The sequence below is a fragment of the Dyadobacter sp. CY345 genome, assembly GCF_021502725.1.
Lineage (GTDB): Bacteria > Bacteroidota > Bacteroidia > Cytophagales > Spirosomataceae > Dyadobacter.
In genome coordinates this window covers 57,672-115,342 of sequence record NZ_JAKFFS010000003.1, presented here as the reverse complement: position 1 = coordinate 115,342, position 57,671 = coordinate 57,672, and the positions used below count along the sequence as shown (strand labels likewise).

The window sequence follows — 57,671 nt, the reverse complement described above, 5'->3', positions numbered from 1 at the left end:
GAAAACATCCAGATTCTCATTTTGCCCGTCACCATTAGGTGTAAAAGCATCCGGAATAAAGAAACGAGGCTCACATTGATCCAGCACCGTTGTGGATTGCCGGGCCACACATCCTTCTTTATTTGTCGCCAGAACGGTAAAGACTCCCTCTGTGTTTACGGTTACCGTCTGTGTGGTATCACCGGAATGCGGCCATTCATAATGTAAGACATCGCTTCCGTTAGCATTTAGAATGGTGGAGCCTCCGTCTGGAATACAGATATAATATTCAGGTGCCAATCGTAAAATTGGCGATGGCAATTCTGTAACCTGAAGCGTGTCATAGTTGTAACAATCATTACCATTTTTAACCTGAACGAAGTAAGTACCAGGCTGACGCACTGTAATGCTTCGGGTATCTTCACCGGTATTCCACAAAAATTCCCGCCATGTCAATCCAGGCGCAGTAATCAGAATGGAACTGTCACGGCACATGGTTGTATCGGCACCGAGTTCAAATGGAGGTGGTTTTCGGAGAGTGACCTCAGTTGTATCCGCTGTAAAACAATCTCTTCTTGGACCATTATAAGCTACCGCTATGTAACGGCCAGTAGCTGTCACCCGTAATGTTCTCGAACGGCTGACAATTCTACCACGGTTATACCATTCATAAACCTGAGCCGTGATACCCATATCCAACTGAATGTATTGTCCACAAGTATCAATATTAGCCCTGAGGTTCATGGCAGGAGGTGTTTCATAAATCACAATGGTATCCCTCGTAACCATTGTAGTACAGTCATTCATCTGACGTAATGTAACTTCATAACTTCCAGGCTGAGTGTAAATGTGTGACGCTTGTTGCTGTTCCTTGGATGGAGCAGTAGGGGCAGTTCCGTCACCAAAGTTCCAGCTGTATGTATCTTCTTTTGGATCACAAATCGGCCCGGCTTCGAAATTTGTTGGTTCATTCGTACAAAAACCATCCGCAGAAAATCCCGGCCCGGATGCCTCCTGAGTAAAATCCTGAACCATACTTGGCAATCCTAACTCACTTTTCTTTCCACCGAGATTCACGCCTTCTTTCTCATATTCAATGGCAGAGGCAGAATTTCGCTCCGGTTCTCCGATAGAAGCCAGATAGTCACTTCCTTCAATAGCCATGTATATTTTGCCATCAGGGGCTATCTGCAAAGCACCGTATTTTTCTGTTGCCGAACTATCGATGACAAGCGCAGATTCTACAATCAAGCTGTCACTAAAAGTCAGATCAAACTGTTTCAGATAAGACTTAGAACTGCCTTCCCCTTGAAAGGAAACATACATTTTTTCGCCACTGGGTGAAAATTCAATACCGTATGCAGTGGGCGGGGCAGGACCGAGGTCAAGTGTTTTATTATAGGTAAGAACGCCCGTAGAATCATTGAAATTAAAAAGCTCCACATAATTCGTAGGAGGACCGGGGATAATCACAGCCAGCTGCCGTGCTCCGGTGCTGTCTGCGGCAGAAAACTTCATATAACCCTCAGCCTCATTTGGCGAATCATGTGCCATACCTAATTCAGGAGAACTGGTTTCAGTCAAACCGCCGGTTGTAGCATGGAAAATACGGAATTTGTTGGTACCGTAATCATGAGAAATCACCCAATAAGTACTATCTCTTTTATTTTGAACAGCGGCGATACGCTCTGTTGTTGGCTGTTGTAAAGTCGTATTTTGTTCAATAATTTCACCTTTTCCGAAATTAAGTCGCATATCCACGACACTCTTTGTTAAAAATTTACTACCCTCAATTTCCGTGGTAGTAAAAACATTAAACAAATATTCACAGCCCTTACATGTAGGCTGCGGTACTATCAATACAGATTGTGTAGAACTAGGACTTCCTTTAAGAGGCTCACATGTACCACTGAAAGCACACTGCATCTCTTCATTATCTCGATTATAAATCTTTATCCCATCCGAATAAAACTGTAAGATACCCTTTGAGTTTGCAATAGACGATGATCCTTCGGGCGTATTAACTTTCCCATCTGTAATTGGAGCCGGCGGAGAACTTGAAAAATCAAGTCCGGCATTTCCCCCGAAGAACCATTTTGCACCTTCCTGATTAGCAGGCTCCATGCAGATTTTTACGTTTACACGGTCCTGAAGCTTACAACCATTAGGCATAATCACCTCAACAGAATAACAGCCTGAGCTGTCAACTTCCAATGTAGGTGTAGTTTCACCTTTAGGATACCACAAATACGTGGCTCCATCAGGGGCTCCATTTGGATATGGATTGAGGACTAAACTTGTATTGGGACAAATGGTGGTATCTGACTTCCATTCTTGAAATGGAGGAGGAACTTCTCCTATTGTTATCGTTTGTTGCTCAGTAGTTTTACTTCCATTTGCAAATGTCCTGGTTAATGTTACGGTAAATGGTTGTGCTGTTTTGTATGCATGAAGCGGATTCCTGACAATATCGGTTCCGCCATCACCAAAATCCCACTCCCATGCAATAGCCGTGCTATTCGGGTCTTCTGTAAACACAGTTCCATCCTCGGCACAAGCCGGACTTGGAACGCAAGTTTCAGTTACGGTAAAAGTCTGCGCATTCGCAAAACCCGTCGCCAGGAATAGCAAAAAGAAAAATGAATAAAATATTTTCCGATGTGTATTATAAAATCGCCTCATGTTTCGTTACTAAATCAATCATCCCTACCCCGCCAATTAAATATTCTTGTTACCCGATCATTCTAACGAAAATAATATGTTAAAATTTTGTGTGGTAATGTCTTAAAAACCATAGTAATTTGAATATTAATACGCAATGTGGCGACAATTTGTGAATTAAAATTTGTAATTTTTTACGTCTCTATACACATTTCGCCTTAAATAGCGGACAAAGTTTATTATTATATGATAAAGCGTTTACTCTCTATTTTCTTTATGACACTGCTCAGCCTCGAAGGTTGGAGTCAGGATCCGCAATTCTCGCAGTTTTATGCTAACCCGTTGTACCTTAATCCCGCCCTTGCAGGTGGCGCGCTTGCTCCTCGTCTGACTGCCAATTACAGAAATCAGTGGCCAGCACTTTCAGCCAATTTTGTGACGGCATCTTTCGGAGCGGATGTATTTCTTCCTAACTACAATAGTGGAATCGGAGTTCAGGTAACGACAGACAGCCAGGGATTAGGTAATCTTAAAGCCACTGACATAGCACTTCAATATGCTTATCAAATCAACCTAAACGATGTTACTTCGCTCCGATTAGGTATTCAGGGCGGTTTTTCTTCACGTTCACTTGATTATTATGGATTGACATTCGGCGATCAGTTTACCAATGGAGGGTTTACCGGAAACCCTTCGACAGATCCTTTTGCGCAAGGAGGCCCAAATGTTTCCTATGCTGATTTCTCAACAGGTATGATGGTCTATTCGGATTGGTACTGGCTTGGACTTGCGGCGCATCATATCAACCGGCCAAATCAGGCATTCAGCGGAACAGAAGCAAGACTGCCGGTAAAAGCAAGCTTGCAGGCTGGTCTTCGGATACCGTTTGCTGGTTATACGTTTTTAGGAAATGAGATTGATAAAGAAAAAAGTATTTCGCCAGCCATTTTATACAAAAAACAAGGAAAATATGACCAGTTGGATATGGGGCTTTATGTGACGATCGAGCCCTTGGTTTTAGGAATGTGGTATCGTGGAATTCCTTTTAAGAAATATGAGCCCTCTATTAATAACCATGAGTCTCTAGTTTTTCTTGCCGGTTTTCGCCAGGATAAATTTTCGATTGGATATAGTTATGATTTGACCATTTCGACATTGGGAGCGGGAAGTGGAGGAGCACATGAGATTTCGCTTTCGTATATCTTCGAACCGCTGACTCCAAAACCAAGACGTTCAAGAAGTAGTAAAAATCAGCTGTCTTGCCCGAAATTTTAGGAGGATTATAGATTTTATTGCTAAAAATCAATGCAGACAAGCTATTGTCTGCATTTTTTATACAGTATAAAATTAAAAACGTTTTCTTTTTAGTTTAAACTTATACAACAATAGAGAGCGATCTTATTTTTATGAACAAGCCCCAAAAACGTACTTTTCTTTTAAGCCTTCTTATGTTAGCGTTATCCATAGCCTCGATAGCAGCAGCGCCTAAAAGAGAATTTTATGAAATTAAAATGTATCATTTGAAAGACAAAACGCAGGAAGCTGCTGTGGAAGCTTTCTTAAAAGATGCATACATACCAGCTTTACATCGTGCCGGAATTAAAGATGTGGGGGTTTTCAAGCCTGTTCCAAGTGATACCATGAGTGGAAAATTAATATATGTTTTCACGCCGTTGAGCTCTCTGGACCAACTTTTGACGCTTCCAAAATTGCTGGATAAGGATTCAAAATATCTGGAAGCTGGAAAAGATTATCTTGAAGCACCATTTAAAAACCCACCTTATGTGCGTATCGAAACGACGATTCTTCAAGCTTTTACTTCGATGCCGGTGCATTCGAAACCAAAGTTAAGTGCGCCGAAAAGCGAACGTGTATATGAAATGCGCAGTTATGAAGGACATACCGAGAGAAGATATCAGAACAAGGTAAAAATGTTCAACGATGGAGGAGAAATTCCGCTATTCGTTAGACTTGGATTTAATGCAGTTTTTTACGGAGAAGTAATTGCCGGAAGTCATCAGCCAAATTTGATGTACATGACTACTTTTGAAAATAAAGCTGACCGTGATGCTCATTGGAAATCTTTTAGTGATGACGCAGAGTGGGGTAAATTGAAAGTTAACCCGGAATATCAGAACAACGTATCAAAAAATACAAGTTTCTACATGTATCCAACTGAGTACTCAGATATTTAATTGTTAACAATATTTTGAAAAAGGTCAGAACTATCGGCATACTTCCGGTTATTCTGACCTTTTTCTTTTAACTAGTACAAATTACTGGCAGAGGAAATCCTGAAAGGATGACAGTATTATAGAGAATAGTTTAATTAATCAAGCAAAACCCTGAAAGGGTGGTATAGTTTGTGCTGAGATATTTATCTGTTATTTAATTTATTAAGATAAAAACACATTTTAATCGACCCTAACCAAACAATTCAAATGATATGAAAAATTTGATTTGCAGAGCTTATAACAACTACTTCCTCACCGCCTCAATTGCACCACGAACACTGCCATACTGATCCAGCAAGGATTCTGCCTCATCAGGCGAAACACCTAGTTCATCTATAATCATGTGGATCGCACGATTTACCAGTTTTTCATTGGTCATCTGCATATCCACCATTTTATTTCCTTTTACTTTTCCCAAACGGATCATCACAGCAGTGGAGATCATATTCAACACCAGTTTTTGTGCAGTACCAGATTTCATTCTTGTGCTTCCCGTTAGGAATTCTGGTCCGACAACCACTTCAACAGGAAACTCACAAGCGGCTGCAATAGGAGAACCGCTGTTGCAAACCACACAACCTGTCAGCAAACCAGCTTTTTTCGCTTCGTTTAATCCACCAATCACATATGGCGTGCGGCCGGAAGCGGCGAGCCCAATCAGCGTATCGTTTTCATCTAAATTATATGGAGCAAGATCAATCCAGGCCTGCGTCCAGTTATCTTCTGCATTTTCCACTGCTTTTCTGATCGCAATATCACCGCCGGCTATAATGCCCACTACCAAATCAAATGGAACACCAAAAGTTGGCGGGCATTCTGAAGCATCTACAACCCCTAAACGACCACTCGTTCCGGCACCGATATAAAATAAACGTCCGCCCTTTTTCATACGCGGAACGATCTCTTCGATCAAAGCTTCGATTTGAGGAATTACCTTTTGAACGGCATTGGGCACGGTCTGATCCTCCCGGTTTATTGAGTTCAAAATTTCATTGACACTCATTTGATCGAGATTATTGTAGAGAGATGATGATTCGGTTGTTAGCATGGAATGTTGCATTGATTGAAAACCAAAATTAATTATTTTCTGTGAACGAACCTTTACCAAATAAATAATATGGGATTTATCTAAGTATATCCGCAAATATTTGGCCTAAAATTTGGAAAATAAAAAGATAGGCTCCTAATTTGTAACACCAAGCGAGAGTTAGCGAAATTTCGCTAAAAACAATATTTTCGTTTTCCTATTGATTTATGTTAATCGTGCGTTCCATCTTCCTACTGATCGTAGTCACGTTTTTTACGTGAGTGAGATGTTAACGGCATATATCCGCACCTCACTCACCCGCTGAGTGAGGTGTTTTTTATCTTACAATAATTCACAATGGCGACAGAACTAAACAGATTTTCGAAAACCTTAACTCAGGAAGTTACAAACCCGGCAGCTCAGGCAATGCTTTACGGCATTGGATTAAAAGAAGAAGACATGGCAAAACCACAGATCGGTATTGCCAGTACAGGTTATGAAGGAAACCCTTGTAACATGCACTTAAATGGTCTTTCTGTTTATGTAAAACAAGGAATCACGGCTAATAATATGGTCGGCCTGATCTTCAATACGATTGGAGTTTCTGATGGTATGACCAACGGAAATGACGGGATGCGTTATTCACTTCCAAGTCGTGACATCATCGCAGATTCTATTGAAACTGTTGTTGCTGCGCAGTGGTATGATGGTGTGATCGCTGTGGTAGGTTGCGACAAAAATATGCCGGGTGCCGTTATGGCGATGGCGCGTTTAGACCGTCCTGCCATTATGGTATATGGTGGAACGATCCGTTCAGGTCATTATAAAGGACAAAAACTGGATATCGTTTCTGCTTTTGAAGCACTTGGTAAAAAGTTTGCCAACAATATTTCTGACGAAGATTATAAAGGAATAATTCAAAATTCAATTCCTGGGCAGGGTGCCTGCGGTGGTATGTATACTGCCAACACCATGGCCGCTTCCATTGAAGCAATGGGATTAAGTTTACCTTTCAGCAGTTCTTACCCGGCTACGCACGAAGGAAAACAGGAAGAATGCAAAAAAATAGGTGCGGCAATGAAAAATTTGCTGGAACTGAACATTACCCCGAAAGACATTATTACAAAAAAATCGCTTGAAAATGCCCTGACTGTGGTTATGGCATTGGGTGGTTCTACAAACGCAGCATTGCACTTTCTTGCGATTGCTCGTGCAGCAGATCTTCCTTTAACATTGGATGATATTCAGGCAATTTCCAACAAAGTGCCGTTTATCGCCGATCTTAAACCAAGCGGTAAATATTTCATGGAAGATATTCTTGCCATTGGCGGAGTACCTGCGGTTATGAAATATTTGTATTCAAAAGGACTGATCCACGGTGAATGTTTGACAGTAACCGGAAAAACTTTGGCTGAAGATTTGGCTGAAGCACCGGATCTTAATTTTGACACACAAAAAATTATTTTCCCGCTGGAAAACCCGATTAAGTCATCAGGACATATCCAGATTTTATACGGCAACCTTGCTCCAACGGGTTCTGTTGCAAAAATTACTGGTAAAGAAGGTTTGACATTTGATGGCGAAGCAAAAATCTGCGAGCATGAAACGGAGATTATTACCATGCTTTCCAAAGGAGAAATAAAAGAAGGTCACGTGGTGGTTATCCGTAATGCCGGACCAAAAGGCGGACCAGGTATGTCAGAAATGTTGAAGCCAACATCTGCGGTTATGGGAGCCGGACTGGGTGATAAAATTGCACTGATCACAGATGGTCGTTTCTCAGGAGGAACGCACGGATTTGTGGTGGGGCATATCACTCCGGAAGCATTTGACGGTGGCCCGATCGCACTTGTAAGAGATGGCGACAGAATCACAATTGATGCAAACACACGTCAACTGATTGTGCATATTTCTGATGAGGAAATGGCAGCACGCAAAGCGGCATGGGTACAGCCAGCACCGAAATTTACAAAAGGTATGTTGGGAAGATATATCCGCACGGTGAAATCTGCCAGTGAAGGATGTGTTACTGACGAAGCGTAATATTTCGTGCAAAAAGTATTGACAATTATGCAAGTCACATACACCAGCAAATTACCTGACACGCTACTCAAAGAATTAGAGTTAGTAGCGGCTAAGTTGAAGACGAGCAAAAAAGATGTCATTGCTGCGGCTCTTACCCATTATTTCGAAGAATTAAAAAAGGCTGAATACATAGCGTCTTTTAAGAAAGCAAAAGGTGAGCCTGAGATAATTGAAATGGCCGAGGAAGGCTTCGGAGATTATTCAAAATTGAGATTAAAAAATTCATCCGACTAAATAAGTAGAGGTCATGGAATTTAATGAAAACCAAACACAAACAACCGGAATCGCTGAGCAGCCTGTTTCGGTAGCAGCACCAGAACTGATCAACGGTTCTCACGCACTGATCCAGTCATTGATTATCGAAGGCGTCAAAACGATCTTTGGATATCCGGGCGGCGCGATCATGCCGGTCTACGATGCTATTTATGACTATCAGGAACAAATTGATCATATTCTCGTACGTCATGAGCAAGGTGCCGCACACGCTGCTGAGGGATTTGCCCGCATTACTGGTGAGGTTGGAATATGTTTGGCAACATCAGGTCCTGGTGCTACGAATCTGGTTACAGGAATTGCCGATGCAATAATCGACTCAACACCAATGGTTTGTATCGTTGGTCAGGTTGGATCTCATTTGCTGGGAACGGATGCTTTCCAGGAAACTGATATTATGGGTGTGACCATTCCAATTACAAAATGGAATTACCAGATCACTAATCCGGATGAAATACCTGAAATCATTGCAAAAGCATTTTATATAGCAAAATCCGGCCGTCCTGGCCCCGTGTTGATTGATATCACAAAAGATGCCCAGCTGAAATTGATGTCAAAACCATTTGACTATAAAAAATGCGAAAAACTGCTTAGCTATCGTCCACGCCTGTCGCCAAAAGAAGAGCAGGTGGAAGCGGCTGCAAAGCTTATAAATGAATCTAAACGTCCGTTTTTATTTTTCGGCCATGGCGTACAAATTGCGCATGCGGAAAAAGAACTATTGCAATTTATTGAAAAAACAGATGTTCCTGCGGCTTCAACCTTGTTAGGACTTTCCTCTGTTTCTGTCGACCACCCGAATTATGTGGGCTGGTTGGGGATGCATGGAAATTATGGTACCAATGTTCTTACCAACCAATGTGATTTAATTATCGCGATTGGTATGCGTTTTGATGACCGCGTGACAGGTGATTTGAGCCGTTATGCAAAACAAGCCAAGGTTATCCACATCGAAATTGACCCTGCTGAGATCGATAAAATCAAAAAAGCAGACGCGCCGGTTGTAGGTGACGCCAAACGTGCTTTGGAAATGCTTTTACCACTCGTGAAAGAAAATAATCACGAAGCATGGAGAGCGGAATTCAAGAAATTTGATTCGATTGAAGATGAAAAGATAACGCAGCCGGAACTTGCTCCGACTACGGAGAAAATAAAAATGGCGGAAGTTATCCGTACCCTTTCCAATAAAACAAAAGGAGAGGCAGTTGTGGTAGCCGATGTTGGTCAGCACCAAATGATGACAGCGCGTTATTATCAGTTTAAAAAACCAAATTCGTTCATCACTTCCGGTGGTTTGGGAACGATGGGATATGCGCTTCCAGCAGCCTTCGGAGCGAAAGTAGGAGCACCTGATCGTGAGGTTGTAGCGATTATCGGTGACGGCTGTTTCCAGATGACGATTCAGGAATTAGGAACCATTGCGCAAAGTGGTTTGCCTGTTAAAATCATCATATTAAATAACAATTTCCTGGGTATGGTTCGCCAGTGGCAACAGCTTTTCCACCAGAAACGCTATTCATTTGTGGAACTTCAAAACCCCGACTTTATCACGATCGCAAAAGGTTTTGGTATCGACGGACATACATGTGGCGCAAGAGAAGATCTTAACGATTCGCTTGATAAAATGCTTGCTTCCGACAAACCATATTTATTGGAAGTATTGGTTGAAAAAGAAGAAAACGTATTCCCAATGGTTCCAACAGGAGCTTGTGTAGCGGATATCAGACTGGAATAATGTAAATGAATTTTCAGAAATCACTTGCATTTTTTCACTAGACATTAAAGAATCATGACAACTTACACCATTTGCGTATTTACGGAAAATACGATTGGGATATTAAACAAGATCACAACCATTTTCACCCGTCGCCGTATTAACATCGACAGTCTGACTGTTTCGGAAACGGAGCGTAAGGGTATATCCCGCTTCACCATCGTCATTCGTCATGAATCGCGTGAGGCTGTTGAAAAACTGGTTCGCCAGATCCGTAAGATCATCGAAGTGCTTGCCGTTTTTGGTTATCTGAACGATGATATTGCTTACAATGAAATTGCGATGTTTAAAATTTCAACGCCAATCGGAGCAAAACCTCTTGATATTGAAACGATTAACAAAGTATATAAAGCCTGGGTAGTATATTGGCACCTGACTTATGTGATCATTCAGAAAACAGGTACGGAAGAAGAAATTTTCGAATTCTTCAACTATATCAAACCACACGAAATTCTTGAATTCGTACGCTCAGGACGAGTTGCAGTAAGCAAATCTCCTCAGACACTGGTGGATTACCTGCCGGAAGCGGAATGGGAATATTATATGTAGGAGTTGTGTTTGTGTCTTATCCTAAATCAGGAGGCTATTACAGAGGCCATTTTAGAATAACAATCATGATTGCTATAAACAGGATGCTTCTCCGAAGCACTGGATTAAGCAATTTAAATAGCAAATTTTGAGTAGAAAGCCCTGGAAGGGCTGCCTGTTTATAGTACCAAATAATTCCCGACTTGACAAAACTCCGTAGGAGTTGCCTGTCTGGCAAATGTTAACAAAGAAATATCAAATCCATTTTTAGTAATATTGTCCTTTAATTAAGTAATCAATAATTCAATTAATAATCAATGGCAAAATTAAATTTCGGCGGGGTCGAAGAAGAAGTAGTTACCCGCGAAGAGTTCCCACTAGAAAAAGCCCGCGAAGTACTATCTACTGAAACCATTGCCGTGATCGGATACGGTGTTCAAGGTCCTGGTCAAAGCTTAAACATGCGTGACAACGGATTTAACGTAATCGTTGGACAACGTAAAGGTGGTAAATCATGGGATAAAGCGGTTGCTGACGGATGGGTTCCTGGCGAAACACTTTTCGAACTTGAAGAAGCTTTGCAAAAAGGTACTATAATTTGCTATTTGCTTTCTGACGCCGCTCAAATCGAATTATGGCCAACTGTTAAGGCTAATTTGACTGCCGGAAAATCATTGTATTTCTCACATGGTTTCGGTGTAACTTATAAAGACCAGACTGGAATCGTTCCTCCTGCTGACGTAGATGTATATCTTGTAGCACCAAAAGGATCAGGAACTTCACTTCGCCGTTTGTTCGTAGAAGGAAAAGGTTTGAACTCATCTTTCGCAGTGTTCCAGGATGCAACTGGTAAAGCACGTGAAAAATGTATCGCAATGGGTATCGGTGTTGGTTCAGGATATTTGTTCGAAACTGATTTCTACCGTGAAGTAACGTCTGACCTTACTGGCGAACGTGGTACTTTAATGGGTGCTATCCAGGGAATTTTTGCCGCTCAGTATGAAGTGCTTCGTTCAAACGGACACACGCCATCAGAAGCTTTCAATGAAACAGTTGAAGAATTGACGCAATCATTGATGCCTCTTGTTGCCGAAAACGGTATGGACTGGATGTACGCAAACTGCTCTACAACAGCACAACGTGGTGCTTTGGATTGGTGGAAACCTTTCCGTGACGCTACAAAACCTGTTTTCGAACAACTTTACAACTCAGTAAAATCGGGAGAGCAAGCTACAATTTCTATCACGCGTAACTCACAACCTGACTACCGTGTGAAATTGGAAGAAGAACTAGCTGAACTTCGTGAATCAGAAATCTGGCAGGCAGGTGCTACGGTACGTAGCCTTCGTCCGGAGCGCGGATAATTCATTGATTTTGAATTGGATTTCTTTTTTGAAATTTGAAAAATATATACCCCTGATTTCGTTAAGAGTCAGGGGTACTTTTTTAGCATTGAAATCTGTTTGTTTATCCTCCACGTTTTATCAATTTAGATTTGTGGTTGATTGTGGTTTGCCCTGTTGTTAATGCGAAAGCTCAAATTGCTGTCTGATTCAAAAAAATGTATATTTGGTAAGTAACAAAGATGAAATCATGAAAGAGATCGTTTTCCTAATAAACGAAGCCGAAGAAGGCGGATATACAGCCAGGGCATTAGGCGTATCCATTTTTACTGAGGCAGAAACTATGGAAGAACTGAAAAGTAATATTCAGGAAGTTCTTGAATGTCATTTTGATGATCCTGCCGACAAACCTAAAATCGCTCATCTTCATTTTGTAAAAGATGAAGTTTTAGCAATCGTCTGATGAAAATCCCAACCGATATTTCAGGAAGAGATTTATTAAAACTTTGAAGCAAACATTTTGGCTATGAAAAAACCAGACAGGTAGGTAGTCACATGAGAGCAACCACTACTTTAAATGGTCAGCACCATATCAGCATTCCTGATCACAAACCCATAAAAATAAATACTTTACGCGGTATCGTTAAAGATATTGCCGAACACCATAATAAAGATCCAAAACTCATTTTCGAATTGTTTTTTGGTCAATAAATAGTCATTGCACTCCGAAATAATGAATCCTTCATCTCAGACATCCCCAACACTCGACAACATTTTCCTCGCTGCCGAAAGGCTTCGTGGAATCATAAATCACACTCCATTACTTTATAACGCTCATTTATCGGAGCAGTATGAAGCTAATATCTATCTAAAAAGAGAAGATCTTCAAACAGTTCGTTCCTATAAAATCAGAGGCGCTTATAATAAAATGGCAAGTCTGAGTGCGGAGGCATTAGCGGGAGGTGTGGTTTGTGCGAGTGCGGGAAATCATGCGCAGGGCGTTGCTTATGCGTGCCGAAAAATGGAAGTGAAAGGTGCCATTTTTATGCCAACCACTACGCCGGCCCAGAAGGTGAAACAGGTTCGTTTATTTGGTAAAGAATGGGTTGATGTGCATTTGGTAGGCGATACTTACGATGATGCATACCATGCTTCGGTTGAATATCAAAAAGAAAATAACGCCACCTTTGTCCACCCATTTGATGATTTACAAGTTATTGAAGGACAGGGCACTGTTGGTTTGGAAATATTCAAAGATGCCAATTTCAGAATTGATTATCTGTTGATGGCGATTGGCGGCGGGGGATTAGCTTCGGGTATCTCGACCGTTTTCAAACAACTTTCCCCTAAAACACAATTGATCGGTGTTGAACCGCTTGGTTCGCCAACGATGCAAAAGTCGATTCAAGAAGGCCATGTGGTTACATTAGATCATATTGACAAATTCGTAGACGGAGCGGCCGTTCGTCGGGCCGGTGATATTACTTTCGACATTTGCAGCAAAAGCCTGGATAAAGTTTTACTGGTTCCGGAAGGAAAAGTTTGCTCGACTATTCTTCAATTATATAACGAAGAGGCGATTGTAGCCGAGCCGGCAGGTGCATTAACCGTAGCCGCACTCGACATGGTGAAAGATGAGATCAAAGGAAAAAATGTCGTCGCTTTAATCAGTGGCGGAAATAATGACATTACACGTACCGAAGAAATTAAGGAACGTTCACTGCTTTACGAAGGAATAAAACATTATTTTATCATCCGTTTCCCACAACGTTCCGGCGCGTTTCGGGAATTTTTGAATGTACTTGGACCAAATGATGATATCGCACGATTTGAATACGTAAAAAAAACGAATCGCGAACAAGGTCCTGCATTAGTAGGTATTGAATTGAAAAACCGTGAAGATTTTGAGCCGCTAATTGAACGAATGAATGAGAATCGGGTGGTATATGAATATTTGAATGATCAGCCGGATTTGTTTCAGTTTATGGTTTAGATGTCAATGCTACGCGTCCCTTCCCACATAAGTTCTCAGGAATTTGAGTCCTTAAAGATTCAGGATATGACTTTTGTTGCTTATCGCAATGAGGTATATCCATCACGTTATGAAGTTTTCTTTGAAGAACATGCAGTGATTGTGGTGTTAGAAGGTGAAAAAAAATTCAGCAGCCCGACGCAGGAAGTTTATGTTGAAAAAGGAGATATTCTTTTTATTCAGCGCGGCTTTTATCTGATGTCTGAATCGATTAACGAATCTTACAAAAGTCTCGTTTTCTTTTTTGATGAAAAGTTGTTGAGAGAATTTGTGAATCTTCACCCTGAACTTTTTAATCCTGACGAAGCGACAAATACCCTCGAAAATCCTATTCTGCCGCTGAAATCAGATGAGAATTTTGAAAAATTTATTCAATCTGTTTTTCCATATTTTAAATCGAGAACAGAACTAAAAAACCATTTTCTCCGGCTGAAATTCCAGGAATTGTTGCTGCACTTGCTGGAACTGGATAAATCCAGGCAGTTGAGAGCAAATCTTTACAGTTTGTATATCGGTGAAAAGGTGGATCTGTCTTTTTTGATGAACAGTTATTATCTCAAACCGCTCACTTTAAACGAACTCGCTAGATTATCCGGCAGAAGTTTATCCGCTTTCAAACGGGATTTTCAGGAAGAATTCAAAACATCACCGGCGCTTTGGCTGAAAAATAAAAGGCTGGATTACGCCGACTTTTTGTTAAGAAATAATACGAAAAACGTAACGGAGATTAGTACCGAAATTGGGTATGAAAGTGTTTCGCATTTTATAAAAATGTATAAGGAAAAGTTTGGGGTTACCCCGAAGAAGCATGGGTAAACAATTAGTCAACAAGCATTTGCTTCAAAGTTTCTTTTAATTGAAGAATTTCTGCTTTTGACAGTTTCCCAATTCTCGAACCTATTCTTACTTTATCAACAACTCTTACCTGGTCTGTTGCAATGGATCCGTTTCTCTCCGCTATTACACAATCAACACGCCAGGGATAACTTTTTACAGTTGAAGTAATTGGGACGATAATCACGGTCCTTAAAAATTGATTCATTTCATTGGGACTAATCACAACAGCCGGCCGCGTTTTCGCAATTTCACTTCCCTGAGTTGGGTCCAGTGATATCCAATAAACTTCATATTGAAGAAGATTTTTTACCATGTCCATTCCTCCTGATCAAATTCATTCGACAAATTTTCATCTAACAGTGGAAAATCATCTCCGGAATCATTCATTTGTTTTGCGGCATCAGACCAGCCCTGACGGGGTGCAGGCTTTATTACAATAACGCCATTTTCTTCTTCAATTTGTACAGCAGATTTTAGTGATAACTTCAACTGGCGCAAAATTGCCGCAGGCAGGATTACTCCCTGACTATTACCAATATTAATAATGTTTGTCTTCATAATGTTATAACATAAAACCTACCATAGGTCAAATTTAATACTTTCTATTATAACATGCGCCATTATTTTTTTACCACGGGAAGTCGTACTTTAGATCAAGATATGTTTTTAAATATAACTAAAATTTGGCGTTACAACTTAGACATATTATTTGACGAAAATTTCGTCATTATGGTACTCACCCAATCTATTTTTAAAAAATTCCCAGAAAACGATAAAGATTTCCGCCCAACCCACCTCCTCAAACCAAAAACACTATTTTTTGAACGTTTCCCGTCATACTTATTTGAAGTATTCTGGTGAAATTTGTTCTCCTGATTATTTTACCGGTCGACTTCCGGTCTAAGCAGTCTTTTAGCTGTCAATCAGTCACAAAAATATTAGGTACCTATTTCACCATAAATTGAGAATGAGTAATCAAGCGAGTACCCTTTTTGACAAAGTGTGGGATTCACACGTTGTTCGTAAAATTGAAGATGGCCCGGACGTGTTTTTTATCGACCGTCATTTTATCCATGAAGTAACCAGCCCGGTTGCATTCCTGGGACTTGAAAGCAGAAATGTTGGTGTTATTTATCCGAACCGTACTTTCGCAACGGCTGACCACAACACACCAACTATCAACCAACACCTTCCTGTACAGGATCCACTTTCAGCAAAACAGCTGGATGCATTGGAGTCAAACTCTGCGAAATACGGTATTTCGCACTGGGGACTTGGTAATGTAAAAAATGGTATCGTTCACGTAGTCGGTCCTGAAAACGGAATTACACTTCCCGGAATGACGATTGTTTGTGGTGATTCGCATACATCTACACATGGTGCATTTGGCGCTATTGCGTTTGGTATTGGTACTTCTGAGGTTGAAATGGTACTTTCTTCTCAGTGCATTATGCAGCCAAAACCTAAGAAAATGCGTGTAAACGTAAATGGAAAATTAGGAAAGGCAGTTACTCCAAAAGATGTTACGCTATATATTATTTCAAAACTGACAACAGCAGGTGCCACGGGTTATTTCGTAGAATATGCTGGTGATGTTTTTGAAAACATGTCGATGGAAGGCCGTATGACGGTTTGCAACATGAGTATCGAAATGGGTGCCCGTGGTGGTATGATCGCTCCTGATCAGACTACTTTCGATTACATCGAAGGTCGCGAACAAGCTCCAAAAGGCGAGAAATGGGACAAAGCATTAGCTTACTGGAAAACTTTAAAAACAGACGCAGATGCTGTTTTTGACAAGGAATATACTTTCAACGCAGAAGATATAGAGCCAATGATCACATACGGAACAAATCCAGGAATGGGTCAGGGGATTTCATTGAATATCCCAACGGCGGAATCGGTTGAGGGCGGAAAAGCGACATATGACAAGTCGTTGAATTACATGGGCTTCCATGAAAATGAGTCGATGTTGGGCAAAAAGATTGACTACGTATTTATTGGTAGCTGTACCAATGGCCGTATCGAAGATTTCCGTGCTTTTGCTTCCATTGTAAAAGGACGTAAAAAAGCGGATAACGTGACTGCATGGGTTGTTCCGGGTTCACACATCGTTGAAGCGCAGATCAAAGAAGAAGGAATTCTTGACATCTTAACCGAAGCAGGTTTCGAACTTCGTCAGCCAGGCTGCTCTGCATGTCTCGCGATGAACGATGATAAAATCCCGGCTGGCAAGTATGCAGTGAGTACATCAAACCGTAACTTCGAAGGCCGTCAGGGCCCGGGCGCACGTACGCTTTTGGCTAGTCCATTGGTTGCAGCGGCAGCGGCGGTAACGGGAGTTGTTACTGATCCCCGCGACTTGCTTTAACTGGTCAAGGTTACACAGAGGTTCTCAGAGCGGCCGCCGCGCGGGAAAAGAGAGAGCCACAGAGGTTGTTTTGTAAATAACATTATTACCGCTTTTCTGTGTGACTTAACTTTTGCTTTTTGGTATATGATATTGAATCATAACCACAAAGTAATAATGGAAATTAATGAAATTACCGGAGAGATTATTGGGTGTTGTATTGAAATTCATAAGGAACTAGGTCCTGGGTTACTTGAATCGGCTTATGAGGAATGTCTGGCATATGAATTAAATAATGCTGGCCTCATTTTCGAAAGACAAAAACCAATTCCTGTTCGATATAAAGAAATTCAAATTGAATTTGGTTACCGAATGGATTTTGTTGTTGAAAATGAAGTGATTGTTGAATTAAAAAGTGTGGAATTAATGTCTAATGTCCATACTGCTCAAATTCTAACATACATGAAATTCGCACAAATAAACGCAGGCCTGTTAATTAATTTCAATGTAGCAATATTAAAGAATGGCATTAAAAGATTCATAAACTAAATCTCTGTGTCCCTCTTTTTAACTCTGTGGTTCTCTGTGTCCAAAACATATTATAGAAAAAATGGCTTACGATAAATTCACCATATTAAAAAGTACGGCAGTTCCTTTGCCGATTGAAAACGTTGATACGGATCAGATCATACCAGCGCGTTTTCTCAAAGCTACAAAACGTGAAGGTTTTGGAGATAATCTTTTCAGAGACTGGCGCTACAATGGCGACGATACTCCGAAGCAGGATTTCGTATTAAACAACCCGATTTATTCAGGAAAAATCCTTGTAGGCGGTCGCAACTTCGGAAGCGGATCAAGCCGCGAGCATGCGGCCTGGGCAATTTACGATTATGGTTTCCGTTGTGTAGTATCAAGTTTCTTTGCAGATATTTTCAAAGGTAACTCGCTGAATATCGGAATCTTACCAGTTCAGGTAAGTGAAGAATTCCTTGACAAAATATTCCAGGCTATTGAAGCAGATCCAAACGCAGAACTTGAAGTAAATCTTCCGGAACAAACGATTACTATCGTTGCATCGGGCGAAAACGAAAAGTTTGATATCAATGGCTACAAAAAACACAATATGATCAATGGTTTTGATGATATTGATTATTTGCAGGCGATGAAAAGCGATATCACGGAATTTGAAGCACAGCGACTATACTAAATAGCTATCAGTTATCGGCTTTCGGCAATCGGCTTTTTTGGCTGATAGCCGACTGCCGACTGCCGAAAGCCGACTGCCCCATGAATAAACGCTACATAGAAATAATGGACACGACACTCCGGGATGGAGAACAAACATCCGGTGTGTCGTTTTCCGCATCCGAAAAGCTGACGATAGCTCAGCTCTTGTTGCAAGAAGTAAAAGTTGACCGCATAGAAATCGCTTCGGCACGTGTTTCCGAAGGAGAATTTGAAGCGGTTAAAAAAATTACAAACTGGGCAAATCAAAACGGTTTTATTGATAAAATCGAAGTTTTGACTTTTGTTGATGGTGACGCGTCCATTAACTGGATGCTCAATTCGGGTGCAAAAGTGATGAATTTGCTAACAAAAGGATCTTTAAATCACCTCACCTTTCAATTAAAAAAGACTCCACAGCAGCATTTTGAAGATATTGAACAGGTTATTGAACTTGCGCAATCGAATGGCATAAGCTGTAACGTTTATCTTGAAGATTGGAGCAATGGTATGCGTACTTCCCGTGAATACGTTTTTGCCGCGCTCGACTTTTTGACAAAACAACCTGTAAAACGGATTTTACTGCCCGACACGCTGGGAATCCTTACGCCTTCTGAATCTTACGAATTCGTAAAATCAATCGTCGATCGATATCCTGACAATCATTTCGAATTTCATGCCCATAACGATTATGATCTGAGCATTGCCAACGTAATGGAAGCAATTCGCGCAGGTGCACATGGACTTCATTTAACCGTTAATGGTATGGGCGAAAGAGCTGGAAATGCTTCTTTGGCGAGTACCATAGCCGTTATAAATGATTTCATGCCGGAAGTTGAGACTTCGGTTGTTGAACGGTCCTTGTATAAAATCAGTAAGATTGTTGAGACATTTTCAGGTATAAGAATTCCTTCAAACCGGCCGATTGTTGGTGAAAGTGTTTTTACGCAAACTGCTGGTATTCATGCAGATGGAGATAAGAAAAATAATCTCTATTTCAGTAATCTGATGCCGGAACGTTTTGGAAGATTGCGTTCTTATGCATTGGGTAAAACTTCGGGAAAAGCGAATATTGAGAATAACCTGAAAGATATCGGAATCACATTATCGGATGCAGATATCAAAAAAGTCACCCAGCGGATTATTGAATTGGGCGACCGGAAAGAGGTTGTAACGCCGGAAGATCTTCCCTATATCATCTCTGACGTGCTTGATAGTAATGCCATTGAAGAGAAGGTTGTCATTCTGAATTATGTATTAACGCATTCGAAAAATCTGAAACCATCCGCAACTTTGCAGATTAATTTTGGAGACGAGATTTTTGAGGAAAATGCGCAGGGCGACGGTCAGTATGATGCGTTCATGAATGCGCTGAAAAAGATCTATGCAAAAAAAGGAATTTCATTACCCATGTTGACGGACTATACCGTACGGATCCCGCCCGGAGGAAAAACGGATGCGCTTTGCGAAACCATTATCACCTGGGAAATAAACGGTAAAGATGTAAAAACCAGAGGTTTGGATTCTGACCAGACCGTTTCTGCGATCCAGGCAACACAGAAAATGTTGAATTTACTGGGTGTGCCGAGTGCGCTAAATTTGATCCCAAAGTTGGAAGAGGTTAACTCGGAATTTCAAAAAATATAAAATATCAAAGTAGATTAGGTTATGTCACCCTTTCAGGGTTAAAATCTTAGCTCGATCTATCCATTTCTATAATAATGTCATCCCGTTGGGATTGTTGACAAGCAATTAATCCCGAAGGGATGATATTATTATAGAAAAGTGATTGGCCCCAAAAAACTTTTAAGCCCCGTAAGGGCGGCCTACTACCTTGATAATAAATACTATAAAATCTAAATCAAAAACCATAATAACCCGATAAGCCACATGAAACCGGCCAACGGATTACAAATTTTAACCATAATAATGAAAAAACACATCTTAATAGTACCTGGTGACGGAATAGGACAGGAAGTTACAGAAGTTGGAAAAAAAGTTTTGATTAAAATTGCTGAGAAATTCGGGCACGAATTCACTTATGATGAAGCATTAATGGGCCACGTTGCGATTGAAGCAACAGGAAATCCACTTCCAGACGAAACTTTGGCAAAAATGCGTGCGTCTGATGCGATTTTATTTGGAGCGGTTGGTCATCCAAAATATGATAACGATCCAACTGCAAAAGTTCGTCCTGAGCAAGGTTTGCTTAAAATGCGTAAAGAACTCGGTTTATATGCCAATTTACGCCCTATCAAACTTTTTGATGAACTATTAGGTGCTTCTTCGATCAAACCGGAAATCCTGAAAGGTTCTGATATCCTTTTCTTCCGTGAGTTGACTGGTGATATTTATTTTGGAGAAAAAGGCCGCAAAAATGATGGCGATACTGCTTACGACATCGCTGAATATAGCCGTTATGAAGTAGAACGTATCGCACGGAGAGCATTTGAAGCAGCTCGTACACGTGGCAAAAAATTATGTTCTGTTGACAAAGCTAACGTTTTGGAAACAAGCAGACTTTGGCGTGAAGTGGTTCAGGCGCTTGCTCCTGAATATCCGGACATTACCGTAGAACATCAATTCGTTGATTCCGCTGCCATGATGCTTATCAAAGATCCACGCCGTTTTGATGTGGTTGTAACAGCAAATTTATTCGGTGATATTCTGACAGATGAAGCGAGCCAGATTGCTGGTTCAATGGGTATGTTGGCTTCTGCCTCGGTAGGAGACAGCACAGGTGTTTATGAGCCGATCCACGGTTCAGGACATGACATTACTGGTATGGGTGTTGCTAATCCAATGGCTTCGGTACTTTCTGCTGCTTTGCTGCTTGATATTTCTTTCGGTTTGAAGGCTGAATCTGACGCCATTATCTCGGCGATCGACCAGGTTTTAAAAGCTGGTTTCCGTACACGCGATATTGCTGATTCAACTACTGCACCAGAATCAATTCTAGGAACGGATGCGATTGGAGAAGAGATTTTGAAACGTATTTGATATAAAAAATAAGATTCATTATAAAATACATCTTTTTTTGAATTTTCATTAAGAATGATTTGTGCAACCAAAATCTTCTTAGTACTTTGCAGAAGAAAATCGCAGTCAGCGAATTTTCGCAAATAAAATAAAGATGAAACTTATTGACAATTGCATTTTTCTACTCATTCAGAGTAACCCGTAACAAGGAGAGAGGCATTGTCTTGAATAGATCAAAAACCCTTTCTCTAACACGGAAAGGGTTTTATATTGTCCTAAAATTAGTAAATTCGTAATTCAATCTTTAATCACAGTACCCACAATGAGTCAACGAGTTCAAATCTTCGACACAACATTACGCGACGGCGAACAAGTACCGGGAAGCCAATTGACAACAGAAGAAAAGATAATTGTAGCTACACAACTCGAAAAACTTGGGGTAGATGTTATTGAAGCCGGATTTCCTATTTCAAGTCCAGGTGATTTCAGATCAGTAGTAGAAATTTCAAAAGCAGTTCGTGAACCAATTATTTGTGCCCTTTCGCGCGCTGTAACCGGCGATATTGATGCCGCCGGAGACGCACTCGAATTTGCAAAAAGAGGCCGTATCCATACCGGAATCGGCTCATCAGATATTCATATTCAGCATAAATTCAACACAACAAGAGAGAAGATTCTTGAAAGAGCAATTGCTGCCACTAAATATGCCAAAGCAAAGGTAGAAGACGTAGAGTTTTATTGCGAAGATGCAGGAAGGGCTGACCTGGTTTTCCTTGCACAATTGGTTGAGGCTGTGATTGCGGCTGGTGCAACGGTGGTGAATATTCCTGACACAACGGGATATTGCTTACCGGAAGAATATGGTGCCAAAATTAAATATATTTTCGAAAACGTAAAAGGAATTCATAACGCAACAATTTCTATTCACTGTCATAATGATCTTGGTTTAGCGACTGCTAACTCATTGGCTGGTATCCGTGAAGGTGCGCGCCAGGTGGAAGTAACTATGAATGGAATTGGTGAGCGCGCCGGAAATACTTCGTTGGAAGAGGTAGTAATGGCTTTAAATGTTCACAAAGAACTAGGTTACGAAACGGGTGTAAATTCGCAATTGATTTACCCAACGAGCCAGCTGGTATCAAAAATGATGCGTATGCCGGTTCAGGCGAATAAAGCGATTGTTGGACGTAATGCATTTGCGCATTCGTCCGGAATTCATCAGGATGGGCATTTAAAAAATACGTTGAATTACGAAATCATGAATCCTCAGGATGTGGGTGTTGATAAATCGGATATCGTATTGACGGCACGCAGCGGCCGCCACGCCTTAAAACACCGTTTAGAGCTTTTAGGCTTCTCTTTTGAGAAAGCAATCCTAGATGATCTTTACAAAAAATTCCTTGATGTAGCCGATTTGAAGAAAGAAGTTAACGATAAAGATTTAGTGGATTTGGCACGTACGGTTGTCGTCGCTTAATATTTTTCATACATCATTTTGGATAATTACCTGAATATGAATTTGATGTTACAATGCTTTTTTGTAACATTACATATCAATAACATCCATCAGATTACAAAAAGCCCTCGGTGAGTCTGACTAAGGGCTTTTTTCTTGTTTATAAAATGATGGTCCGGTTGTTATGAATGAAAACGCGGTCGTTGAAAACCAGCTTTAAAGCAGACGTTAATACCCGTTTTTCTGTATCTCTTCCCAACGTTGACATATCACTTGCAGTTTGTCTGTGATCAACAGATTTCACGTCCTGAGCGATAATCGGACCTTCATCCAGATCATTATTCACAAAATGCGCCGTTGCGCCAATGATTTTCACACCACGTTCGTATGCTTGCCGATAGGGATTTGCACCGATAAATGCCGGTAAAAAGGAATGATGGATATTGACGATCCGGTCCGGGAAATGGTTAACAAATTCAGGCGTGATGATGCGCATATACTTTGCCAAGACAAGATATTCCGGGCGATAAACATCCAGTGTTCTTAAAATCGCTTCTTCATGTTCCTCACGGGTTTTGTTTTCGTGTGTGATAAAATGAAAAGGTATCCCGAATTTGCTGACCAGCGGCTGCAATGTATTATAGTTACTGATCACAGCCAGAATATTGGCATCCAGCTCATCAAAAGCGTATCGAAGTAATAACTCGCCCAGACAATGGTGTTCTTTGGTTACCAGAACAACGATATCTTTTTTCTTTTTGGGATTTAAACGAAGATTAATTCCGGCCGGCAGTTCCTTTTGAAGGATTTGTAACAATTCAGTCGCATCCGTTTCTCCTTCAAATTCAGTCCGCATGAAAAAATACGCTGACGGACTTACATATTCATCGTTTCGGATAATATTTTGATTATGCTCAAAAAGTATGCGTGTTACCTTATAAATCAGCCCTTTATGATCCGGGCCGTCCATCAGTAATATGTGGCGGTGATTCATTTCGTTCAATTGATACTGGATAATAATGTGCTAAATAACACAATTTTAGTGTCCTCCTTATTAAAATTACTCGCGATTCGTCCAACTTTTTAAAAGAAATCACTGTTCAACTTATCAAATAGTAGAACCTAAGAAATGGCTGAAGAATTAATAATACCTGTCGGAACAGAACGTAAAGAAATTTACGATGCTTTATTACCACAAATCAATGCTTTGATCGAGACAGAAAGTGATCTGACTGCAAACCTTGCCAATATTGCTGCCGCACTAAAAGAAGCCTTTGGCTTCTTTTGGGTTGGTTTTTATATAGCAAAAGAAGGACAACTCGTTCTGGGACCATTCCAGGGACCGATTGCCTGTACACGTATACCTTTCCACAAAGGCGTTTGCGGCGCAAGTTATTCGCAGCAGAAAACGATTATTGTACCGGACGTAGATCAGTTTCCCGGACATATCGCCTGTGCTTCTGCTTCGAAATCGGAGATCGTTCTTCCTGTTTTTCATAGAAACAGGACCGTAGCCATGGTTCTGGATGTCGACAGCGATCAGTTGAATGATTTCTCCGAAACAGATGCACAAGGCTTGCAAAGCATTCTAACGCTTTTGGAAAGAAAGTTATAGCTATTTGCTATAACGTTTTCTTAGCAGGTGCATCATAAAAACATTGATTTCCCATTGATTCGCTAACGGCTGATTCGTGAAAGGAACGGTTGGCATATAATGCGGAGGACCAAATTCTGTCAAAAACGTAATTTGTTCTCCGCTTTTTATTTTCCTCTCCACCACAACGTCCCACCAGGCCAAATGTGCTTTTAACGCAGATTCCCATTCCGGAGCGCGGGGATCATTCACCTGCGGGCCTTCCGGGTGTCCGATTCGTGCATGGATATGGCCAGCGCGGGAAAGGGCCAGTTTCACCGTTTCTTCCTGATCTTCCAATAAAGTTTCCGCCACGTTACACCAGTGCGAAATATCGAGCGTTAACTTCAATTTTGGATTTTTCTCGATAAAATTTCTTGCAATATGTGAAGCAAATAGCATTCTTGCACGATGCGTTTCATGATAGATCGGAATGCCACTTTTATCCGAAGCTTCGCTGGTATGGTCTATAAATGCTTTATTTTGATCATAACTGAAATGGTCTCTTCCGCTATGACAATTGATATAAAGCGGTTTAATTTCAGATCTTGTTGTGGCTGCATCAATAGATTTTTTGAAAAAATCCAGATGTGCAGCATAGTCTTTCAATCCGGAACCGCATAAAAATCCCACTTGCAAATCGTGTTTTTTTAATGCTGCAAATAGCTCGTCGTTATCCTTCTGATTCTGCGGCCACCAAAACTCAGCGCCATCATATCCTTCTTTTTTTGCAGCTGCGCAAAAGGCATCTACGGTTCCTTCATAACCCCAGTTCGTAGCCAGGATTTTTATAGAACCGGCATTCACTTTTTCAAACGAAGGAGCATGTTCTTGCGCGATTGTTTCTATGGCTGATAAGGTGCCTAATCCGGTTATTGCAGTGCTCATAAATTTTCTACGATTCATTTCGTAATGGAATATGGAAACAAATTAAATTATGGCAATCCATTGATATATTGCGGATAATGGTTACTTCAGTACGCTGCACCTTTTCCCGACTTTGCGAAGAATCACATCTACAAATATTTCGCAGCGCTGCCTCTATGCTTTTAAAAACTTCCTGATCGCGACTATTTTATTTGGTTTTCGATATTTCTGCTTGCTTCAACGTGTCACCTGCTTTCAGAAATTCAGCAACTTTTGCCTCATTAAACCCATTGACAATATGTAAATCCGGATGCAATTTTTGTACTTCGGCAACGCCATTTTCCGTAACTGCGGATTTCCAGATATATATATTTTTGAGACTTTTCGATGAAGCGATATTTTTCAAACCGGCATCGGTAACTTTTGTCCCAACCAGATTGATGTATTCCAGGTATTGCAAATCTTTCAACAAACTCAAACCTGCATCGGTAACAGCCGTATATTCCAAATGTAGTTTATTTAGATTTTTTAACTTGCTAAGTTCTTTCACGGATGTATCAGTCACCTTGGTACCGCCCAGTTTTAGCCAGATAATCTGTTCCGATAAAGGTGAAAATAAATTGATTTGTTGATCCCCAAAAGCTGAGGCATTCACAGCACTCACTTCCAACAGATTTTTATCATGTGAAATCGGCAAGACCAGTAACCCAGCCTTTTTGATAGCCTCCAAAGCTTTTTCATTGGGTACAGGAACCTGTAAACTTAAAACAGGAGAGTCTGCACTTTTTGCATTTTCGCCTCCTGAACCAGAAGTTAATGAAGCAAGAGCTGGCTTAACCTGTTCAGAAATCTTTAAATCAGACACTTTTTTATCCGCCGAAGCGCCTTGTTCGATCCACCAGCTGAGCAAAGTAATTTGCGCTTCTGACAGCTGAGGTTTTCCTTTTGGCGGCATATGGTTATCATCATTTTCAGGAAGCAGACAGCGCTTGATCATGGCACTTTCCAATGCTTTTCCTGAAACAAAAATCGGTCCGTCTTCACCGCCTTTCAACAACATGACCATATTATCCATACGTAATCCACCTTTTTGCTTGTTTGCATTATGGCATTGCACGCAGCGCATTTCTAAAATTGGCTGGACAATATCATTGTAGACAACTGCCTGATTGATATCAGTAATCGGTTTTATTTCTGTTTTTTCCTCCGTTCTTGGTGGAATTCCTGCCAGCGACCGGAATGGTTCAGGTGTATATTGGGTCAAATATCCATCTCCATGCGTGAGCGAGCCACCATCATGGCCGGCTGTAAATGTTAAAATTGTGGAAAGTCCCAACGCGGGAAGATAGATAGCGGTACCAATCGAAATTTTTCCTGACTTAAACAGCCAAGCAATCCAGGCAAAAACAGCAACGCCAATTCCCTGCCATTGATGATCACTCAATAATTCCTCATCATACCCTCCGCCGAGCGATAAAAGATAGCCTGCAATACAAGCCATTGTCGCGCCAATAGCAGACCAAAACAGTATAAAAGAGATAGATGAATCGCTGACTGAGATCTTTCCGATTCGTTTGCCAATTTCCAAAAGTGCAGCGACCAGCAAAAATCCGATGGGCAAATGCACCAGAACCGGATGAAATCGTCCGATAAAATAAGTCCAGTCTGAGGCTTGCAAGAGGGTTGACATAGAAAAATTAAAACATTGAATTATTGTAACCGGAAAACTTCCGGGCAGGCGACAATTTTGGGAGAATTATCCGGATTAACTTCCATCAGATCAGCCATATGATCCCACCACTTTTTCATAATAGGCAGCGAAGATAAACCTGAAGTGTCTGAATTTGACGAAAGCTTTTGAAAGGCAAAAAGTGCTAGGGTAACCTCGTCCAGAAAAATATAATATTCCTGAATTCCGGCATTTTTCAAAAGTTCGGACAATTCCGGCCAGATTTCATCGTGTCTTTTTTTGTATTCAACTTCGTTTCCCTTATTCAATTGCATGCGGAAAGCAAGCACGGTATCATTTTGCATAAAATTAAAAGTTGATTTCAAGCATAAGACGACGATCGATCCATTATATCCTATCAAGCAATAATATTTTTTACCACTTTTCCTTCTGTATCAGTTAATCTAAAATTTCTTCCCTGGAACGGATAGGTGAATTTTTCGTGATCAAAGCCCATCAGATGCAGAATCGTGGCTTGTAGATCATGCACGTGGACACGGTCTTTTACGCCGTAATATCCCAGTTCATCCGTTTCGCCGTGAGTATATCCTTTTTTGACACCACCGCCAGCCATCCACATTGTGAAAGCTTCCAAATGATGATCACGACCCATGTAGGGCATTACAACACCGTTCCTGTTTTCCTGCATCGGTGTTCTGCCAAATTCTGCTCCCCAGATAATTAAAGTTTCCTCCAGCAAACCACGCATTTTTAAATCCTGAATTAAAGCAGCAACAGGTTTGTCTGACAGCCTACATTTATTTCTTAAACCTCCTTCAATATTATCACCTGCCGTGGTTCCGTGGCCATCCCAGCCCCAGTCGAATAACTGCACAAAGCGCACGTCATTTTCAATCAGTTTTCTTGCCAAAAGACAATTCATTGCAAACGTTCCCTCGCCTGGTTTTACACCATACATATCCAGAATAAACTGCGGTTCTTTGGATACGTCCATCACCTCGGGCACAGACATTTGCATCCGGAAAGCCATTTCATACTGACTGATCCGCGTCAATATTTCCGGATCTTTAACGTCATCGTAGGTTTGTTTATTAATTTCATTGATCGCTTCTATCGTCTGTTTCCGCATATTCCGGTTCATACCATTTGGGTCGGTCACATATAACACCGGATCGCCTCCTGTTCGACATTGCACGCCCTGATAGACCGATGGCAGAAAGCCACTGCCATAAACACTTTTCCCTGCATCCGGTTGCCTGCCGCCGGAAGCCAAAACAATAAAACCAGGCAAATTCTGATTCTCTGAACCTAAGCCATAAACCGACCAGGCACCCAAACTCGGGCGACCTAACCGCGCGCTTCCCGTATGCAATAATAACTGCGCTGGAGCGTGGTTAAACTGATCCGTATGCATGGCTTTGATGAATGTGATTTCATCTGCAACGGTTTGCAAATAAGGAATATAGTCAGACATCCAGGCACCGGATTGTCCGTATTGATTGAATTTCCCCTGCGGTCCCAGCATTTTTGGAACGCCCTGGATAAAGGCAAATTTCTTTCCTTCCAGGAACTCGGCAGGACAATCTTTCCCGTGATATTTTTCCAGTTCAGGTTTATAATCAAACAGTTCAAGCTGCGAAGGCGCACCGGCCATATGGATATATATGACCCGTTTTGCCTTTGGCGCAAATTGTGGAATCTTCGCTCCCATCGCTTCGGCTGTCGCGCTGGTTTCTGTATTTGAATTACCACAGGATCCCAAAAGAGAACCTAATCCCAAAGCACCCAGGCCAAAACCGGCCGACTGCAAAAAATGCCGGCGCGTCTGACTGTGCAGATTAGCGTGTTGTAATTCTTTTAATAACTTTTCCATAGCTGTAATCAGTATTAAAATCAGAGAAAATTTCTCCGGTTATTCCTTGGTCACCACATTATCCAGGTTTAGCATCACATTGGCAGAAATTGTCAGTGCGGCCAGTTCAGGCGATTTTCTTTCTTTTCCGTAAACTAAAATATTATCAACGTCGGATGGCTTGGCACGGTAAGATTTCAAGGCATCCCCATATATTTTCACCAAAACCTGTAAACTTTTATCGTTAATCGGCTGGAAAGTTAAAAGTCTGTAACCCTCCCGAAGCTGCTGTTCAGGTGTTTTTCCACGTTTTTGCAGGGTTGTTGCCAGTTTTTCTGCTGCTTCCAGATAAACTGGATCATTCAGCGTCACCAAAGCCTGCAAAGGCGTATTTGTCAAAATTCTTCTCGACTGACAAAACTCACGGCTTGGCGCATCGAAAGTAGTCATGGAGGGATAGGGTGCCGTGCGTTTCCAATACGTGTAAACCGCTCTCCGGTATTTATCTTCCCCTTCACTAACCTTCCAGCTTTCACCGCTGTAAGGAGATAACCAGATGCCTTCCGGCTGCGGCGGCATTACGCTTGGACCATACATTTTTTTGGAAAGCAAACCGCAGGCAGCCATCGCCTGGTCACGAACTTGTTCTGCACTTAAACGGACACGCGGACCTCTTGAAATAAACCGGTTATAAGGATCCTGCTCTTGTCTGGTTTTATCCGATTTTGAACTTTGCTGATAAGTCGCCGACATGACCATCGTTTTCAGAAGCTTTTTAACGCTCCAATGATCTTCCTCCATAAAGTTTACAGCCAACCAATCCAGCAATTCCGGATGTGAAGGCTCGGCTCCCTGTGAGCCAAAATCTTCTACCGTTTCCACAATGCCTCTCCCAAATAACTGCTCCCAAAAACGGTTTACAATGACTCGTGAAGTTAATGCGTTATCACGGCTCACCATCCATTTTGCCAAACCAAGACGGTTTTTAGGATATTCTTTTGGCATGGGTGCCAATAATTTAGGAACATCCGGTTTTACTTCTGCTCCTTTCACCGACCAGTTTCCTCTGACAAAAACATTGGTTTTTCTGGCGAAATCTCCCGTTCCTTCCCAAACCACGGGCATACTTTCTGTTGATTTGGTTAGAATCGTTGAGTAATCTTTCAGAATTTCAGGATATTCCGGTTCACCAACTCCGGGCAAAGCTGCCTGAAAGGCAAGCCAGGTAATCCGCACCCATTCTGTTGGATTTTTGGTACTTTTTAGTGTTAGAAAAATGTCGTGTTTACCGGCAATTTTTGGAATTGGTGTTACCAGAACCGTATCTCTGGTCGGAACATTCACAGTGGAAATAATTTGTCCGTCAATTTTATCCAGATGGAAAGTCATCACGGCATTTTCCGCTTTGGTAGAAATATTCATTACCAGATTTCCAGCACCGGTCAGGTTAACATTTGGAATTTTGGCATTTCCCTTATCTTTCACACCATAGTAAGAAATCAGCAGAACCGTTGATTCATCGCCTTTAATGATGCTATGCGCATTGATTTTCGGCTCCATGACACGCATGAACTCCGTGAATTTTTGCGTCTCTTTTGGATTATGTTTATCAATCCAGGATTTTACTTTTTCAACCCTTGCCGAATCATCGCCTTTGTAAAAACGAAGTTTTGGCCATTCATCCCAAACATCTTCATCGCGGGAATTGTTAAAAAACGCCATGTATTTGTAATAATACTCATGCGGAATCGGGTCATACGGATGGCTATGGCATTGAATACATGCGAAGGTTGTTCCCTGCCAGACTTCCCAGGTTGTGTTAACGCGGTCTATCTGAGCGGCTACGCGGAATTCCTCATCGTCCGTCCCGCCTTCGTTATTGATCATCGTATTCCGGTGAAAAGCCGTCGCGATCATATTTTCATCAGACGGCATTCCCGTTTTCTTTTCCGGCATCAAATCACCGGCCAATTGCTCAATCGTAAATTGATCGAATGGTTTATCCGCATTGAAAGATTTCACCACATAATCCCGGTAACGCCAGATATTTCTGCCGCCGTCACTTTCGTAGCCTTTGGTATCAGCATAACGCGCAAGATCCATCCACATGGAAGTCCAGCGCTCACCATAAGAAGGTGATTTTAACAACCGGTCGACAACTTTTTCATAAGCATCCGGCGACTTATCTTTTTCAAAATCAGCAACTTCTTTTTCAGTAGGAGGCAAGCCGGTCAGATCCAGGCTCACGCGTCGAATTAAAGTCGCTTTATCAGCCTGGGGAGAAGGTGGAAGTTTTTCCTGTTTTAATTTTTGAAGGACAAATTCGTCAATTTCGTTTTTAGGCCAGTTGGCATTTCCGGTATTGATCAGTCCAAAAAGGTTCCAGAGATTTTTATTAGAAGGAACTTCCGGTTTTTCAATTCTTTTATAAGCCCAATGCGTTTCCCATTTTGCACCCTGGTTAATCCATTTTTTCAAGGTTTGAATATCCTCTTCCTTCAAAGGAGTACCCCCTTTTGGCATCATTTCATCCGGATCTTTTGACAAAATCCGGCGTATCATTTCACTGGCATCCGCATCTCCACGAACAACAGGAATTTTACCGGATTTTCCGGGTTCCAGCATTTCATGTTCAAACAGAAAACTGACCTCGCCAGCCTGTTTGACACCGCCGTGGCAACCCATGCAGTTTTTGTTCAATATTGGCTTAACCTCCTCATTATAATCCACCTGATGGTCGAAAAATCCCAACCATGAGAAAGATGATAACAAAATCACCACCACACCCAAACCAATAAAATGCCACTTTTTCATTGTCAGGAATTGAATTAATTTGACCCGCTGATTTTTTTAAAAGAACCGGTATTAATAAAAATACTTCATTTGCTTTAAATTCCGTCAAATTATATCTGAATGATCAATATCTTTCACTTTAAACAATTTGACAAAATAAAATTTTGTATTTTATTATTGCTCAACTTTTAATATAACGCTCCCGCCAGCTTTACATTTTAATTCAACAAAACCGTCTTCCACTATATTTGTCGTGACAGTTTTTGCAGACAATACCTGATATTTTTTAAATGGTAATTTTAAAGTAGCAACCCCGTCTTTTTCTGCTTCAATCTTAATTTCTGTTACCAGTCCGTTTACCTTTTTAGCACTGATCAGGAAAGCTCCTTCTGCCCTGAGCTTTTCAAAAGCAATATCTTTCCAGGATTCCGGAACTGCTGGCATAATTTCTATAAATCCGGCATAACTTTGCAGCAGCATTTCCTGCAAACCAGCTGCGAATGCGAAGTTCCCTTCCAGCGTAAAGGGCCTGTAAGTAAATTTTGCCAAACCGGATTTTGTCTGGTCGCCGTTGACATGAAAGCTGTTTGGGAGTACAAAAGCTTTGGCAAAAATGGACAGATCTTTGGCGGCACCTTCCCCATCTTTTGCACGCGCTTTCATATTGGCAAGCCACGCATAGGAATATCCACACCAATAATCCGGGCCAACTTTATCCAGTAACGTAATGGTATTTTTGATAATGGCCTGCGACTTTTCGCCGTCTTCCCATTTGATCAGACCCAAAGGATGAATCGCCATCATATGCGAAAAATGGCGATGAGATTCCTGGTAAGGCAAATTTGGTGCAAACATTAATTCATTGTTTTCAGTAACTGCATAGTCACTAAATTCAGAGAGAATCTCCTTCCAATGATCTGATTCCGCTACCAAACCCAGCTCCAAAGCAAGTTCTGCACCGGCACTGAAAGCAAATTTCATCAGTGCCAGATCATAATTTGTATTTTGTGGAAACCAGGCTTCCAGACTGTTATCCTTAATTTCCGGACTCGAACTGATCGGAAGTTTACGCTGCCCATTTTCGTCTTTTACCGTTATTTTTTCAAGAAAAGTGCAAACTTCCTTCACCCACGGGTAAGCCTGGTTTTTCAGAAAATTTGTGTCCATACTATGCCGCCATTGCAGATAATAGTGATGTGCAAGCCAGGATGAAACCGTCGGCGAAAGTGAATATTGAATCCAGCCACCCATTTCCGTTCCATCCAACGTGGTTACGCCGGGAACGGCCAGCCCGTCAACGCCGAAATACATTTTGGTATAACGTTTGTAGTTAGCCAGATTTTCATCCAGATGATCAAAATATCCCAATCCCTCTTCCAAATGGTTTCCGCTGTAACTCGGCCAGTAACTCAGCTGAGTATTCAAATCATGATGAAAATCACCTTTCCATGGCGGGATTCTGCCGTTATCTGCCGTCCAGACAGCCTGCAAAGAAATCGGAGGCGCACCACGACGGGCAGCTGAACCGAATTTATATTGTTCGAGATACCATTGTTTTTCAATAACAGGGTCGGGGACATGGATTGCCGACTGGTTCCAGAATTTTTTCCACCAATTCGAATGACTAACAAAGTCTTTATCAAATCCATGCAAAATAGTTGTCTTGACAAGTGAAGAGGAGACAGGATTCAGCTTTTTATCTGGGTATTGTGAAGAAATACTCCATACACCTTCAATTGTTCCTGTTCCGGTTTTTTTCCATTGAACCGTTATTTCATAGGTAAATCCGCCCCAGCCTTCCTGCTTGTAAATAATGCTGTTTCCTTGTCGATTTACTGTTCCCTGTTTATAACCCAATCTGGCAAGGTCGTCTCCTACCAGTGAATTCACTTCGCCTCCGGATAATTTGCCATCATATTTTGGAGCGATTAATTGCGGAATGATATCGGTTTTAACGTTTTCAAACTTAAACCAACCTACTGGCTCTGTCGCGTGGACAAAGGTTTTCAATGTCATTCCCCCTTTCCATTGAATCTCACATAAAGCTTTGTCCAAAGAGAGATGAACGGATTTGACATTATTTTTTCCTTTAAAATCAAATTCCAAAGCACCTGCCGGGATTTTTGATGGAGCAGGTTCTTTGTCGTAAGGTGCGTCAAAATATCGCTGGACTGGTTTGTAATCTTTCTTTTCAACCTGCTCCTGTACCCATTTAAAGCTAAATTCTTTTCGGTGCAATCCGGCCATAGGACGCATATCCCATATATCGGCGCGGTCGAGGGAAAAGCGTAATTTGTCGCCATTTTTCCAGATCAATGCCCCGACGGTTCCGTTTCCCAAAGGAATTGCCTCATCCCAAATGGTTGCCAGGGAATCAAATTGGAGGTCGTGTCTTATTGTTGGTTGCGCATGGAGATTTATCACCGCCAGCGTTAAGAATATTGAAAAGAGAATTTTATTCATATGTTTTTTGAAATATTTAGCAAGATCAGGAGGCTCCTACGGAGCCAGGATTTGTCGTGGTTACAAGCGTTTTCTATAAACAGGAAGCCACGAAGTGGCTGGGAAACTTCCGGAATATGACAAGCATTTTAGAATCAAAACATTCTATTATCAGGCATTCAGAATTATTTCGCTCCATAGGAGCATCCTGTTTGCAGATAATATTTATCCGGGCAGATTCCCGACTCAGTAGGAGTCTCCTGGAAATATCGACGGTTTAGATTTTTCGTACACTTCTTATTTTTAAGTAAATATTTCAATCATATTTCCCCAAAAATTGATATTAAATATATTTGATTTTCATGAGTTAAATGAATAATTAGATCAAACATCAGGAGGCTCCTACGGAGCCAGGATTTGTCGTAGGTAGCATCGGATTCTATAAACAGGAAGCCACGAAGTGGCTAGGAAATTTCTGGAATATAACAAGCATTCTTTAATCAAACGTTTCTCCTTTTTAATTGTGATATAGGAATTGTTCGGCTCCGTTGGGAGCATCCTGTTTATAGCTCAAATCTCTTTATTTGTCTTTCCTGACTCCGTAGGAGTCGCCTGGAAATATCGACGGTTTCCTTTTTTAGATTTTTCCTCCACTTCTTACTTTTTGAGAAAACATTTCAATCATATTTTCCCAAAAAATGGATCTCTAATATATTTGATTTCACCATTAACAGAATAATTAGATCAAACATTAGGAGGCTCCTATGGAGCCAAAATTTCGGCGCTTTGAACATCATTTCTATAAACAGGAAGCCACGAAGTGGCTGGGAAACTTCCGGAATATGACAAGCATTTTGGAATTAAAACATTCTATTATCAGGCATTCAGAATTATCTCGCTCCATAGGAGCATCCTGTTTATAGCAGGCATTTACCCTGGCGGATTCCCGACTCCGTAGGAGTCTCCTGGAAATTCCATAAACTCCTAACAATAATTGGGGTTCATATTTTTAACATAGAATCCAGACTATCCTAATACTCCAAAACAACAAAAACATACTGACTCACGAAAATGCATCTTCAATATGTTTGATATTGATCCCGCCGCTTGAAAGAATTAAAATTGAAATAATATCAAACCGAATATCAAAATGCCAGTCTTTGGTATAAATGTAATTTTCTGCCGCTTTCATGATTAACTTCGCTTTGGTATAATTCACGAATTCCTCCGGCATACCGAAACCTGTGCCGCTTCGGGTTTTCACTTCGACAAAAATCAACGTTTTGTTTTTCCTGACGATCAGGTCAATTTCTGCGTGTTTGTGGCGGTAATTTTTTTCAATAATTTCATAACCTTTTCCTTCCAAAAAGGTCGTTGCCTGAGTTTCGCCCCAGCTTCCGGTTGTGTTGTGTATAGCCATTCGAACATTTTTAGTACAAAATAGTGTTATTGTATAGTAAGTAAAAGAAATTCCAAATCGATTATGTGTTTTAATCGATCTTCGATTAGACAAGCATTATAAGACATTGATTTTCCACAGCCGGAAAGGCGTAATTTGTTTCAAACCATTTGATTTGATATTTTCCGTGATCAAATTGATTTTCTTCAGACATGAATACCCTCATTAGTAAACAAGCAGAATTCCAGAATTTAGGTCTGATCGATTATCAGGAGGCCTGGGATTACCAGGAGAAACTTTTTGCGGAGACGCTTTCGATAAAAACGCAAAACCGTTCACTTCCGGCTGACGAACAATTAATTACACCAAACCGTGTAATTTTCTGTGAACATCCGCATGTTTATACTCTGGGAAAAAGTGGCAAACTGGATCATTTGTTACTGAATGAAGAAGATCTGAGCCAAAAACAGGCGAAATTTTACAAAATCAATCGTGGCGGAGACATTACTTATCATGGTCCGGGTCAGCTGGTTGGATACCCGATTCTTGATCTTGACAATTTTTTCACAGATATTCATAAATATATGCGGACGCTGGAAGAAGCGATCATTCTTACCCTGGCCGATTATGATATCATGGCAGGAAGGATCAGCGGATTGACGGGGGTATGGCTGGACTTTGTTGAACAGAAAAAGCCAAGAAAAATTTGTGCAATGGGTGTAAAAGCGAGCCGTTGGGTTACGATGCACGGTTTTGCCTTAAATGTAAACACGGATCTGGCCTTCTTTGGAAACATCGTTCCTTGCGGGATCGAAGACAAAGCCGTTACGTCGATTTCTCAGGAACTTGGTCACGAAGTCGACTTTGATGAAGTTTCGTCACGTCTGAAAAATCATTTAGGTAGTCTTTTTGAAATGAACTGGACAAATCTATATTATTCAAAAACAGATATTTTAGAAAATTAAGCATTTAGAAAAAGAATGAAGAAGGATATTATATTTCATCCGGTGGAAGGTGTGAAGGTTGCTATTGTTCGTAAAATAAACGAATTAAATGAGGCCGAGTGGAATGTCATTGTGCTCAATAAAAATAATCAGCCGATCACCGGCGTTTTTGTTACTTCCAAAGGATATGGAAATACCGAATCGGGTGAAAATGCAGGAATAAAAACGTCAACTTTGCGTCACTTTTTCCCGGAAATCAAGGCGCAGGATCATGTCGTAGTTGAACCGATTATGCCGGAAGTTTTCCACCTGAATAACGAGTTCTGGATCAGCTATTTCCTTGGAAATCAGATTTACGATAAAAAGTTTATTTTCGTACCGGACAGTATCGTGGAGGACAATATCATTGAAATCGAGCCGCTGGGACTGGAGGGCGTCCTGCACGACTAGCGGATAATCAATAACACACTATGACAGATGAATTTCGCCGCAAGGCAAAAAATTTCCTTCTTCTCGACATTGAAACCGTAGCAGGATACGCTTCGTATGAACAGCTTCCAGAGCGGATGCAAAAGCTTTGGGACAAGAAAGCGACCACGCTGAGAAAAGGTGATGAGAGTGTGTCCAATGAAGAATATTTTTATGACCGGAGTGCCATATATGCAGAATTCGGCAAGATTGTATGCATCGCTTTCGGTGCTTTCTATTGGGATGAAAATAATGAGATAGCCTTCAAAGTCCGCAGCTTCTCCGGCGAAGATGAGGGTAAGCTTTTGCTTGAATTTAAAGCATTAATAGAAAAATATCCGGCAGAGCAATTAATTCTTTGCGCACATAATGGCAGAGAATTTGACTTCCCGTTTCTTTGTCGCCGTATGCTGATCCTGGGCATTGAAATTCCAAAAGCATTGCAGATTGCGGGTAAAAAACCCTGGGAAATCCTGCATCAGGATACCATGGAACTCTGGAAATTCGGTGATTACAAGAGTTATACTTCGCTCGATTTGCTGGCTGCGGTTTTTGATATTCCCGGCAGCAAAAATGAAATGAGCGGCGATCAGGTCACGCGCGTTTATTACGAGGAAAACAATCTCGAAAAAATTTGCCGATATTGCAGAGAAGACGTGGTTGTGCTGGCACAATTATATCTAAGGATGCATTCCTTTCAGCCGGTAAGCACTGAAAATATTACAAGAGTGGAATAAATCGATGTTTAATAAGATGATTATTCCACCTTCCTTAAACAACAATTACTCATAAACTTCATGAGAGAGAAAAAACCAAATAAAGAATTTAAAGAAAACAAAATAGTCAAAGCGCCGCATGGCATTGTTTCCTATATAGATAGTTTGAAAGCAGATATTGCCGCTTTTTTCGATTTAAATAGTGAACATTCCTTTCGTCCTTTTGATGTACACGCGCATTTTGGCGTCGAAGACCGGAAGGTCCGTGCGCTTTTTAACGAGATTTTACACGAACTTCAGGAATCCGGCCAGATCCGTTCTAATGTGGACGGGACGTTTACAGCCGCTCCTAACAAACCACAGGCCGATCCGGGTCTGGTTGGCCGCGTCGATCGCGTAAACAAAGGTTTTGCTTTTGTGATCATTGAAGGTCGGCCGGATGATATATATGTGGAAACTGAATTGCTGAACGGCGCCTGGGATGGTGATATCGTGAAGGTTCAGATCCTTTCCAAATCAGGAAGAAGACAACAAACGAGCCGCGGAGATTCTGGAAAAACCAGAGTGGAAGGCCGTGTTGTTGAAATCGTTGAAAGATCACAAAAAGAAATCGTCGGGATTATTGAAGTATGGCCGAAATATGCTGTGGTTCAGCCTGATCATAAAAAATTATTTGACCCGATTTTCGTGGAACCGGAGCAGCTTCACGGTGCTTCGAATGGCGACAAGGTGATTATCAAAATGATTACCTGGCCGACGAGAACCCGGCAGCCGGAAGGTGAAGTTGTGCATGTTTTAGGACAGGCAGGAGAAAACGATGTAGAAATGCATGCTATCCTGGCTGAATTTGGCTTGCCATACGAATTCCCTGAATCTGTTGAAAAAGAGGCTCAGAAAATTCCGGATACCATTTCAAAAGAAGAGATTTTGAAGCGCCGCGATATGCGCGCGACTTTAACTTTTACGATTGATCCGGTTGACGCAAAAGATTTTGATGATGCGCTTTCGGTGCGTTATCTGGACGAGGGAAATGTGGAAGTTGGCGTGCATATCGCTGACGTATCGCATTATGTGCGCCCGGGAACGGAGCTGGAAAAAGAAGCATTCCGTCGCGCTACTTCGGTATATCTGGTAGATCGTACTGTGCCGATGCTTCCTGAAAAGTTGTCGAATAATCTGTGTTCACTGCGCCCAAATGAAGACCGTTTGGCTTTTTCAGCTATTTTTGAATTAAATCCGAAAGGGGAAATTTTAAAAGAATGGTTTGGAAGAACAGTTATCCATTCCGAACGCCGCTATTCGTATGAAGAAGCGCAGCAGGTTTTGGATACCAACCAAGGTGATTATCCAAATGAATTGACGTTGCTGAACGGTATCGCCAAAATTCTTCGGAAAGAACGTTTTAAAAACGGAGCGATCAATTTCGAAACTGCCGAAGTACGTTTCCGTCTGGATGAAAATGGAAAACCGCTTGGTGTTTATCAAAAAGAACGTCACGATTCGCATAAGCTTATTGAAGAGTTTATGCTTCTGGCGAATAAACGGGTTGCTGAATTTGTCTATTCTCTTTCCAAAGGGCCGGATAAAAATACGATGATCTATCGTATACACGAAGCACCCGATGCAGATCGTTTGAAAACATTTGCTGCATTTGTTGCCAGACTTGGACATGAACTGGAAGTGGACGATGAGAAAATGATTGCGAAATCCATGAACAGTATGTTACAGGACGTGGCAGGAAAACCGGAACAAAACCTGATCGAATCTTTGGCTGTGAGAACGATGGCGAAAGCGCGATATAGCGTTGAAGATCTGGGTCACTTTGGACTTGCATTCAAAAGATATACACACTTTACTTCACCAATCCGCAGGTATCCTGATGTGATGGCGCATCGTCTATTACAGCATTACTTAAACGGGGGCGAAAATGTAAATGACGATCCGTATGAAGAAGCCTGCAAACATTCGTCTGAACGTGAGAGACTTGCCTCTGATGCGGAACGTGCTTCAATAAAATACAAGCAGGTAGAATTCATGAGCACGATGGATAAAGATCGTGTTTTTGATGGTATCATTACCGGCGTAACCGAGTTCGGAATTTTTGTTGAAATAACAGAAACGGCTTCTGAAGGTTTGGTAAGAATGACGGATTTAGGTGATGATTATTACGACTATGACAAGGAAAATTACCGCCTGATCGGACAGTCGACAAAAAAGATTTACACCTTCGGCGATGCTGTCAAAGTGCAGGTAAAAGATACAAATCTGGCGCGCAGAAGTATGGATCTGTATCTGGCCGGTCACACATCATCCAGCCGTTCCCGAAATGGTGGTGGGTTTGATGAAAAAAGCGGGCGAAGTTCCCGTGGATCTTCTTCAAGAGATTCCGGGAAACCATCTTCTTCGAGAAGAAGCAAGCTTTCAACGGCGGCTCCAAAAGATAAACAGCGGAGAAAAAGGAGATAGTCAGGCGGGCGTTTTTTCTTTCACCGTTTGGTGCAGGGCTTTTACCCTTTTTGATAAATTTAATACTCCATCCAATAAAAGTTGGTTAAGAATTTCAGGTGAAAATCCACTTGTATTTTTAGCCAACTCCTTCCAAAACTCCGCCTTTTCTTCTTCGGTTTCCAAAGTAGAAAAACGATTGAAAGCTTCCTGTAATAATTCCGGCACTTGTGGTTCTTGCTTCATAATCACTATTGTATTTTGACAAGCGCCCGGTAAGGGCATCCTGTTTATAGCCCGAAGTATCTCGGCATCAATATAACTCCTTTTGGAGTTTCCTTGAAATATACGGAGGCTCCGATGGAGCCAGGGAATTATCGATTAACGAGCTCTCTATAAACAGGAGGTTCTATTGAGCCGGTCAAGATCAATCTTAATTGCTGACATTTTCCAGTAGGAAAGTTAGTTCATTACCTTTTCGAAACAAACAATATTCGATTATGCCCAAATTCTGCAAATTTCTATCTCTTTTCCTTCTACTTTCCTACACGACCTTCGCCCAAAATAACCCTGACAAAGAAGAGTGGCAATCCTTATTTAATGGAAAGGATCTGAAAAATTGGGATATTAAAATAGCAGGACACAAGGTCAACGACAATTATAAAAACACCTTCATCGTCGAGGACGGCATGATCCGGGTGAATTATAAGGAATACAAAACTTTCAGCACAGAATATGGCCACATCTATTATAACAAACCATATTCTCATTACCGTTTACGTTTGAAATATCGTTTTACAGGAAATCAGGTTCCGGGCGGGGCTTCCTGGAATGTTCGCAATAGTGGAATTATGCTTCATTCACAGTCTGCTGCCAGCTTAGGACTTAATCAGGATTTCCCCGTTTCCCTGGAAATGCAATATTTAGGAGGATTGAATGCCGGAGAACGCACCACAGGAAATCTTTGTACGCCGGGTACAATCGTTGAGGTTAATGGCAAAATCGATCAGGCACATTGTATCAATTCCACTTCCAAAACTTATGATGGTGATCAGTGGGTTTCTGCCGAGGCAATTGTTCTGGGCGATTCTATTGTTCATCATATCATCAATGGTGATGTTGTTTTTACATTTACCAAACCTAAAATCGGCGGTGGTTATGTAGGAAAAGATCACGATTTCAAGGCCGGACATTTCAGCAATGCCGAAGAATGGATCAAAAAAGATGGGACGCCATTAACCAGCGGTTATATTGCCTTACAGGCTGAAAGTCACCCGATTGATTTTAAAGATATCGAAATCCTGAATCTGCAAGGATGTATGGATCCCAAAGCTTCCAACTACAAATCATACTACCAATCGGCTGATAATAAAAGCTGTAAATACAAGAAATAATCGCCTGCCGCGATAACTCCGTTTAGTTTTTATATTTTTGCTGAAAAACGGGCGTTACTGCTTCATGAAAAAAACAATTTTCAGATACTTATTTGTATTGATCATCCTGGCCGGACTCAACTGGCTGGCTTCGCTGTTCTTTTTCCGCTGGGATTTGACAGAAGATAAGCGATATACCATTTCTGACGCAACCAAGCAGTTATTAAGCAATCTGGACAAAGACGTAATCGTGAACGTCTACCTTTCCGGTGATTTTCCTCCTGGTTTTGAACGTCTGGAAAGTGCTACCCGCGAAACACTTGAAGAATTTAAAACTTATTCCAACGGACATTTATCATTTCAATTCTCGGATCCTTCTGACGCAGCGACCGAAGACGAACGGAAAAAACAATATCAAAATCTGGTTGATCGCGGATTAACGCCGACAAATCTTTTTGCCAACGAAGATGGAAAACGTACGGAAAAACTGATTTTTCCGGGAGCCATCGTTCAGGCTGACACGCTTGGGATTCCAGTTCAGCTTTTGAAAGGAAATAAAAGCAGCTCTCCGGAAGAGCAGCTAAATCAATCTTACGAAAACGTAGAATTCCAATTGGCTTCCGCGATTCGCGTGCTTGATAATCCCGCTAAAAAGAAAGTTGGTCTACTTGTAAATCATACCCAAAAACTTTCCCCGGCGAGGCTCAGCGATCTGATCGCCACCATGCAGCAAAGTTATGATGTATTCATGGTAGTCAATGATCCTGAAACTTATGAAGGACTGGATGCTTTGATGATTTTAAAACCTGATGTTCCGTTTTCTGAGGAAGAAAAATATAAACTGGATCAATACGTGATCGGAGGTGGCAAAGCACTTTTTTTTGTTGACGGTGCCAAAGTGGATAGTGTAAGTCTGGAAGGAAATTATGTACAACCGCTTGATTTAAACCTGAATGATCTCTTTTTCAAATGGGGAGTACGGATCAATAATAATCTCGTAAAGGATTTAAATTCAGCAACAATTCCAATGAACGTTGGAAATATGGGTGATGAACCCGAGATCAAAGCTGTTCCCTGGCGGTTTTTTCCTATACTGAATAATTTTGGCCCAAGTCCTATTACCAGAAATACGGATGCCGTTTATTCCCGGTTTTTAAGTTCTCTGGATACGGTAGGAGGCGCACCAGGAATTCATAAAACTCCGCTTTTGATGACTTCGCCGTATACAAATCTTGTTAATACGCCTGCTTTGGTTGGCTATAACGAAGCGCGTCAGCAACCCGATCCTTCTGAATACAAAGGTGGAGTAAAATTGGCAGCCGTTCTTTTAGAAGGTTCTTTTAATTCGCTTTTTGAAAACAGGATTTTACCAAACGATCCGCGTTCCAAAACTTTCAAGTCAACAGGGCAGGGGAAAATTATTATTTGTGCTGATGGCGACGTTGTTGTGAATGACTTTGATTACCGCAGAAATACGCCGCTTCCACTAGGTTACGACCGCGCTTCAACCAATATTTTTGGCAATAAAGATTTCGTTATGCACGCGCTGGATTATATGACAGACGAAAACGGGATCATCAATTCACGGAGTAAACAGATCAGTATCCGGGCTCTGGACAAGATTGCTGTGCATAAAGACAAGAAATTCTGGCAGGCACTGAACCTGCTGTTGCCGCTGGTTTTGCTAGGTATTTTTGGTGCAATCCGCTACTATATCCGCAAGCGTAAATTTGCCTGATAATAAGTCGGCAGAGTACGTTTTTTTTCTTACTTTTGTTCCCTACCAGACAGATTTCCGGACCTGCCTGGATTTTTTATATTTTTTAATTAACTACTTCCGTCACGAATTATGAAGTTTGTCGTTTCGTCATCGGTACTGCTCAAGCAACTGTCTGCAATTAATGGTGTCGTTTCAACGAACCCTATCGTACCTATATTAGAAAATTTTTTACTTTCCCTTGAAGGTAATCGCCTGACTGTTACTGCATCTGATTTGCAGACGGTTATGATTACTGAAATTGAAGTGGAATCCACAGAGAAAGGCGCTATCGCTGTTCCTGCAAAACTGTTGCTGGATACATTGCGCGGACTTCCTGAACAACCTATAACGCTTCAGGTAAATAGCGAGACTTTCGGAACAGAAATTATCTCGGATAACGGACGTTATAAATTGTCTGGCGAAAACCCGATCGATTTCCCAAAAACACCTTCTGTAAACCGCGGACAATCGGTTGATCTGTCTTCTTCCGCCTTGGGAGCTGCCATCGCCAATACATTGTTTGCAACCAGTACAGATGATCTGAGACCTGCTATGACAGGGGTTTTTGTTCAGATGGGTGTTGAAAATGCAACATTTGTAGCCACTGATGGCCACCGTTTGGTGCGCTATCGCCGTTCTGATATCAAATCGGATGTTGATACTTCGATGATCATTCAGCGTAAGGCTTTAAATTTGCTTAAATCTTGTCTGCCTTCTGACGATGTTCCTGTAAAAGCTGAATTTACTGCCTCAAACGCATTTTTCAGTTTTGGAAATATCCGTATGATCTGTCGTTTGATCGATGAGCGTTTCCCGGATTATGAAAACGCGATTCCAACAAACAATCCAAATACATTGACGATCGGCCGGATGGAAATTCTGAGCTCGTTGCGGCGGATATCTATTTATTCAAACCGTACCACACACCAGGTTCGTTTGAAAATGTCTCTGAATGATCTTGTAATTTCTGCGGAAGATCTTGATTACTCAAATGAAGCGAATGAACGTTTGATGTGCGAATATAACGGTGATGCCATGGAAATTGGTTTCAATGCGAAATTCCTTATTGAGGTACTTGGAAACTTGTCCAGCAAAACCATCACTTTCGAACTTTCTGCACCCAACCGTGCAGGTTTAATTATTCCGGTGGATCAGGAAGAAAATGAAGATATTCTTATGCTGGTGATGCCGGTCATGTTGAATACTTACGTTTAGGATCCTGATTTTCAAGATTTTAAATATTAATTTTGTTAAAATAAATAAAAATGCCAGTAGAGATATTCTACCGGCATTTTTATTTATCTGTAAATCAATATTTTACATTATTAAAATTGATTTTTATGTTAAGTACGAAAAAAATCGTAATAGACTCTTGCAAATACGAATATTTTCGTAGACATTTGATACGAACTAAATCGTACATGGCCAAATCAGCCTTTTAATTGAAAATCAAGTTACTAAAATTTTATTAGCCATGATCATAAAACCAACAGAATCTGAACTCGAAATTTTGAACTACTTGTGGAAAGAAGGCCCTTCTACTGTGAGGCAAGTTCATGATTTCCTCTCCGCATCCAAAGACACAGGTTATACAACGACGCTTAAACTGATGCAGATTATGCATGACAAAGGCGTTTTGTATAGAACCGAAAACGGTCGCTCTCACATTTATGTAGCCTTATTAGACGAAGAAGAAACGCAGCAGGATTTGCTAGGCCGATTTGTTGAATCAACATTCCGCGGTTCGGCTGCACGTTTGGTTATGCAGGCTTTGGGCAATCATTCGACCTCAAAGGAAGAATTAGATGAAATTCGTGAATTGTTAAATAACCTCGAAAACAATAAATAGCCATGAAATCATTTTTCAATTTATTCTCTGACGCGCTTGTTTCTTCCTTTGGATGGATGCTGGTTCATTCCTTATGGCAGGGTGCTTTACTGGTTTTGATTGCCAGTATTGGTCTTTATTTGTTAAAAAAAAGCCCGGCTGCAATACGGTATAATGTAGGAATTCTGGCTCTTTCCGCTCAGGTTATCTCTTCAGTTGTTACGTTTTTTTATTATTACCTCAATACAACGCCCAAAGTATTAAGCAATGCATTTAAGAATACAGCACACAACGTTGCTGACTGGAAAACATTAACTTACGAACTTTCACTGACTTCGAAAGTTCAGCTTTGGCTCACGACGCATATCCAGGAACTTGTTATTTGCTGGCTTATTGGCGCGGCTGTTTTGGTCGTAAGATTTCTGGGCGGATGGATTTATACAGAATATCTTCGCCACAATTCAAAGCTAGTCATGAATAAGGAATGGAGAGCCAGATTTGGCGTTTTGACAGCGAAACTAAAAGTTTATCAATCCATAGAACTTAAAGAATCTTCGAAAATCCTGACACCGATGGTGATCGGGACTTTGCAGCCGGTAGTATTAATTCCGATTGGATTATTGCTGGGTTTTCCAACAGCTCAGATCGAAGCCATTCTGGCCCATGAACTGGCGCATATCCGTCGCCATGATTATCTGGTTAATATGCTGCAATCTTTTGTAGAAGTGGTCTTCTTCTTTCACCCGGCACTTTGGTGGTTATCTGAAAGAGTTCGGATTGAACGTGAACATTGCTGCGATGACCTGGCCATTGAAGCATGCGGAGATCGCCTTTCATTGGCTCATGCACTAGTAGGAATTGCCGAATTTAAAACAAATCATTCATTGGCTATGGCTTTTGCTTCTAAAAAACCACTTTTATTACAACGTGTAAAACGCGTATTGGGCGTTGCTCCCAAGTCGGCCAGGATCTTTGGCGGCTTGCCAGTTACGATGTTATTTATTGCTGCATTGATCGGTGTTTCTGTTTATGCCGTTGGACAGGATACAATTAAAAAGAAAAAGGCAAAAGCAAAGACACATCAGGTTGCTTCAAGACAATCTAAATATGTTACTGTAAGAGATGAATACAGGACAGTCGTGGATGCTGAACAGGAGACTAATATTGAAATACCGGAGATCGATGAAAACATCAATGTAAACATTAATGAAGATTTTGATGGATCAGAATTTCTGTTGATGAACGATTCTCTTAAAAGTAAGATGAATGAATTCCATCAGAAGATGGCTGTTTTACAGAAACAAATGGAGCCGCTGCAAAGCCGTATGCATGAGCTGCAACTTGAAATGGAAAAGCAGCAATTTGACGTTGAGCACTTTGACAGGGATCGGGAAAAAATTGAGTGGAAGAAAGATAACGCCAATGAAATCCGCCAGAACTTACTTGAAAAGCGTTCTGCTTTGCTACATCCAGATAGTAAATCCAAAACAAAATTGAACGAAGCCGACCTGGAAAAACAACTGGCCGATTTTGAACAGCAGATTAAAGCTCAGGAACAGGTTATTACCAAACTAAACGCTGACCTCGCTAATAACTTGAAGGAAGCAGAAAAAGCGGGAGAACCCTATCGGCAAGTCCAGAAAGAAATGGAAGATCTAGGTAACAAAATAGACAAAATTGGAGCGGATATGGGATTAGCATCTTTAGGACTTAAAGATTTGCATCCTACACCACCAAGGCCTCCCAAAGCACCAAAAGCGAAGATGAAACCTGCCATAGCAGCGCCTGCTCCCGCATCATCTCCAAAAGCTCCGTCGGCACCGCCAGCACCGGTTAAAAGGTAACAAATGAACAGACCGGCTTGTTGCAAGGTAATGCATCAAGCCGGTCTGTTTTTATACATCACTTATTTTTTGTTGACTAATGGCGAAACTTTCTGTCCGATGATTTCAATCGATTTCATCAGTTTCTCATGCGTTATTCCAGCGTTGTCCATTTGAAATGTAAGTCGTGATATACCGCCAAGTGCTTCGCTGTGACGAAGAATTTTTTCGGCGACTTCTTCTGGCCCACCCACTAATAAGGCACCTTCTGGCCCCATCTGGGATTCAAAACGAGCTCTTGTCATCGGCGGCCAGCCACGTTCTTTCCCGATTTTAGTGAATGATTCGGAATATCCCGGGAAAAATTCTTCGATCGCTTCTTCCGTCGAATCACTTACATAACCAAGCGAATGCAGACCAACCTGAAGCTCTTCCGGTTTGAAACCTGCTCTCTTTCCTGCTTCTCTGTACAGATCAACCAATGGCCGGAAACGATGTGTTTCTCCACCGATAACAGCTACCATCAAGGGCAGACCCAGCATACCGGCACGGATAAAAGATTCAGGCGTACCACCCACACCTAACCAAATTGGTATTTTTTCCTGTAAGGGTCTCGGATAAATGGGCTGATTTTGCAACGCAGGACGAAACTTGCCAGACCAGGTTATAAATTCATTTTTCCGGATTTTAAGCAGCAGATCCAGTTTCTCAGAAAATAACTTATCATAGTCTTGCAGGTTTAATCCAAATAATGGGAAAGCGTCAGTGAAAGAGCCACGGCCTACCACCATTTCGGCCCTGCCCTTTGAGATTAAATCCAGGGTGGCAAAATTCTGGAAAACCCGTACCGGATCAGCAGCACTCAGAACTGTCACTGCGCTTGTCAGACGTATTTTCTTTGTCCTGGAAGCAGCGGCGGCAAGTATCATTGAAGGCGCTGAATCGAGAAATCCTCTTCGGTGATGTTCTCCAATCCCAAATATATCAAGTCCACAATGATCCGCATGTTCTATTCTTTCCAGGAACTGACCCATCGCATCGACATCATCGATTGCAGTTACCGAATCGCCGCTGAACATAGCAGCAAAACTATCAATCCCTATTTCCATGGTATTTCTTTTGCCGATATTTGTTTGTTAAATATCATACAAAGTTACCTCGAATTACCGGCAAAAAATCAGTGCTATACATGAGGAACGTCGATATCCTTTTGTATAGCACTGCGCATTTCAATTACTTTTTAGAAGTTATTCCACCTCAATCACAACATCATCACTCATTGGATGCGCTACACAAGTCAGGATAAAACCCTCGTTTAATTCTGCTTCTGACAAGGCATCTTCCTCATCCAACTGCACTTTTCCAGATACGCAACGGCCCATGCAGGCGGTGCACATACCCGCCTGACAAGAATACGGAAGATCAATATCCATATTCATCGCAGCTTCCAGAACCGTTTCGAAAGGTTTCACAGGCACTTTGTATTCCGTTCCTTCATAAAAGAGCGTAATCTCGTGCGTTTTCGGTGAATCATCTGTTTCTTCCAAAGTTACTTCTCCGTGACTTGGTGTGGTGGCTGTTAAAAAACTCTCTTGTCTTATTTTATTTAAAGTTACACCGCGTATGGCCAAAGCTCGGTTTGCTTCTTCCATCATATCTTCCGGTCCGCATAGAAAAAATTCGGCTTCATTAATCTTTAAATCCGGCAAACCTTCCATAATTTTTAAGATATGGCTTTTGTTCAAACGGCCACGCTCGCCTTGCCAATTTTCTTCCGGCTGGCTAAGCGTATAAATCACTTTAAAACGCTCCTTATATTTTTCCTCAAGAACCCTGATTTTTTCCTTAAAAATGATACTCGATTCTGTACGGCTTCCGTAGATTAGTACAACTTCACTTTCCTGCTCCACCATCAGAATGGATTTGGCAATTGAGAACAAAGGCGTGATTCCGCTTCCTGCACCAATAAAAACAACCTGACGGGTTTGGTCATCTTCCTGTTTTGGAAAAAATATTCCCATGGGCTCCATGGCTTCGAGCACGTCGTCGACTTTTACATTATCCAGTAAGTAATTAGAGGCAAAACCACCAGGAACACGTTTAATCGTGATGGCCAGGGAAACATCAGTGTAAGGAGAACTCGACATAGAGTATGATCTCCGCACTTTTTTGTCTCCATCGGGCAAAAGAAGCGTAATAAATTGTCCCGGACGATAAGGTACTACTTCATTCAAAGGATGCCAAAAATGGATTGTAGCTGCATCTTCTGTTTCTTTCTCTATTTCTTTAACCTTTAAAAAATAATATTTGCTCATGGTGAATTGGCGGTCGGCTTTCGGCTATCAGCAGTCGGCTTTTTGAAATTTCAGAAATTATGGTGTTGTTCTCCTTTCAACAAGAAATTGATAAATGTAATTCGCTTATCAAAAGAAAAAGCCTCATGGTATTGAAAATCCATGAGGCCCGTCAATAAATTTATTCTATATTATTTCAAAGTTGCAACCGCATCTTTGATTCTTTGTACTGCTTCTGCTAATGATTCGTCAGATGCTGCTGTTGAAATCCGGATGCAATTTGGAGCACCAAAACCTGATCCAGCAACGGTAGAAACGTAAGAATTATTCAGCAACCAGTTACAGAAATCGTCCGAATCTTTGATAAGATTTGTTCCGTCCGATTTACCGAAATAATAGCTCACATCAGGAAATGCATAAAATGCTCCATCCGGTACATTTACTTTGAAACCAGGAATTTCTTTCAGCAAACCAACAACAAGGTCACGCCGACGGGCATATGCTTTTGTCATCTCTATTGTCGTATCCAAAGGCCCGTTAAAAGCAGCGGTAGCCGCTTTTTGAGCAATTGAATTTGTTCCCGAAGTAACTTGCCCCTGCAATTTCTCAACACCGTCGGCGATCCATTTTGCAGCACCGATAAATCCGATTCTCCATCCCGTCATAGCGAATCCTTTTGCAACGCCGTTTACGGTAATCACACGATCTTTCAAAGCAGGAATTGATCCCATGCTGAAATGTCCTTCTTCTGTGAAGTTGATATATTCGTAGATCTCGTCAGCCAAAACATAAATTCCTTCATGTTTTTCCAAAACAGCACCAATTTCTCTCAACTCAGCTTCTGAATAAACAGCACCGGTTGGATTATTTGGAGATGCATACATCACCACTTTCGTACGAGGCGTAATAGCAGCTTCCATTTGTGCAGCCGTAACTTTGAAACCGTTTTCAAAAGCACCTTCTACGATCACAGATTTTCCTTCCGCCAGTTTTACCATTTCGGAATAACTAACCCAGTAAGGAGCGAAGATCAACACTTCGTCGCCCGGATTAACTAAAACCTGGATCACGTTGGCCAGAGAATGTTTAGCTCCCGTAGAAACTACAATATTTTCAGGTTTCCAATCTATATTATTGTCGCGCTTAAGCTTATCAGCAATCGCCTTTCGTAAGTCAGGGTAACCTGCTACCGGTGAATATCCATGAAATCCATCGTCAATTGCCTTCTTGGCAGCCTCACAGATAAATGCGGGCGTTTTGAAGTCTGGCTCTCCCACGCTCAGACTGATCACTTTGTGGCCTTGGGCTGCCAATTCACGGGCCATTTTCGTCATTGCCAACGTTGAAGATTCTTCGAGGGCATTGATACGGTCGGCCAGCACCTGGGTTTGCTCTGCTACTGCGGACATTGCAACAAGAATTAAGTTAAATGAAAATAAAGGGCTTGAAGACTTGGTCGCTGAAACTGAATAAGTTGCGACCTGCATCAACAAATTGCCCGCAAAGTTACTGCTTTTTTGGAAGAGTTGAAGAAATAGGAGGTCTTAAAGAAAAAAAAGAATATATGCCTGAGAAAAACTATTTCCGAATGATAAGAATAATCGATCAATCAACACAAGAGTTTCTTCTTAACAGAGTAAGAATTTATATCATATAGAAGTATCTATTTGAATATTAGATAGTTGAATAGGTAGCGATCCTATGCTAATTTTTTCATGATCCTTTGGAATATATACTGTGCCAGAAAATTTAATTTGCAAACTATCCTTCCTGAATTCATTAGGAAGATTACATGCATCAAAATATTTATACACGTTTTTAGGATAATTTATAAGGTAAATTGTGTCATTCACACCATTATATTTAGATACCCTTATTTCAATTGATGCTTTCTCATCTTTAATCTTTTGATACTCTATCAAATGACCACCAAGGTTTTTACATTTTGGCAATTTTGAATCCCCAATCTCAGGATTATCATTTTCACAGCTTTCGAAGCTGAATAGTGATAGTAAGCAGATGAAAAAAAACCAACTGTATTGTTTCATGAATGCAAGTAGCTTATGGTAAAAGGATTTATAATAAGAAATGCTATAATTATCAAGACCTATAAATTGCCGTGATAGTTGTAACTTTAATAGTATATCCTCAAACTATTTTTAGTTTATACTTAAAATAATTTGCTGGCAATTGACACTCATTACTCACATCCTAATTTTCTAACCGCCTGAATTGTCAAGTATTATAATATTAATTTTCTATTTAATGTAAATTTTGTCACTTGCTCTTAACTGTATTCCAAATGAATTATAACTACCCAGTAAAATAGGCAAAATTATACATTATGATCATCCATAAAATGTTTGGGATAACTGTATGGGGTGAATTTAAGATGATTGCCCACTTAATTTGAAGATATTCAATCATTTATTTCCTAACCTCAATCGAATTATCCAAGATAACTTTTAACTCTTCGGGATCAAAAGTCAAAGACTCAATGATACCGTCAATGTTTTCAAGTTTTATCAGCAAGCCTGGTACTTTGGCCTCGTTTTCGTCATTAATTATTTTTCCAAAAGCTCTGATCGTATCGATGCTGTGCGTGGCAGCAAATACCTGGATATTCTGATCCTTTGCAATGGCTGAGATAAGCGCCCAAAGCTCTTCTTCGACACCGTAGTGAAAACCATTTTCAATTTCATCAATCAGGACAATGCCATTTTTCGAAGTGCTTAATGCCAGCAGAATTGTAAGAATTCGATGAACGCCACTCCCCATGCGTAACAGTGCGACGGTTTTCCCATCCTTAAAAGTCGCAATCGGGTTACGCAGATTATCAGCAAGAAAGTCAACTTCTGAAATTCGGTCATCAATTCTCTTTAAAAAATTAACAGCCTTCTCAGTAATTAAATTAGTAAAACAGTCAAAAGAATTTTCGTGAAGCAGACTTTGAATACTCGAATGAGCCCTTATAAACTTAACATTCTGGGGGCTCAAAATCTCGTCGTCTGGAACAAAATCTATTGCCTGATCATTAATAACAATCCGCTCTGCCAAATGAATTTCTTTCTGTGAAGCGTAGAAAAAAATTGATTCGAGGAAATTGGTTTTTCCGGTATTATTCTTTCCGGTAATGAGATTTAACTGTCCCGTCAAATCAATGTTGATGTTTTTAAGATTACGATAATTCTGAATTTCAATAGAAGCGATCATAATAAATCAAGTACTATTTGCTGGATAATATTTCTGTTAAATCGACAGGTTCCTAACACACTTTTCTTAAAAAACCTCTCCCAAATTTACAAACAAACCACGTGAACCTTTTGTCCCGAAGCCATAATCAACAGCAATATTCGTCCTTGAAGTTTTATTTATTTTTATTCGGATACCCAAACCTGCACCGGGGGCTATTTTATTAAATTTTTGGGTCGGCCAGTTGGAAAAACTTTGCGCATTACCAAAAACGACGCCACCCAATAATCCATTTTGCGTTAATACAAACCGATATTCGGACTCGAAATATAGCATATTCGGACTTCTGAACCTTCCCTGAATATATCCTCGCCCGGTATTATTTGATGGATCCCAACTGGTGCTAGGCAAATCCAGATACGGCGGTTTTCCAGATAACGTCAGCCAGTTAAAATCCCAAAATGCCAGCGTATTTCGGCTGCCTTTTGGGAAATTCACATATTTCCGAAATTCCAGAACGAGTGATTCCCAATGTGTATCGCTGCCCAGAACTTTCAAATTATTTCTATAACGGGCGTTGGCGTACACACCGCCTATTGGATTGATTGAATTTTTTCTACTGTCATATAAGACATTGCCAACGATGCCCGATGAGACTGATTTTGAGGGTAACCCGTAAGCAGAAACATCTTCGTTGATTCCTTCCTGTTTAATTTTCCAGCGATAATCAAGATGATAGCCAACGCCTAAATAAAATGCACCTGTAATATTTTTCAACACCGTTTGGTGCAGCCGGATATGAGAATAATCTATTCGATCCGCATTTTCCAGCAAACTATGACCTCCCAAACCATAAGTGTCCTGAGGATATTTGAAGTACCGCCATTCTATAATCACATTGTAACCATTGTCCTTAGTCCAGATATTCGCCTGAATGGGTATCGTAATCTGATTATACTGTGAGTAATTAAAACTGGTGCTGACGCTGGAAATATTTGTTGTTGCGGAATCGCTTACATAAAACGCCGCATTGGCACTTAACAAACCCACGAAACCAGTCGAAAGCGTATATCCGATCGCTGGTACCATCGAATACTGTACCCTTCGCGGCTGTTTATACCTGGTTGCCAATGAATCTCTTTTACTTTTTCGTTTCAGCTGGCCAATAATGTCCATGATATCCTTCTCTTCCGCCTTTTCCACAACGCCGGAGATATCCGGCATAACACTCGTTTCCACACGCATGGAAGATTGTGCCGGAACGACTACCTGCGCCTGAATATTCAAGCAAAAGGTTTCGCAGATCGTAAAGAAAAAAATAAATGAAACGGCTTTGAACAAGTTTACAAGTAGGATAAGATGAGTCCAAATGTAGTTTAAAATACAAATCTTGTATCTGAAAATAGGAGTTCTAAGTTTTTTCTAAGTCTGAAAAGTATCCGCGTTCTGAAAATAAATTCAACAAAAAAGCCGCCAGCTCTAAGCAGAACTGACGGCTATAAAAGTGTTTACCTCAATTATATTAAGCTAACGCAGCTTGCAAATTGTCGTTAATCGCTTCAAGGAATTCCTCTGTATAAAGATAATGCTCTCCGTGATTCACTTTGTTTCCATGAATACAAACAGCCAAATCTTTTGTCATTTTTCCACTTTCAACCGTTTCGATACAAACTCTTTCCAAAGTCTGGCAGAAATCGATAAGCTCCTGGTTGCCATCTTGTTTTCCACGGAATTCAAGTCCACGCGTCCATGCAAAAATTGAAGCAATTGGATTTGTAGAAGTTGGTCTTCCTTTTTGGTGCTCGCGGTAGTGACGTGTCACCGTTCCGTGTGCAGCCTCAGCTTCCAGTGTTTGTCCATCCGGAGTCAACAAAACAGAAGTCATCAAACCAAGAGAACCAAATCCTTGTGCAACTGTATCTGACTGAACGTCACCATCATAGTTTTTACAAGCCCAAACAAAGTTACCTTCCCATTTAAGTGCAGAAGCAACCATGTCATCAATCAGACGGTGCTCGTAGTGTACTTTTCCTGCAAATTCAGCATCGTAAACTTCCTGGAAAATATCTTTGAAACGACCATCGTATTTTTTCAAAATGGTGTTTTTTGTAGAAAGGTATAAAGGCCATCCTTTGCCCATTGCTACATTGAAACAAGAACGCGCAAATCCACGGATCGACTCATCCACGTTATACATCGCCATGGCAACACCCGGTCCCTGGAATTGATATACTTCGTGCTCAATTACTTGCCCGTCTTCTCCTTCAAACTTAACGGTAAGTTTTCCTTTTCCTGGTACAACGAAATCTGTTGCTTTGTACTGATCACCAAAAGCGTGGCGGCCAACGATGATAGGAGCAGTCCAGTTTGTTACCAGACGAGGTACGTTGCTCATTACGATAGGCTCACGGAAAACAGTTCCATCCAAAATGTTACGGATCGTTCCATTTGGAGATTTCCACATTTGTTTCAGATTGAACTCAGTTACGCGGTCTTCGTCAGGCGTAATAGTAGCGCATTTGATACCTACACCATATTCTTTAATCGCATTCGCAGCGTCGATCGTAACCTGATCGTTGGTTTCATCGCGATATTCAACACCTAAATCGTAGTATTTAATATCTACGTCAAGGTATGGTAAAATAAGTTTTTCTTTGATAAACTTCCAGATGATACGAGTCATCTCATCTCCGTCCAATTCTACTACGGGATTTGCAACTTTAATTTTGCTCATGATTATTATTTACTATTCGAAAGTTAAAGATATTGAAATGCGACGGTGAAAGTACAAATAATAGACTGAAAAGGCGAAACAGAACAGGAAGTTAGTTTGAATTTATCATTCATTCTTTCAAATTTTGCAATGCCTTAGTTGAATTATTATCTTTTAAAAAGCAACTGTAAACCTGATCTACCCGGTTTATCATAAAATGTAAATCATCGCTGGATAAATTTTTTAATATTGACGCCCAATATCATTTCACACCATTAATTTGTGCACTGCTTTATGAAAAAATCCTTTCTGCGTTCCGAATTTTTAAAAAAGCGAAAGGAGCTTTCGGAAAATGAGATTGAAGAAAAAAACGAAGCTATTTTAAAAAATTGTGCGCTTTTTTTCAAAAGCAGTGTAGCCAGAAAAATACACATATTTCTACCCCAAACCGGTAAAAATGAAATTGATACCTGGCGTATTATTTCTTTTCTTCAAAGTTTTGATCAGGTAAAAATTGTTTCTCCACGGATTATTCCGGGTACCAGGGAAATGGAACATTATCGGTTAACCCCTAAAACCATACTAATCAATAATCAATGGCAAATTCCGGAGCCAGATCCGGAAACTTCACTTAAAGTGTTACCAAATGATATTGATGCTGTGTTCTTACCACTTTTAGCATTTGATAAAAAAGGATTTCGGGTTGGTTATGGAGGAGGTTACTATGATCGGTTTTTGGCGCATTGCAGGCCAGATGTTGTTAAAATAGGATTATCATTTTTTGATCCGGTGGACGAAATCGGTGATATTGATGCCTTTGATGTGCCTATGGATTATTGTGTTACACCTTTGGAGATTGTGCTGTTTTAGTAAATGTGTTTAATATTGAGGAGAGATTAATTGATGGTAATTATGATTTTGCCAAGGTTATGTCACCCGTTCCGGGTTAGGGAAAATCCTTGCATAATGAGCTACTATAATAATGTCATCCCTTCGGGATTGTGATGTGAAAGAATATTTATGCTCACTTATTTTTTATCAAAATCTCAACCTTGATTATAAAAGGAAATTTGGTTGTGGTTTTTTCCGATATAAAATTTCATTTCGAAATTCAATTATCTGATTTATTTTTTCGTGTACAACAATTCGCCCTTCTCACAATCCCGAAGGGATGACATTATTATAGAAAAATTACGAACCTGAATCCTCTAAAACCCCAACGGGGTGACATATGAATTATGGAATAATCAACTTCATTTTTCTACAAACTGAAATTCTCAAATTTATCATCCAACGCATTTGTACAATAAAAACATCATTTCTTATTAAAATCCTCGTAAATTTGCACCACTTTTCAGATCTGGCAGATTTTGCCCGAATCCGTTGAGTTACAACAATTTTACAAATCACATTAATCCTGGTTTTAGAATGAAAATCGCAGTAGTAGGCGCTACCGGTCTGGTGGGCGGCGAAATCCTCAAAGTGCTCGAAGAGCGTAATTTCCCGGTGACGGAATTATTGGCCGTTGCATCTGAAAGATCTGTTGGTAAGGAAGTTACATTCAAGGGTAAACAGATTAAGGTAATCGGATTTGAGGATGCCATTGCAGCTAAACCTGAAATTGCGATATTCTCAGCAGGTGGCAGTACTTCTCTGGAACTGGCTCCAAGATTTGCTGCGGCCGGAATTACCGTTATTGACAACTCATCTGCATGGAGAATGGACCCTACGAAAAAACTCGTAGTACCAGAAATTAATGCGGTGACACTGACAAAAGAAGATAAAATTATAGCGAATCCAAACTGCTCAACCATTCAGATGGTGGTGGTTTTGAATCCGTTACACCAAAAATATAAAATCAAACGTGTTGTAGTTTCAACTTATCAATCTGTGACTGGTACTGGTAAAGCGGCAGTTGATCAGCTATTTGCAGAACGTTCTGGTGATAGCAGCGTATCAAAAGTTTATCCCCATCCGATTGACTTAAATGTATTGCCGCATATCGACGTTTTCCTTGACAATGGTTATACCAAAGAGGAAATGAAGATGACGAATGAGACGAAGAAAATTATGGGCGACGATAGTATTGCGGTTACAGCAACAACTGTTCGTATTCCTACAATCGGCGGTCACTCTGAAGCTGTTAATATCGAATTTGAAAATGAGTTTGATCTGGAAGAAGTTCGTCAGATTTTGAGCGAGGCGGAAGGCGTAATTATACAGGATGATCCAAAAAATTTCCTTTATCCAATGCCATTAACCGCACATGGAAAAGACGAAACTTTCGTTGGTCGTATCCGTCGTGATGAATCTCAGCCTAAAACTTTGAACTTGTGGATAGTGGCTGATAACCTTCGTAAAGGTGCAGCGACAAACACAGTTCAAATCGCTGAATTTCTTGCAAAACATGACCTAGTTGGTGTTGCACAAGAAGTTTAAGATTTTTCCAAACAAGTTATAAACAAGAAAAGAGTGGCCGGTGGGTCACTCTTTTCTTTTAACAAATAGATATTTAATTATCGACCAAAATTATTGTCAGATTAATCGCTCGATAGGAGCAACCTGTTTATAGCATTAGATTGCTGAATTTGTAATTCTCACTCCTTCGGATTCGGAGTATCCTGGAAATTCAAGGAGGCTCCGGTGGAGCCAGGACTT

Annotated in this window: 48 protein-coding genes and 1 pseudogene (1 of these 49 only partly in view); 29 read left to right on the top strand and 20 right to left on the bottom strand. The window is 40.9% G+C overall.

Annotation, left to right across the window (positions count from 1 at the left end; genetic code table 11):
* Window positions 1-2,661 carry the 5' portion of a PKD domain-containing protein gene (locus L0657_RS14295; RefSeq protein ID WP_235151483.1) on the bottom strand. The gene continues 213 nt to the left of window position 1, outside the view, so 2,661 of the gene's 2,874 nt are visible here — the first part of the coding sequence; it begins with the start codon at window positions 2,659-2,661; its stop codon lies beyond the left edge, outside the window.
* 225 nt (window positions 2,662-2,886) lie between these two features.
* On the opposite strand from L0657_RS14295, the gene L0657_RS14290 reads away from it, so the two are divergent.
* Together L0657_RS14290 and L0657_RS14285 are read left to right on the top strand one after the other, a co-directional pair.
* Complete coding sequence (locus L0657_RS14290; protein ID WP_235151482.1) at window positions 2,887-3,915, top strand: type IX secretion system membrane protein PorP/SprF; 1,029 nt, start codon at window positions 2,887-2,889, stop codon at window positions 3,913-3,915.
* 131 nt (window positions 3,916-4,046) lie between these two features.
* Entirely contained in the window at window positions 4,047-4,835 is a 789-nt protein-coding gene (locus tag L0657_RS14285; RefSeq protein ID WP_235151481.1) for an NIPSNAP family protein, read from the top strand.
* Between the two features lie 283 nt (window positions 4,836-5,118).
* Here L0657_RS14285 and murQ read toward each other — a convergent pair whose 3' ends face one another.
* On the bottom strand, window positions 5,119-5,922 hold the full coding sequence (gene murQ, locus L0657_RS14280; RefSeq protein WP_235151480.1) for an N-acetylmuramic acid 6-phosphate etherase: 804 nt from the start codon (window positions 5,920-5,922) through the stop codon (window positions 5,119-5,121).
* Window positions 5,923-6,258: 336 nt separating this feature from the next.
* On the opposite strand from murQ, the gene ilvD reads away from it, so the two are divergent.
* The 9 genes and pseudogenes from ilvD (at window position 6,259) to L0657_RS14235 (ending at window position 14,752) form a co-directional block, all read left to right on the top strand.
* Window positions 6,259-7,944, top strand: a complete 1,686-nt coding sequence (gene ilvD / locus L0657_RS14275; protein WP_234650954.1) for a dihydroxy-acid dehydratase — start codon at window positions 6,259-6,261, stop codon at window positions 7,942-7,944.
* A gap of 27 nt (window positions 7,945-7,971) precedes the next feature.
* Entirely contained in the window at window positions 7,972-8,220 is a 249-nt protein-coding gene (locus L0657_RS14270) for a CopG family transcriptional regulator (protein ID WP_234650956.1), read from the top strand.
* 13 nt (window positions 8,221-8,233) lie between these two features.
* Window positions 8,234-9,994: a biosynthetic-type acetolactate synthase large subunit gene (ilvB, locus tag L0657_RS14265; RefSeq protein ID WP_234650959.1), complete on the top strand. Its 1,761-nt coding sequence runs from the start codon at window positions 8,234-8,236 to the stop codon at window positions 9,992-9,994.
* 54 nt (window positions 9,995-10,048) lie between these two features.
* Window positions 10,049-10,582, top strand: a complete 534-nt coding sequence (gene ilvN / locus L0657_RS14260; RefSeq protein WP_090340612.1) for an acetolactate synthase small subunit — start codon at window positions 10,049-10,051, stop codon at window positions 10,580-10,582.
* Between the two features lie 296 nt (window positions 10,583-10,878).
* Window positions 10,879-11,925, top strand: a complete 1,047-nt coding sequence (gene ilvC, locus L0657_RS14255) for a ketol-acid reductoisomerase (RefSeq protein ID WP_234650961.1) — start codon at window positions 10,879-10,881, stop codon at window positions 11,923-11,925.
* 229 nt (window positions 11,926-12,154) lie between these two features.
* The gene (locus L0657_RS14250) at window positions 12,155-12,367 is read left to right on the top strand and encodes a type II toxin-antitoxin system HicB family antitoxin (protein ID WP_234650963.1); all 213 of its coding nucleotides are present in this window, start codon (window positions 12,155-12,157) and stop codon (window positions 12,365-12,367) included.
* A 62-nt stretch (window positions 12,368-12,429) separates the two neighbouring features.
* Window positions 12,430-12,615: pseudogene (locus L0657_RS14245) on the top strand (hypothetical protein); the annotation flags it as partial.
* Between the two features lie 22 nt (window positions 12,616-12,637).
* Window positions 12,638-13,897, top strand: coding sequence for a threonine ammonia-lyase IlvA (gene ilvA / locus L0657_RS14240; protein ID WP_235151479.1), 1,260 nt, complete (start codon window positions 12,638-12,640; stop codon window positions 13,895-13,897).
* A gap of 6 nt (window positions 13,898-13,903) precedes the next feature.
* Complete coding sequence (locus L0657_RS14235; RefSeq protein ID WP_235151478.1) at window positions 13,904-14,752, top strand: helix-turn-helix transcriptional regulator; 849 nt, start codon at window positions 13,904-13,906, stop codon at window positions 14,750-14,752.
* Between the two features lie 4 nt (window positions 14,753-14,756).
* Here the strand turns inward: L0657_RS14235 and L0657_RS14230 are convergent, their stop codons facing one another.
* Window positions 14,757-15,086 carry a type II toxin-antitoxin system PemK/MazF family toxin gene (locus tag L0657_RS14230; protein WP_235151477.1) on the bottom strand — a complete coding sequence of 110 codons (330 nt, stop codon included), beginning with the start codon at window positions 15,084-15,086 and terminating at the stop codon, window positions 14,757-14,759.
* Entirely contained in the window at window positions 15,080-15,331 is a 252-nt protein-coding gene (locus L0657_RS14225; RefSeq protein WP_235151476.1) for an AbrB/MazE/SpoVT family DNA-binding domain-containing protein, read from the bottom strand. Before L0657_RS14225 ends, L0657_RS14230 begins: the two co-directional genes overlap by 7 nt.
* A gap of 409 nt (window positions 15,332-15,740) precedes the next feature.
* Here L0657_RS14225 and leuC point away from each other — a divergent pair, with 409 nt between their 5' ends.
* From leuC to L0657_RS14195, 6 genes are all read left to right on the top strand, one after another.
* On the top strand, window positions 15,741-17,144 hold the full coding sequence (gene leuC, locus L0657_RS14220) for a 3-isopropylmalate dehydratase large subunit (protein ID WP_235151475.1): 1,404 nt from the start codon (window positions 15,741-15,743) through the stop codon (window positions 17,142-17,144).
* 156 nt (window positions 17,145-17,300) lie between these two features.
* Window positions 17,301-17,672 carry a GxxExxY protein gene (locus L0657_RS14215; RefSeq protein ID WP_235151474.1) on the top strand — a complete coding sequence of 124 codons (372 nt, stop codon included), beginning with the start codon at window positions 17,301-17,303 and terminating at the stop codon, window positions 17,670-17,672.
* Window positions 17,673-17,733: 61 nt separating this feature from the next.
* The gene (gene leuD / locus L0657_RS14210) at window positions 17,734-18,330 is read left to right on the top strand and encodes a 3-isopropylmalate dehydratase small subunit (RefSeq protein ID WP_234650982.1); all 597 of its coding nucleotides are present in this window, start codon (window positions 17,734-17,736) and stop codon (window positions 18,328-18,330) included.
* Between the two features lie 80 nt (window positions 18,331-18,410).
* Window positions 18,411-19,994, top strand: a complete 1,584-nt coding sequence (locus L0657_RS14205; protein ID WP_234650983.1) for an alpha-isopropylmalate synthase regulatory domain-containing protein — start codon at window positions 18,411-18,413, stop codon at window positions 19,992-19,994.
* A 282-nt stretch (window positions 19,995-20,276) separates the two neighbouring features.
* Window positions 20,277-21,347, top strand: coding sequence for a 3-isopropylmalate dehydrogenase (gene leuB / locus L0657_RS14200; protein ID WP_235151473.1), 1,071 nt, complete (start codon window positions 20,277-20,279; stop codon window positions 21,345-21,347).
* Between the two features lie 301 nt (window positions 21,348-21,648).
* Window positions 21,649-22,803, top strand: a complete 1,155-nt coding sequence (locus tag L0657_RS14195; protein ID WP_235151472.1) for a 2-isopropylmalate synthase — start codon at window positions 21,649-21,651, stop codon at window positions 22,801-22,803.
* 139 nt (window positions 22,804-22,942) lie between these two features.
* Here the strand turns inward: L0657_RS14195 and purU are convergent, their stop codons facing one another.
* The gene (gene purU / locus L0657_RS14190) at window positions 22,943-23,776 is read right to left on the bottom strand and encodes a formyltetrahydrofolate deformylase (RefSeq protein WP_255717861.1); all 834 of its coding nucleotides are present in this window, start codon (window positions 23,774-23,776) and stop codon (window positions 22,943-22,945) included.
* 135 nt (window positions 23,777-23,911) lie between these two features.
* Here purU and L0657_RS14185 point away from each other — a divergent pair, with 135 nt between their 5' ends.
* Window positions 23,912-24,397: a GAF domain-containing protein gene (locus L0657_RS14185; protein ID WP_235151471.1), complete on the top strand. Its 486-nt coding sequence runs from the start codon at window positions 23,912-23,914 to the stop codon at window positions 24,395-24,397.
* Here the strand turns inward: L0657_RS14185 and L0657_RS14180 are convergent, their stop codons facing one another.
* The 7 genes from L0657_RS14180 to L0657_RS14150 form a co-directional block, all read right to left on the bottom strand.
* Window positions 24,398-25,303: a sugar phosphate isomerase/epimerase gene (locus L0657_RS14180; protein ID WP_235151470.1), complete on the bottom strand. Its 906-nt coding sequence runs from the start codon at window positions 25,301-25,303 to the stop codon at window positions 24,398-24,400. It abuts the gene before it with no gap.
* A gap of 187 nt (window positions 25,304-25,490) precedes the next feature.
* Window positions 25,491-26,972 carry a c-type cytochrome domain-containing protein gene (locus L0657_RS14175; protein WP_235151469.1) on the bottom strand — a complete coding sequence of 494 codons (1,482 nt, stop codon included), beginning with the start codon at window positions 26,970-26,972 and terminating at the stop codon, window positions 25,491-25,493.
* 20 nt (window positions 26,973-26,992) lie between these two features.
* Window positions 26,993-27,316 carry an L-rhamnose mutarotase gene (locus L0657_RS14170; protein WP_235151468.1) on the bottom strand — a complete coding sequence of 108 codons (324 nt, stop codon included), beginning with the start codon at window positions 27,314-27,316 and terminating at the stop codon, window positions 26,993-26,995.
* Window positions 27,317-27,369: 53 nt separating this feature from the next.
* Window positions 27,370-28,845 (bottom strand): DUF1501 domain-containing protein, encoded by a 1,476-nt coding sequence (locus L0657_RS14165; protein ID WP_235151467.1) that lies wholly within the window; start codon window positions 28,843-28,845, stop codon window positions 27,370-27,372.
* 39 nt (window positions 28,846-28,884) lie between these two features.
* Window positions 28,885-31,638, bottom strand: coding sequence for a DUF1553 domain-containing protein (locus L0657_RS14160; protein WP_235151466.1), 2,754 nt, complete (start codon window positions 31,636-31,638; stop codon window positions 28,885-28,887).
* 153 nt (window positions 31,639-31,791) lie between these two features.
* Window positions 31,792-34,080: a glycosyl hydrolase family 95 catalytic domain-containing protein gene (locus L0657_RS14155; protein ID WP_235151465.1), complete on the bottom strand. Its 2,289-nt coding sequence runs from the start codon at window positions 34,078-34,080 to the stop codon at window positions 31,792-31,794.
* Window positions 34,081-35,122: 1,042 nt separating this feature from the next.
* On the bottom strand, window positions 35,123-35,479 hold the full coding sequence (locus L0657_RS14150; protein WP_235151464.1) for a YraN family protein: 357 nt from the start codon (window positions 35,477-35,479) through the stop codon (window positions 35,123-35,125).
* 191 nt (window positions 35,480-35,670) lie between these two features.
* On the opposite strand from L0657_RS14150, the gene lipB reads away from it, so the two are divergent.
* The 4 genes from lipB to rnr are packed head-to-tail and all read left to right on the top strand — an operon-like array spanning window position 35,671 to window position 40,052.
* On the top strand, window positions 35,671-36,423 hold the full coding sequence (gene lipB / locus L0657_RS14145; RefSeq protein ID WP_235151463.1) for a lipoyl(octanoyl) transferase LipB: 753 nt from the start codon (window positions 35,671-35,673) through the stop codon (window positions 36,421-36,423).
* Between the two features lie 15 nt (window positions 36,424-36,438).
* Window positions 36,439-36,852, top strand: coding sequence for a hypothetical protein (locus L0657_RS14140; RefSeq protein ID WP_090340679.1), 414 nt, complete (start codon window positions 36,439-36,441; stop codon window positions 36,850-36,852).
* A 20-nt stretch (window positions 36,853-36,872) separates the two neighbouring features.
* Complete coding sequence (locus tag L0657_RS14135; protein ID WP_235151462.1) at window positions 36,873-37,607, top strand: 3'-5' exonuclease; 735 nt, start codon at window positions 36,873-36,875, stop codon at window positions 37,605-37,607.
* A 60-nt stretch (window positions 37,608-37,667) separates the two neighbouring features.
* On the top strand, window positions 37,668-40,052 hold the full coding sequence (gene rnr, locus L0657_RS14130; RefSeq protein WP_235151461.1) for a ribonuclease R: 2,385 nt from the start codon (window positions 37,668-37,670) through the stop codon (window positions 40,050-40,052).
* On the opposite strand, the gene L0657_RS14125 is transcribed toward rnr, so the two are convergent.
* Window positions 40,053-40,277: a hypothetical protein gene (locus tag L0657_RS14125; RefSeq protein WP_235151460.1), complete on the bottom strand. Its 225-nt coding sequence runs from the start codon at window positions 40,275-40,277 to the stop codon at window positions 40,053-40,055.
* 254 nt (window positions 40,278-40,531) lie between these two features.
* Between L0657_RS14125 and L0657_RS14120 the strand changes: the two genes are divergently transcribed.
* From L0657_RS14120 to L0657_RS14100, 5 genes are all read left to right on the top strand, one after another.
* Entirely contained in the window at window positions 40,532-41,425 is an 894-nt protein-coding gene (locus L0657_RS14120) for a DUF1080 domain-containing protein (RefSeq protein ID WP_235151459.1), read from the top strand.
* 64 nt (window positions 41,426-41,489) lie between these two features.
* Entirely contained in the window at window positions 41,490-43,142 is a 1,653-nt protein-coding gene (gene gldG / locus L0657_RS14115) for a gliding motility-associated ABC transporter substrate-binding protein GldG (protein ID WP_235151458.1), read from the top strand.
* Between the two features lie 111 nt (window positions 43,143-43,253).
* Window positions 43,254-44,378, top strand: a complete 1,125-nt coding sequence (gene dnaN / locus L0657_RS14110; RefSeq protein WP_090340695.1) for a DNA polymerase III subunit beta — start codon at window positions 43,254-43,256, stop codon at window positions 44,376-44,378.
* 259 nt (window positions 44,379-44,637) lie between these two features.
* The gene (locus L0657_RS14105) at window positions 44,638-45,012 is read left to right on the top strand and encodes a BlaI/MecI/CopY family transcriptional regulator (RefSeq protein ID WP_234651019.1); all 375 of its coding nucleotides are present in this window, start codon (window positions 44,638-44,640) and stop codon (window positions 45,010-45,012) included.
* A 2-nt stretch (window positions 45,013-45,014) separates the two neighbouring features.
* Entirely contained in the window at window positions 45,015-46,835 is a 1,821-nt protein-coding gene (locus tag L0657_RS14100; protein WP_235151457.1) for a M56 family metallopeptidase, read from the top strand.
* A gap of 62 nt (window positions 46,836-46,897) precedes the next feature.
* On the opposite strand, the gene L0657_RS14095 is transcribed toward L0657_RS14100, so the two are convergent.
* The 7 genes from L0657_RS14095 to L0657_RS14065 all read right to left on the bottom strand — a co-directional run bounded on the left by L0657_RS14095 (window position 46,898) and on the right by L0657_RS14065 (window position 55,034).
* The gene (locus tag L0657_RS14095; protein ID WP_235151456.1) at window positions 46,898-47,923 is read right to left on the bottom strand and encodes an LLM class flavin-dependent oxidoreductase; all 1,026 of its coding nucleotides are present in this window, start codon (window positions 47,921-47,923) and stop codon (window positions 46,898-46,900) included.
* A 138-nt stretch (window positions 47,924-48,061) separates the two neighbouring features.
* On the bottom strand, window positions 48,062-49,129 hold the full coding sequence (locus tag L0657_RS14090; RefSeq protein ID WP_235151455.1) for a ferredoxin--NADP reductase: 1,068 nt from the start codon (window positions 49,127-49,129) through the stop codon (window positions 48,062-48,064).
* Window positions 49,130-49,299: 170 nt separating this feature from the next.
* Window positions 49,300-50,517, bottom strand: coding sequence for a pyridoxal phosphate-dependent aminotransferase (locus tag L0657_RS14085; protein ID WP_235151454.1), 1,218 nt, complete (start codon window positions 50,515-50,517; stop codon window positions 49,300-49,302).
* Window positions 50,518-50,757: 240 nt separating this feature from the next.
* Window positions 50,758-51,156 (bottom strand): hypothetical protein, encoded by a 399-nt coding sequence (locus tag L0657_RS14080; RefSeq protein WP_235151453.1) that lies wholly within the window; start codon window positions 51,154-51,156, stop codon window positions 50,758-50,760.
* Between the two features lie 379 nt (window positions 51,157-51,535).
* The gene (locus L0657_RS14075) at window positions 51,536-52,321 is read right to left on the bottom strand and encodes an ATP/GTP-binding protein (protein ID WP_235151452.1); all 786 of its coding nucleotides are present in this window, start codon (window positions 52,319-52,321) and stop codon (window positions 51,536-51,538) included.
* 66 nt (window positions 52,322-52,387) lie between these two features.
* Window positions 52,388-53,587, bottom strand: coding sequence for a hypothetical protein (locus L0657_RS14070; protein ID WP_235151451.1), 1,200 nt, complete (start codon window positions 53,585-53,587; stop codon window positions 52,388-52,390).
* A gap of 235 nt (window positions 53,588-53,822) precedes the next feature.
* On the bottom strand, window positions 53,823-55,034 hold the full coding sequence (locus L0657_RS14065; RefSeq protein WP_234651032.1) for an NADP-dependent isocitrate dehydrogenase: 1,212 nt from the start codon (window positions 55,032-55,034) through the stop codon (window positions 53,823-53,825).
* 273 nt (window positions 55,035-55,307) lie between these two features.
* Here L0657_RS14065 and L0657_RS14060 point away from each other — a divergent pair, with 273 nt between their 5' ends.
* The gene (locus tag L0657_RS14060; RefSeq protein WP_235151450.1) at window positions 55,308-55,883 is read left to right on the top strand and encodes a 5-formyltetrahydrofolate cyclo-ligase; all 576 of its coding nucleotides are present in this window, start codon (window positions 55,308-55,310) and stop codon (window positions 55,881-55,883) included.
* Between the two features lie 558 nt (window positions 55,884-56,441).
* Window positions 56,442-57,452, top strand: a complete 1,011-nt coding sequence (locus L0657_RS14055; RefSeq protein ID WP_235151449.1) for an aspartate-semialdehyde dehydrogenase — start codon at window positions 56,442-56,444, stop codon at window positions 57,450-57,452.
* Window positions 57,453-57,671 lie beyond the last annotated feature (219 nt).

What these genes read in the sequence shown, in the direction of transcription:
- L0657_RS14085 (WP_235151454.1), bottom strand. Translation starts at nt 50,517, where the DNA reads ATGTCCGCAGTAGCAGAGCAAACCCAGGTGCTGGCCGACCGTATCAAT.
- L0657_RS14095 (WP_235151456.1), bottom strand. Translation starts at nt 47,923, where the DNA reads ATGGAAATAGGGATTGATAGTTTTGCTGCTATGTTCAGCGGCGATTCG.
- L0657_RS14135 (WP_235151462.1), top strand. Translation starts at nt 36,873, where the DNA reads ATGACAGATGAATTTCGCCGCAAGGCAAAAAATTTCCTTCTTCTCGAC.
- L0657_RS14105 (WP_234651019.1), top strand. Translation starts at nt 44,638, where the DNA reads ATGATCATAAAACCAACAGAATCTGAACTCGAAATTTTGAACTACTTG.
- gldG (WP_235151458.1), top strand. Translation starts at nt 41,490, where the DNA reads ATGAAAAAAACAATTTTCAGATACTTATTTGTATTGATCATCCTGGCC.
- L0657_RS14170 (WP_235151468.1), bottom strand. Translation starts at nt 27,316, where the DNA reads ATGCAAAATGATACCGTGCTTGCTTTCCGCATGCAATTGAATAAGGGA.
- ilvA (WP_235151479.1), top strand. Translation starts at nt 12,638, where the DNA reads ATGAATCCTTCATCTCAGACATCCCCAACACTCGACAACATTTTCCTC.
- ilvC (WP_234650961.1), top strand. Translation starts at nt 10,879, where the DNA reads ATGGCAAAATTAAATTTCGGCGGGGTCGAAGAAGAAGTAGTTACCCGC.
- L0657_RS14180 (WP_235151470.1), bottom strand. Translation starts at nt 25,303, where the DNA reads ATGAGCACTGCAATAACCGGATTAGGCACCTTATCAGCCATAGAAACA.
- purU (WP_255717861.1), bottom strand. Translation starts at nt 23,776, where the DNA reads ATGAATCACCGCCACATATTACTGATGGACGGCCCGGATCATAAAGGG.
- L0657_RS14225 (WP_235151476.1), bottom strand. Translation starts at nt 15,331, where the DNA reads ATGAAGACAAACATTATTAATATTGGTAATAGTCAGGGAGTAATCCTG.
- L0657_RS14230 (WP_235151477.1), bottom strand. Translation starts at nt 15,086, where the DNA reads ATGGTAAAAAATCTTCTTCAATATGAAGTTTATTGGATATCACTGGAC.
- L0657_RS14060 (WP_235151450.1), top strand. Translation starts at nt 55,308, where the DNA reads ATGAAAAAATCCTTTCTGCGTTCCGAATTTTTAAAAAAGCGAAAGGAG.
- L0657_RS14075 (WP_235151452.1), bottom strand. Translation starts at nt 52,321, where the DNA reads ATGATCGCTTCTATTGAAATTCAGAATTATCGTAATCTTAAAAACATC.
- L0657_RS14150 (WP_235151464.1), bottom strand. Translation starts at nt 35,479, where the DNA reads ATGGCTATACACAACACAACCGGAAGCTGGGGCGAAACTCAGGCAACG.
- L0657_RS14125 (WP_235151460.1), bottom strand. Translation starts at nt 40,277, where the DNA reads ATGAAGCAAGAACCACAAGTGCCGGAATTATTACAGGAAGCTTTCAAT.
- L0657_RS14155 (WP_235151465.1), bottom strand. Translation starts at nt 34,080, where the DNA reads ATGAATAAAATTCTCTTTTCAATATTCTTAACGCTGGCGGTGATAAAT.
- L0657_RS14140 (WP_090340679.1), top strand. Translation starts at nt 36,439, where the DNA reads ATGAAGAAGGATATTATATTTCATCCGGTGGAAGGTGTGAAGGTTGCT.
- L0657_RS14185 (WP_235151471.1), top strand. Translation starts at nt 23,912, where the DNA reads ATGGCTGAAGAATTAATAATACCTGTCGGAACAGAACGTAAAGAAATT.
- L0657_RS14195 (WP_235151472.1), top strand. Translation starts at nt 21,649, where the DNA reads ATGAGTCAACGAGTTCAAATCTTCGACACAACATTACGCGACGGCGAA.
- leuD (WP_234650982.1), top strand. Translation starts at nt 17,734, where the DNA reads ATGGCTTACGATAAATTCACCATATTAAAAAGTACGGCAGTTCCTTTG.
- L0657_RS14065 (WP_234651032.1), bottom strand. Translation starts at nt 55,034, where the DNA reads ATGAGCAAAATTAAAGTTGCAAATCCCGTAGTAGAATTGGACGGAGAT.
- L0657_RS14205 (WP_234650983.1), top strand. Translation starts at nt 18,411, where the DNA reads ATGAATAAACGCTACATAGAAATAATGGACACGACACTCCGGGATGGA.
- L0657_RS14235 (WP_235151478.1), top strand. Translation starts at nt 13,904, where the DNA reads ATGCTACGCGTCCCTTCCCACATAAGTTCTCAGGAATTTGAGTCCTTA.
- murQ (WP_235151480.1), bottom strand. Translation starts at nt 5,922, where the DNA reads ATGCTAACAACCGAATCATCATCTCTCTACAATAATCTCGATCAAATG.
- L0657_RS14090 (WP_235151455.1), bottom strand. Translation starts at nt 49,129, where the DNA reads ATGAGCAAATATTATTTTTTAAAGGTTAAAGAAATAGAGAAAGAAACA.
- L0657_RS14270 (WP_234650956.1), top strand. Translation starts at nt 7,972, where the DNA reads ATGCAAGTCACATACACCAGCAAATTACCTGACACGCTACTCAAAGAA.
- L0657_RS14055 (WP_235151449.1), top strand. Translation starts at nt 56,442, where the DNA reads ATGAAAATCGCAGTAGTAGGCGCTACCGGTCTGGTGGGCGGCGAAATC.
- leuB (WP_235151473.1), top strand. Translation starts at nt 20,277, where the DNA reads ATGAAAAAACACATCTTAATAGTACCTGGTGACGGAATAGGACAGGAA.
- lipB (WP_235151463.1), top strand. Translation starts at nt 35,671, where the DNA reads ATGAATACCCTCATTAGTAAACAAGCAGAATTCCAGAATTTAGGTCTG.
- L0657_RS14215 (WP_235151474.1), top strand. Translation starts at nt 17,301, where the DNA reads ATGGAAATTAATGAAATTACCGGAGAGATTATTGGGTGTTGTATTGAA.
- rnr (WP_235151461.1), top strand. Translation starts at nt 37,668, where the DNA reads ATGAGAGAGAAAAAACCAAATAAAGAATTTAAAGAAAACAAAATAGTC.
- ilvN (WP_090340612.1), top strand. Translation starts at nt 10,049, where the DNA reads ATGACAACTTACACCATTTGCGTATTTACGGAAAATACGATTGGGATA.
- L0657_RS14120 (WP_235151459.1), top strand. Translation starts at nt 40,532, where the DNA reads ATGCCCAAATTCTGCAAATTTCTATCTCTTTTCCTTCTACTTTCCTAC.
- dnaN (WP_090340695.1), top strand. Translation starts at nt 43,254, where the DNA reads ATGAAGTTTGTCGTTTCGTCATCGGTACTGCTCAAGCAACTGTCTGCA.
- L0657_RS14250 (WP_234650963.1), top strand. Translation starts at nt 12,155, where the DNA reads ATGAAAGAGATCGTTTTCCTAATAAACGAAGCCGAAGAAGGCGGATAT.
- L0657_RS14175 (WP_235151469.1), bottom strand. Translation starts at nt 26,972, where the DNA reads ATGTCAACCCTCTTGCAAGCCTCAGACTGGACTTATTTTATCGGACGA.
- leuC (WP_235151475.1), top strand. Translation starts at nt 15,741, where the DNA reads ATGAGTAATCAAGCGAGTACCCTTTTTGACAAAGTGTGGGATTCACAC.
- L0657_RS14160 (WP_235151466.1), bottom strand. Translation starts at nt 31,638, where the DNA reads ATGAAAAAGTGGCATTTTATTGGTTTGGGTGTGGTGGTGATTTTGTTA.
- L0657_RS14165 (WP_235151467.1), bottom strand. Translation starts at nt 28,845, where the DNA reads ATGGAAAAGTTATTAAAAGAATTACAACACGCTAATCTGCACAGTCAG.
- L0657_RS14290 (WP_235151482.1), top strand. Translation starts at nt 2,887, where the DNA reads ATGATAAAGCGTTTACTCTCTATTTTCTTTATGACACTGCTCAGCCTC.
- ilvB (WP_234650959.1), top strand. Translation starts at nt 8,234, where the DNA reads ATGGAATTTAATGAAAACCAAACACAAACAACCGGAATCGCTGAGCAG.
- L0657_RS14080 (WP_235151453.1), bottom strand. Translation starts at nt 51,156, where the DNA reads ATGAAACAATACAGTTGGTTTTTTTTCATCTGCTTACTATCACTATTC.
- ilvD (WP_234650954.1), top strand. Translation starts at nt 6,259, where the DNA reads ATGGCGACAGAACTAAACAGATTTTCGAAAACCTTAACTCAGGAAGTT.
- L0657_RS14100 (WP_235151457.1), top strand. Translation starts at nt 45,015, where the DNA reads ATGAAATCATTTTTCAATTTATTCTCTGACGCGCTTGTTTCTTCCTTT.
- L0657_RS14285 (WP_235151481.1), top strand. Translation starts at nt 4,047, where the DNA reads ATGAACAAGCCCCAAAAACGTACTTTTCTTTTAAGCCTTCTTATGTTA.